This is a genomic window from Streptacidiphilus alkalitolerans (assembly GCF_042511045.1).
GTDB lineage: Bacteria > Actinomycetota > Actinomycetes > Streptomycetales > Streptomycetaceae > Streptacidiphilus > Streptacidiphilus alkalitolerans.
Genome location: NZ_JBHEZX010000004.1, coordinates 344,158 through 401,270, shown reverse-complemented (window position 1 = coordinate 401,270; position 57,113 = coordinate 344,158). Strand labels below are relative to the sequence as shown.

The 57,113-nt window shown below is 71.7% G+C and carries 48 protein-coding genes and 3 tRNA genes (2 of these 51 only partly in view); 9 read left to right on the top strand and 42 right to left on the bottom strand.

The annotated features are described in order from the left end of the window. The 6 genes from ACEZDG_RS11250 to ACEZDG_RS11225 form a co-directional block, all read right to left on the bottom strand. A protein-coding gene (locus tag ACEZDG_RS11250; protein WP_380506375.1) for a ComEC/Rec2 family competence protein crosses the window boundary here: on the bottom strand, positions 1 to 441 show its 5' end (the start). Its footprint begins 2,019 nt before the window's first position; only the first 441 of its 2,460 coding nucleotides appear in the window; the start codon lies at positions 439 to 441; the stop codon falls past the left edge of the window. 128 nt (positions 442 to 569) lie between these two features. After that, positions 570 to 1,382 carry a ComEA family DNA-binding protein gene (locus ACEZDG_RS11245; RefSeq protein ID WP_380506372.1) on the bottom strand — a complete coding sequence of 271 codons (813 nt, stop codon included), beginning with the start codon at positions 1,380 to 1,382 and terminating at the stop codon, positions 570 to 572. Positions 1,383 to 1,721: 339 nt separating this feature from the next. Further along, entirely contained in the window at positions 1,722 to 2,561 is an 840-nt protein-coding gene (locus tag ACEZDG_RS11240; protein WP_380506369.1) for a DegV family protein, read from the bottom strand. A 90-nt stretch (positions 2,562 to 2,651) separates the two neighbouring features. Beyond that, the gene (locus ACEZDG_RS11235) at positions 2,652 to 3,227 is read right to left on the bottom strand and encodes a hypothetical protein (RefSeq protein ID WP_380506366.1); all 576 of its coding nucleotides are present in this window, start codon (positions 3,225 to 3,227) and stop codon (positions 2,652 to 2,654) included. A 148-nt stretch (positions 3,228 to 3,375) separates the two neighbouring features. Beyond that, positions 3,376 to 6,267: a leucine--tRNA ligase gene (gene leuS / locus ACEZDG_RS11230; RefSeq protein WP_380506363.1), complete on the bottom strand. Its 2,892-nt coding sequence runs from the start codon at positions 6,265 to 6,267 to the stop codon at positions 3,376 to 3,378. 223 nt (positions 6,268 to 6,490) lie between these two features. Beyond that, positions 6,491 to 8,605 carry a S53 family peptidase gene (locus ACEZDG_RS11225; protein WP_380506360.1) on the bottom strand — a complete coding sequence of 705 codons (2,115 nt, stop codon included), beginning with the start codon at positions 8,603 to 8,605 and terminating at the stop codon, positions 6,491 to 6,493. A 444-nt stretch (positions 8,606 to 9,049) separates the two neighbouring features. Between ACEZDG_RS11225 and ACEZDG_RS11220 the strand changes: the two genes are divergently transcribed. Together ACEZDG_RS11220 and ACEZDG_RS11215 are read left to right on the top strand one after the other, a co-directional pair. Continuing rightward, positions 9,050 to 10,330 carry a hypothetical protein gene (locus ACEZDG_RS11220; RefSeq protein ID WP_380506358.1) on the top strand — a complete coding sequence of 427 codons (1,281 nt, stop codon included), beginning with the start codon at positions 9,050 to 9,052 and terminating at the stop codon, positions 10,328 to 10,330. Further along, positions 10,327 to 11,844 (top strand): NADH-ubiquinone oxidoreductase-F iron-sulfur binding region domain-containing protein, encoded by a 1,518-nt coding sequence (locus tag ACEZDG_RS11215; protein WP_380506355.1) that lies wholly within the window; start codon positions 10,327 to 10,329, stop codon positions 11,842 to 11,844. Before ACEZDG_RS11220 ends, ACEZDG_RS11215 begins: the two co-directional genes overlap by 4 nt. Positions 11,845 to 11,894: 50 nt before the next feature. On the opposite strand, the gene ACEZDG_RS11210 is transcribed toward ACEZDG_RS11215, so the two are convergent. The 3 genes from ACEZDG_RS11210 to ACEZDG_RS11200 form a co-directional block, all read right to left on the bottom strand. Next, the gene (locus ACEZDG_RS11210) at positions 11,895 to 12,401 is read right to left on the bottom strand and encodes a hypothetical protein (protein ID WP_380506352.1); all 507 of its coding nucleotides are present in this window, start codon (positions 12,399 to 12,401) and stop codon (positions 11,895 to 11,897) included. A 100-nt stretch (positions 12,402 to 12,501) separates the two neighbouring features. Beyond that, positions 12,502 to 12,574, bottom strand: a tRNA-Ala gene (locus ACEZDG_RS11205). Positions 12,575 to 12,714: 140 nt separating this feature from the next. After that, on the bottom strand, positions 12,715 to 14,223 hold the full coding sequence (locus tag ACEZDG_RS11200; protein WP_380506349.1) for an MFS transporter: 1,509 nt from the start codon (positions 14,221 to 14,223) through the stop codon (positions 12,715 to 12,717). Positions 14,224 to 14,324: 101 nt separating this feature from the next. Here ACEZDG_RS11200 and ACEZDG_RS11195 point away from each other — a divergent pair, with 101 nt between their 5' ends. Further along, positions 14,325 to 15,245, top strand: a complete 921-nt coding sequence (locus tag ACEZDG_RS11195) for a helix-turn-helix transcriptional regulator (protein WP_380506347.1) — start codon at positions 14,325 to 14,327, stop codon at positions 15,243 to 15,245. On the opposite strand, the gene ACEZDG_RS11190 is transcribed toward ACEZDG_RS11195, so the two are convergent. From ACEZDG_RS11190 to ACEZDG_RS11150, 9 genes are all read right to left on the bottom strand, one after another. Then, positions 15,235 to 15,597 carry a UBP-type zinc finger domain-containing protein gene (locus ACEZDG_RS11190; protein ID WP_380506344.1) on the bottom strand — a complete coding sequence of 121 codons (363 nt, stop codon included), beginning with the start codon at positions 15,595 to 15,597 and terminating at the stop codon, positions 15,235 to 15,237. The two genes, ACEZDG_RS11195 and ACEZDG_RS11190, sit on opposite strands and share 11 nt — an antisense overlap. A 63-nt stretch (positions 15,598 to 15,660) precedes the next feature. Further along, a tRNA-Ala gene (locus ACEZDG_RS11185) sits at positions 15,661 to 15,733 on the bottom strand. A 41-nt stretch (positions 15,734 to 15,774) separates the two neighbouring features. Then, positions 15,775 to 15,847: transfer RNA gene (locus tag ACEZDG_RS11180), tRNA-Ala, on the bottom strand. 97 nt (positions 15,848 to 15,944) lie between these two features. Further along, complete coding sequence (locus ACEZDG_RS11175; protein WP_380506930.1) at positions 15,945 to 16,592, bottom strand: histidine phosphatase family protein; 648 nt, start codon at positions 16,590 to 16,592, stop codon at positions 15,945 to 15,947. Beyond that, positions 16,589 to 17,059, bottom strand: coding sequence for a ribosome silencing factor (gene rsfS, locus ACEZDG_RS11170; protein WP_380506342.1), 471 nt, complete (start codon positions 17,057 to 17,059; stop codon positions 16,589 to 16,591). The genes ACEZDG_RS11175 and rsfS overlap by 4 nt, the downstream gene beginning before the upstream one ends. Before the next feature lie 88 nt (positions 17,060 to 17,147). Continuing rightward, entirely contained in the window at positions 17,148 to 18,824 is a 1,677-nt protein-coding gene (locus tag ACEZDG_RS11165; RefSeq protein ID WP_380506340.1) for a LytR C-terminal domain-containing protein, read from the bottom strand. Next, entirely contained in the window at positions 18,821 to 19,447 is a 627-nt protein-coding gene (nadD, locus tag ACEZDG_RS11160) for a nicotinate-nucleotide adenylyltransferase (protein WP_380506338.1), read from the bottom strand. The genes ACEZDG_RS11165 and nadD overlap by 4 nt, the downstream gene beginning before the upstream one ends. Positions 19,448 to 19,523: 76 nt before the next feature. After that, complete coding sequence (locus tag ACEZDG_RS11155) at positions 19,524 to 19,676, bottom strand: hypothetical protein (protein ID WP_380506335.1); 153 nt, start codon at positions 19,674 to 19,676, stop codon at positions 19,524 to 19,526. 129 nt (positions 19,677 to 19,805) lie between these two features. Then, complete coding sequence (locus ACEZDG_RS11150) at positions 19,806 to 19,949, bottom strand: hypothetical protein (protein ID WP_380506333.1); 144 nt, start codon at positions 19,947 to 19,949, stop codon at positions 19,806 to 19,808. A gap of 225 nt (positions 19,950 to 20,174) precedes the next feature. On the opposite strand from ACEZDG_RS11150, the gene ACEZDG_RS11145 reads away from it, so the two are divergent. Next, positions 20,175 to 21,257 (top strand): M48 family metallopeptidase, encoded by a 1,083-nt coding sequence (locus ACEZDG_RS11145; protein ID WP_380506330.1) that lies wholly within the window; start codon positions 20,175 to 20,177, stop codon positions 21,255 to 21,257. Positions 21,258 to 21,321: 64 nt separating this feature from the next. Here the strand turns inward: ACEZDG_RS11145 and ACEZDG_RS11140 are convergent, their stop codons facing one another. The 11 genes from ACEZDG_RS11140 to ACEZDG_RS11090 all read right to left on the bottom strand — a co-directional run bounded on the left by ACEZDG_RS11140 (position 21,322) and on the right by ACEZDG_RS11090 (position 34,914). After that, on the bottom strand, positions 21,322 to 22,653 hold the full coding sequence (locus ACEZDG_RS11140) for an SCO2583 family membrane protein (protein WP_380506327.1): 1,332 nt from the start codon (positions 22,651 to 22,653) through the stop codon (positions 21,322 to 21,324). 139 nt (positions 22,654 to 22,792) lie between these two features. Next, positions 22,793 to 23,224, bottom strand: a complete 432-nt coding sequence (locus ACEZDG_RS11135; protein ID WP_380506324.1) for an SCO2583/SCO2584 N-terminal domain-containing protein — start codon at positions 23,222 to 23,224, stop codon at positions 22,793 to 22,795. Between the two features lie 157 nt (positions 23,225 to 23,381). After that, entirely contained in the window at positions 23,382 to 24,713 is a 1,332-nt protein-coding gene (locus ACEZDG_RS11130; protein WP_380506321.1) for a glutamate-5-semialdehyde dehydrogenase, read from the bottom strand. Positions 24,714 to 24,754: 41 nt separating this feature from the next. After that, positions 24,755 to 25,258 (bottom strand): hypothetical protein, encoded by a 504-nt coding sequence (locus tag ACEZDG_RS11125; protein ID WP_380506318.1) that lies wholly within the window; start codon positions 25,256 to 25,258, stop codon positions 24,755 to 24,757. Positions 25,259 to 25,392: 134 nt separating this feature from the next. Then, positions 25,393 to 26,511, bottom strand: a complete 1,119-nt coding sequence (proB, locus tag ACEZDG_RS11120; protein WP_380506927.1) for a glutamate 5-kinase — start codon at positions 26,509 to 26,511, stop codon at positions 25,393 to 25,395. Between the two features lie 105 nt (positions 26,512 to 26,616). Continuing rightward, on the bottom strand, positions 26,617 to 27,621 hold the full coding sequence (locus ACEZDG_RS11115; RefSeq protein WP_380506315.1) for an adenosine deaminase: 1,005 nt from the start codon (positions 27,619 to 27,621) through the stop codon (positions 26,617 to 26,619). Positions 27,622 to 27,624: 3 nt separating this feature from the next. Next, complete coding sequence (obgE, locus tag ACEZDG_RS11110) at positions 27,625 to 29,124, bottom strand: GTPase ObgE (RefSeq protein WP_380506312.1); 1,500 nt, start codon at positions 29,122 to 29,124, stop codon at positions 27,625 to 27,627. Positions 29,125 to 29,226: 102 nt separating this feature from the next. Continuing rightward, entirely contained in the window at positions 29,227 to 29,481 is a 255-nt protein-coding gene (rpmA, locus tag ACEZDG_RS11105; RefSeq protein ID WP_380506309.1) for a 50S ribosomal protein L27, read from the bottom strand. Positions 29,482 to 29,493: 12 nt separating this feature from the next. Beyond that, complete coding sequence (gene rplU / locus ACEZDG_RS11100; protein WP_380506924.1) at positions 29,494 to 29,808, bottom strand: 50S ribosomal protein L21; 315 nt, start codon at positions 29,806 to 29,808, stop codon at positions 29,494 to 29,496. Positions 29,809 to 30,108: 300 nt separating this feature from the next. Then, positions 30,109 to 33,837 carry an Rne/Rng family ribonuclease gene (locus tag ACEZDG_RS11095; protein WP_380506306.1) on the bottom strand — a complete coding sequence of 1,243 codons (3,729 nt, stop codon included), beginning with the start codon at positions 33,835 to 33,837 and terminating at the stop codon, positions 30,109 to 30,111. A 282-nt stretch (positions 33,838 to 34,119) separates the two neighbouring features. Further along, positions 34,120 to 34,914 (bottom strand): TIGR03936 family radical SAM-associated protein, encoded by a 795-nt coding sequence (locus ACEZDG_RS11090; protein ID WP_380506303.1) that lies wholly within the window; start codon positions 34,912 to 34,914, stop codon positions 34,120 to 34,122. A gap of 135 nt (positions 34,915 to 35,049) precedes the next feature. Between ACEZDG_RS11090 and ACEZDG_RS11085 the strand changes: the two genes are divergently transcribed. Next, positions 35,050 to 35,415, top strand: a complete 366-nt coding sequence (locus ACEZDG_RS11085; protein ID WP_380506300.1) for a VOC family protein — start codon at positions 35,050 to 35,052, stop codon at positions 35,413 to 35,415. Positions 35,416 to 35,529: 114 nt separating this feature from the next. Next, the gene (locus ACEZDG_RS11080; protein WP_380506297.1) at positions 35,530 to 37,056 is read left to right on the top strand and encodes a recombinase family protein; all 1,527 of its coding nucleotides are present in this window, start codon (positions 35,530 to 35,532) and stop codon (positions 37,054 to 37,056) included. Here the strand turns inward: ACEZDG_RS11080 and ACEZDG_RS11075 are convergent. Then, positions 37,049 to 38,989 (bottom strand): TIGR03960 family B12-binding radical SAM protein, encoded by a 1,941-nt coding sequence (locus ACEZDG_RS11075; RefSeq protein WP_380506294.1) that lies wholly within the window; start codon positions 38,987 to 38,989, stop codon positions 37,049 to 37,051. The genes ACEZDG_RS11080 and ACEZDG_RS11075 overlap by 8 nt on opposite strands. Positions 38,990 to 39,027: 38 nt before the next feature. Continuing rightward, the gene (locus tag ACEZDG_RS11070; protein WP_380506290.1) at positions 39,028 to 39,744 is read right to left on the bottom strand and encodes an AfsR/SARP family transcriptional regulator; all 717 of its coding nucleotides are present in this window, start codon (positions 39,742 to 39,744) and stop codon (positions 39,028 to 39,030) included. 190 nt (positions 39,745 to 39,934) lie between these two features. Here ACEZDG_RS11070 and ACEZDG_RS11065 point away from each other — a divergent pair, with 190 nt between their 5' ends. Further along, positions 39,935 to 41,509, top strand: coding sequence for a S53 family peptidase (locus ACEZDG_RS11065; protein WP_380506287.1), 1,575 nt, complete (start codon positions 39,935 to 39,937; stop codon positions 41,507 to 41,509). A gap of 54 nt (positions 41,510 to 41,563) precedes the next feature. Here ACEZDG_RS11065 and rodA read toward each other — a convergent pair whose 3' ends face one another. From rodA to ACEZDG_RS11020, 9 genes are all read right to left on the bottom strand, one after another. Continuing rightward, positions 41,564 to 42,775, bottom strand: coding sequence for a rod shape-determining protein RodA (gene rodA, locus ACEZDG_RS11060; RefSeq protein ID WP_380506285.1), 1,212 nt, complete (start codon positions 42,773 to 42,775; stop codon positions 41,564 to 41,566). Further along, complete coding sequence (mrdA, locus tag ACEZDG_RS11055) at positions 42,772 to 44,973, bottom strand: penicillin-binding protein 2 (protein ID WP_380506282.1); 2,202 nt, start codon at positions 44,971 to 44,973, stop codon at positions 42,772 to 42,774. The genes rodA and mrdA overlap by 4 nt, the downstream gene beginning before the upstream one ends. 21 nt (positions 44,974 to 44,994) lie before the next feature. Further along, positions 44,995 to 45,681: a rod shape-determining protein MreD gene (mreD, locus tag ACEZDG_RS11050; protein ID WP_380506279.1), complete on the bottom strand. Its 687-nt coding sequence runs from the start codon at positions 45,679 to 45,681 to the stop codon at positions 44,995 to 44,997. A gap of 1 nt (position 45,682) precedes the next feature. Continuing rightward, positions 45,683 to 46,636 (bottom strand): rod shape-determining protein MreC, encoded by a 954-nt coding sequence (gene mreC, locus ACEZDG_RS11045; RefSeq protein WP_380506276.1) that lies wholly within the window; start codon positions 46,634 to 46,636, stop codon positions 45,683 to 45,685. Between the two features lie 37 nt (positions 46,637 to 46,673). Next, positions 46,674 to 47,699: a rod shape-determining protein gene (locus tag ACEZDG_RS11040; RefSeq protein WP_380506921.1), complete on the bottom strand. Its 1,026-nt coding sequence runs from the start codon at positions 47,697 to 47,699 to the stop codon at positions 46,674 to 46,676. A 276-nt stretch (positions 47,700 to 47,975) separates the two neighbouring features. Continuing rightward, on the bottom strand, positions 47,976 to 48,386 hold the full coding sequence (gene ndk / locus ACEZDG_RS11035) for a nucleoside-diphosphate kinase (protein WP_380506273.1): 411 nt from the start codon (positions 48,384 to 48,386) through the stop codon (positions 47,976 to 47,978). A 114-nt stretch (positions 48,387 to 48,500) separates the two neighbouring features. Then, the gene (locus ACEZDG_RS11030) at positions 48,501 to 48,848 is read right to left on the bottom strand and encodes a DUF4233 domain-containing protein (RefSeq protein WP_380506270.1); all 348 of its coding nucleotides are present in this window, start codon (positions 48,846 to 48,848) and stop codon (positions 48,501 to 48,503) included. 33 nt (positions 48,849 to 48,881) lie between these two features. Next, a complete protein-coding gene (gene folC, locus ACEZDG_RS11025) occupies positions 48,882 to 50,261 on the bottom strand; it encodes a bifunctional tetrahydrofolate synthase/dihydrofolate synthase (protein ID WP_380506267.1) in 1,380 nt (459 codons plus the stop codon). A 155-nt stretch (positions 50,262 to 50,416) separates the two neighbouring features. Next, the gene (locus ACEZDG_RS11020) at positions 50,417 to 53,062 is read right to left on the bottom strand and encodes a valine--tRNA ligase (protein ID WP_380506264.1); all 2,646 of its coding nucleotides are present in this window, start codon (positions 53,060 to 53,062) and stop codon (positions 50,417 to 50,419) included. An 84-nt stretch (positions 53,063 to 53,146) separates the two neighbouring features. On the opposite strand from ACEZDG_RS11020, the gene ACEZDG_RS11015 reads away from it, so the two are divergent. Together ACEZDG_RS11015 and ACEZDG_RS11010 are read left to right on the top strand one after the other, a co-directional pair. Then, a complete protein-coding gene (locus ACEZDG_RS11015) occupies positions 53,147 to 53,932 on the top strand; it encodes a peptidylprolyl isomerase (protein ID WP_380506260.1) in 786 nt (261 codons plus the stop codon). A 142-nt stretch (positions 53,933 to 54,074) separates the two neighbouring features. Further along, on the top strand, positions 54,075 to 54,992 hold the full coding sequence (locus ACEZDG_RS11010; RefSeq protein WP_380506257.1) for a hypothetical protein: 918 nt from the start codon (positions 54,075 to 54,077) through the stop codon (positions 54,990 to 54,992). A gap of 68 nt (positions 54,993 to 55,060) precedes the next feature. Here ACEZDG_RS11010 and clpX read toward each other — a convergent pair whose 3' ends face one another. Continuing rightward, the gene (clpX, locus tag ACEZDG_RS11005) at positions 55,061 to 56,350 is read right to left on the bottom strand and encodes an ATP-dependent Clp protease ATP-binding subunit ClpX (protein ID WP_380506254.1); all 1,290 of its coding nucleotides are present in this window, start codon (positions 56,348 to 56,350) and stop codon (positions 55,061 to 55,063) included. A 307-nt stretch (positions 56,351 to 56,657) separates the two neighbouring features. Continuing rightward, positions 56,658 to 57,113 carry the 3' portion of an ATP-dependent Clp protease proteolytic subunit gene (locus tag ACEZDG_RS11000; RefSeq protein ID WP_380506251.1) on the bottom strand. The gene runs 207 nt beyond the window's last position, so only the last 456 of its 663 coding nucleotides appear in the window; the start codon falls outside the window, past its right edge; its stop codon occupies positions 56,658 to 56,660.

The window sequence follows — 57,113 nt, the reverse complement described above, 5'->3', positions numbered from 1 at the left end:
GGTAGCGCCGACCCGGTCGACAACGGCCTGGAGGACGACATACGGAGCCACCCCCGCGTGGCCCTGCCGCGGGTCCTTGGTGATGGTCAGATCGACGGTCACGGTGGCCTGACGGCGCGCCAGTTCGGGCAGCGGGCCTCGGTGCAGATCGGCGGTGGCCAGGGTGGTGGCGACGGCCGCCGCACCGGCGCTGAGCAGCAGCCCGGCCAGCGAACGTCCGGTCAGCGGACGGCGGAGCGGGCGGAAGGGGCGGAAGGAGGGGCGGGAGCGGAAGGGTCGGACGGGGTGGCGGGAAGGACGGGCACGGGTTGACAGGCGCATCAGGAGCAGGGCAGTGGCCGCGGCGAGCAGCGCGGCCAGCCGTACCCATGGCACGCCGGCGGGACCGACGCCGAGGACGGCGGCGGCGGTGGCCCACACGGTGAGGGCGGGCCCGACCAACCGCAGGTCCTGCGGCGGTGGCTCAGGTGCGTGCCGTCCAGGTGCGTGCCGTCCAGGTGTGCGCGGCTCCGGTGTGTGTGGTGCGGTGGGTGGCGGACGGCGGGTCGTCATGGCTGCGCCTCCTCTCGTCAGGGTCGGAGCAGGGCGCGGAGGTCCTTGAGGCGGCGCTCGCCGAATCCGCTGATCTGCCGGAGGTCGTCGACCGAGCGGAAGCCGCCGTGCTGGTCGCGGTACTGGATGATGCGCTGCACCAGGACGGGTCCCAGCCCGGGCAGTGCGTCGAGTTGGTCGGCGGTCGCGGTGTTGAGGCTCAGCGGGCTGCCCGGCGCTGCGGGCACACCTGGCACACCAGGCACGCCAGGGGCACCGGGCCCGCCGGGAGCCGCTGCCGCCGTCCCGCCGACGATGATCTCCTCGCCGTCGTTGACGATTCTGGCCAGGTTCAGATTCGTCAGGTCGGTGCCGGCCAGCGCGCCACCGGCGGCGCGCAGGGCGTCCTGAACCCGCGCGCCGGGGCGCAGCGTACGGACGCCCGGACGGCGGACCCGGCCGGCGACGTCCACGATCACCCCGCCGGTAGCCCCCGCGGCACCCGCGGCTTTCGGCGCTGTCCCGGTTCCGCCCACGGTCGGCTCCGGTGACACCACGGACGCCGCCGTGGCCCCCGCCGTCGCCGTCCCGGCAGTCTCGGCGACCGGGACGGCGACGGGTTCCGGACGGCCCACCCAGAAGTGCTGCACCCCGTAGCCGAGGGCGAGGACCAGCAGGACGCAGAGGCCGACCACCGCCCGCCGGTCCAGGTCCAGCCGCTCCTGCACGGCGAGCGGGAGCAGCGAACGGACCCGCGCGGAGGCCGAAGGCAGCGCCGGGAGCGGGGGCAGGAGCGGGGGCGGGAGGTCCTCCGGCTCCTCCTCCAGGGCACCCGCGGCGACGGGATCCACCCCCGGCGGAGGGTGCGCAGACGGCGGAGGACATGGCGACGGCGACGGCGACGGCAAAGGTGAAGGCGAAGGTGAAGGCGAAGGCGAAGGCGAAGGTGAAGGCGACGGGGCCGTGCGCACCCGTCGTGGCGCGGCCTCGTCGCGGCGGCCGGGACCGAACAGCGTGTCCATCCGCTGCCGGACCAGGTCGTCCATGGAATCCCGGTGCGAGCCGGGCAGCACGGTTCTCATGCCGCCGACGCTAGTCCCGCGAAACACCTGCCCAGCACGGCTACTGACGCCCTGTGGACAACTCGGGGGGTGTGCACAACTCGCTCACCCGCAAGGGTGAGAATCGGCTCAGCGCGGTGACACCACGACCGCCAGCAGCCCCGGGCCGACATGGGCGCCGATCACCGCGCCCACCTCCCCCACATACAGTTCCCGCAGCCCGGGAACCCGCTCCCGCAGCCGCTCCGCGAGGGTCAACGCGCCTGCCTCCGCCGCCAGGTGATGCACCGCCAGATCCACCTCGGCCGTTCCGGCCTGGGCGATGGCGATCTCCTCCAGCCTGGCGATGGCCCGGCTCGACGTCCGTACCTTCTCCAGCGGCTGGATCCGGCCGTCGGCCAGGTGCAGCAGGGGCTTCACCGCCAGCGCGGAGCCGAGCAGCGCCCGGGCCGCGCCGATGCGCCCGCCCCGCCGCAGGTACTCCAGGGTGTCGACGTAGAAGAACCCGGTGGTGGCCGCGGCCCGCTTCTCCGCGGCGGCGGCGACCTCGTCCAGGCTGCCGCCCGTCTGGGCGACCTCGGCCGCTGTCAGCACCGGGTAGCCCAGGGCCATGGCGACCATCCTGGTGTCCACCACCCGGACCGGCACCGGTGCGTCCTCGGCGGCGAGCAGCGCGGCCTCGTACGTCCCCGAGAGCTCGGCCGAGAGGTGCAGCGAGACGATCCCGGTGGCGCCCCGCTCGGCCGCGGCGCGGTAGGCGGCGGCGAACGCCTCGGGGCTGGGCCGGGAGGTGGTGACGTGGACCTTGCGCTGCAGCGCCGCCGCGACGTCGCCCGGTGTGACCGCGACGCCCTCCTCCAGGTCCTCGTCGCCCATCACCACGCTCAGTGGCACCACGTCCACCCCATGACGGGTGACCGCCTCGTCGGAGAGATAGGCGGTGGAATCGGTGACGAGCGCGACGGGCATGTCCCGGAGATTACCTGTCCGCGGGGGTGAGGGACAGGGGGACAAACCCCAGGTGACGCCACGGACAACAGAAGCCGACGGCGGAGCCCGTCAGGGCTTGCGCAGCGGATCGGCCTCGACGGCGGCCGGCGCCCAGTGGCGCAGCGCACCCGCCTCCGCCTCGCACTCCTCGCCCAGCCGGGCCAGGTCGTCGTCGGTGAAGCGGTGCTGCCGGTCCTGCGCGGCCCAGCGCAGCGAGGAGGCCAGGTGGACGATCCGCTCGCCGCGCTCCTTGGCGTGGGTGAAGCGGGACTCCACCCTGGACGTGTCCGGTTCCCGTTCCAGCAGCCGCAGTTCGGCGTCGAGCTCGACGGCGTGCGAGTCGAGCCGGGCGAGCAGGCCGAGCGCCTCGACCAGTTGCGGATCCCTCGGCGCGCCGGCCTCCAGCACCCGCCGGGAGGCGGCGAGCGCCCCGCGCACCTCGCTGCGCAGCGCGGCGACCCGTCCGTGCACGCCGCCCCTGGTGAGCGAGCGGGCCTTGATGCCGACGTCCTCCACCGCGCGCTTGGCCTGCGGCGCGGCGCGGCCGATGGCGCGCTTGGTCTTCACCACGACCAGCGCGGTGACGGCCGCGATGCTCCCGAAGAACAGCACCAGGATTCCCAGAACGATGGCCAGCGTCTCCACGCGGTGCTCCTCTCACTGCTCAGCAAGCAGAACGGCCGTACTGCTGTTCCACGGTAGCGCCATGGAACAGCGGTACGGCCGCCGCGAGCGGTATTCCCCGAGAGATCAGGGACACTTCAGGGCCGCCCTGATCCTCGCGTCGCCAGCCTCACACCACGATGTTGACCAGCTTCGGCGCCCTGACGATCACCTTGCGCACCTCGGCCCCGGCGATCGCCGCCACCACCGCGGGGTCGCCCAGCGCCAGCGCCTCCAGCTCCGCGTCGGCGATGGCCGGCGGGACCTCCAGCCGGGCCTTGACCTTGCCCTTGACCTGGACCACGCAGGTCACGGTGTCGTCGACCAGGTAGGCCGGGTCGGCCTCCGGCAGGGTCTCGTGCACCAGCGAGGTCGGGTGGCCCAGCCGGTGCCACAGCTCCTCGGCGATGTGCGGGGCCAGCGGGGCGACCAGCAGGACCGCCTGCTCGGCCACGACCCGCGGCGTGGAACCCCGCTTGACCAGGAAGTTGTTCAGCTCGGTGGCCTTGGCCACGGCGGTGTTGAACTTCAGCCCGGCCAGGTCGCCGCGGATGCCGTCGATGGCCTTGTTCAGCGCCCGCAGGGTGGCCTCGTCCGGCTCCTCCTCGGTGACCACCAGGGCACCGGTCTCCTCGTCCACGACGGTGCGCCACAGCCGCTGCAGGAAGCGGAAGGAGCCGACCACGGCGCGGGTGTCCCAGGGGCGGGAGACGTCCAGCGGGCCCATCGCCATCTCGTACAGGCGCAGGGTGTCCACGCTGTAGGCGTTCGTGACCTCCTCGGGGGCGACCACGTTCTTCAGCGACTTGCCGATCTTGCCGATCTCCCGGCTGACCGGCCCGCCCTCGAAGTACCAGACGCCGTCCCGCTCCTCGACCTCGGCCGCGGGGACCGGGAAGCCGCGGGAGTCGCGGAACACCTCGCCCTGGATCATGCCCTGGTTGAACAGCTTGTGGAACGGCTCCTTGGAGCTGACGTGGCCCAGGTCGAACAGCACCTTGTGCCAGAACCGCGAGTACAGCAGGTGCAGCACCGCGTGCTCGGCGCCGCCGACGTACAGGTCGGCGCCGCCGGCCGGCTTCACGGCGGTCGGGCCCATCCAGTAGGACTCGTTGACCGGGTCGACGACCTGCGCGCTGTTGTCGGGGTCGACGTAGCGCAGCTCGTACCAGCAGGAGCCGGCCCAGTTGGGCATGGTGTTGGTCTCGCGCCGGTAGCTCCTGACGCCCCGCCCGTCGCCCAGGTCCAGCTCGACGCCGACCCAGTCCTCGTTCCGGGACAGCGGGGTCTCCGGCGAGGTGTCGGCGTCGTCCGGGTCGAAGGTGCGCGGCGAGTAGTCGTCGATCTCGGGCAGCTCGACCGGCAGCATCGACTCGGGCAGCGGGTGCGCCACGCCGTCCTCGTCGTAGACGATCGGGAAGGGCTCGCCCCAGTAGCGCTGACGGCTGAACAGCCAGTCGCGCAGCTTGAAGTTGACCGTGCCCTCGCCGATGCCCCGCCCGGCCAGCCAGTCGGTGATGGCCTTCTTGGCGTCCACGACGCCCAGGCCGTCCAGCGAGATCTCGGCGTTGGCGGAGTTCACGATCGCCGCGTCGTAGGAGACGAAGGCGTCGTCCCAGGTGGACGCGTCGGTGCCGCGGTCGTCGCCGGGCTGGACCACGCAGCGGATCGGCAGCCGGAAGGCGCGGGCGAAGGCGAAGTCGCGGACGTCGTGGGCCGGGACGGCCATGATCGCGCCGGTGCCGTAGCCCATCAGCACGTAGTCGGCGATGAACACCGGCACCTGCTCGCCGCTGACCGGGTTGGTCGCGTACGCGCCGGTGAAGACGCCGGTCTTGGCCTTGGCGTCGGCCTGCCGCTCGACGTCGGACTTGCTCGCGGCCAGCTTGCGGTAGGCGGCGACGGCCTCGGCGGGGGTGGCGTGGCCGCCGGTCCACTCCTCCGGCAGTCCGGCCGAGGACCCCGAGGGCCAGGCGTCCGGGACGACGGTGTCGACCAGCGCGTGCTCGGGCGCCAGCACCATGTAGGTGGCGCCGAACAGGGTGTCGGGGCGGGTGGTGAAGACGGTGATCGCCTCGCCGGGGTGGCCGGGCAGCGCGAAGTCGACCTTGGCACCCTCGCTGCGGCCGATCCAGTTGCGCTGCTGCAGCTTGATCGCGTCCGGCCAGTCCAGCAGGTCCAGGTCCTCGATCAGCCGGTCGCCGTAGGCGGTGATCCGCATCATCCACTGGCGCAGGTTGGACTTGAACACCGGGAAGTTGCCGCGCTCGGAGCGGCCCTCCGCGGTGACCTCCTCGTTGGCCAGCACGGTGCCCAGCCCGGGACACCAGTTGACCGGGGCCATCTTGATGTAGGCCAGCCGGTAGTCGCTCAGCACCTCGCCGCGCTCGGCCGGGCTCAGCTCGGCCCAGGGGCGGCCGTCCGGGGTGGCCTGCTCACCGCGCTCGAACCGGGCCACCAGCTCGCTGATCGGACGCGCCGCGCCGTTCGTACCGGCCTCGGGGTCGTACCAGGAGTTGAAGATCTGCAGGAAGATCCACTGGGTCCACTTGTAGTACGTGGGGTCGATCGTGGCGATGGAGCGCCGCGAGTCGTGGCCCAGGCCCAGGTGGCGCAGCTGCTTGCGGTACATGGCCATCGCGGCCTCGGTGGACTCCCGGGGATGCGTCCCGGTCGCCACCGCGTGCTGCTCGGCGGGCAGGCCGAAAGCGTCGAAGCCCATGGTGTGCAGCACATTGTGGCCGGTCATCCGCAGGTGGCGGGCGTAGACGTCGGTGGCGATGAAGCCCAGCGGGTGGCCGACGTGCAGGCCGTTCCCGGAGGGGTACGGAAACATGTCCATGATGAACGCATGCGGACGCGAGGCCAGGTCGGACCCGGCGTCGGCCAGGGTGCCGACCGGGTTGGGGGCGTCGAAGACCCGCTCACGCTCCCAGTGGTCCTGCCAAGCGCTCTCGATCCTCGCAGCCAGCGCGGGGGTGTAGCGGTACGCCTCGGGCGCCTCGGGTGTGGTCTCGCTCATCGTCCTCAGACTCCATCAGGGGTTGCTCGCTGCCGACTGCTTGGTCCGGGGGGTGCCGGAAAACAGAAAGACCCCTCACATGAGGGGTCGCCACGCTGACTCCGACTGGAAGTCGGCTCGTGTCAGCGCGGCCGGCCAAGAAGCAGGCGCACGGATCGCATGGGCACAGGGTACCGCAGCGCCCGGACCGTACGCCTGCCACTTCCTCCCTACCGCTGCCCGGTTACGGCGTGCGCGGGGTGCTGAGGCCCTTCGGGCCCTTGGGACCCTTGGCGGCCGGGCCCTCGGCCGGCTTCGGGACGGGCGGGTAGGAGGCCAGGTAGCCGGCCGCGGGCGAGCCCACACCGGTCACGTTGTCGTAGCCCTTGAGCGCCTGCAGCGAGGAGTCGTGCCCCATGGTCCGCAGCGTGGTGTTCAGGCCGTTGGCGGCGTTGACGCCGTTGCGGAAGTCGGTGCGGACCATGGCGAGCGTGGTCGAGGCGCCCAGCGGGGTGTCGGTGACGTCGTGGAAGGCCGCGGTGCCGTAGCGCTGGTACAGCGCCGGGTTGGCGAAGCCCAGCGGGGCGCCGCCCTGGGCCTGCTGGGCCAGCGCCTGGATCGCCGAGAACACCGGGGTGGCCAGCGAGGTCCCGCCGATCCGGTACTCGCCGTAGTGGACGCTGTTGTCCAGCCAGGTCTGGGTCTGGCCGACCAGGAAGCCGGTGCCGGGGTCGGCCACGGCCGCGACGTCCGGGGTCACCCGGTTCCGGCCGCCGTTGGCGCCGGACAGCTGGCTGGGCACCACCTTCAGCTGGTAGTCGGGCTCGGGCACCCGCGCGCTGGTGCCGCCGCCCGCGCCGCTGGAGAAGGTGCCGGGCAGCCTGCCCCAGGACTTGCCGTCCCTGGACAGCGGGGAGGTGTCGGTGCCCCAGCCGGTCTCGAAGCGGTAGTCGCCGTTCCTGTCGGTGGCCAGCGAGGTGCCGCCGACCGCCGTCACCCAGGGCAGCGAGGCCGGCATCGGGGCCTGCTTGCCCGCGCCGTCCGCGGCGGCGAAGTCGCCGTCGTCGCCGGTGGCCACGTAGAAGCCGATGCCCTCGACCGCGCCGCGCTGGAAGATGTCGTCGTAGACCGGGTCGGCGGCCGGGTCGCTGCCGGTCTGCTCGGCCTCGCCCCAGGAGTTGCTGACGATGTCCGCCAGCCGGCCGTCCACGATCCGGCCCAGCGCGTCGGTGAAGGCGTCGTCGCCGCAGTCGGACGCGGCGGAGTAGAGGATGTTCGCGTCCGGGGCGACGCCGTGCACCGCCTCCACGTCCAGGGTCTGCTCGCCGTACCAGCCGGAGGCGCCGCAGCCGTCCGGGGTGGTGTCCGGGTTGTAGTCGTAGGTGTGGCTCCAGTCGGCCGGGCCGACCCGGATCAGCTGGCCCGGACGGTACGGCTGTTCGTGGTGCGCAGCCGAGTAGGCGGCGGTGTCGTCGCCCAGGGTCGGCGAGTCGTAGGCGTCGACCACCGCGACGGTCACCCCGGCGCCGGTCGGCCCGTTGGCCGGGACCCCGTAGGCGCGGCGCAGCTGGGCGCCGGTGTAGCCGGCCAGCGCGTAGGGCTGCACCTGCCCGTACGCCTTGGGGGTGCCGGTGGCCGGGGTGGACCCGAAGGTGCTGGAGAAGGGACCGGAGACGGCCAGCGCGGCGCCGGGCGGCGGCAGCAGGTCGCGGCGGCCCGTGCCGCCGGTCCGGGGGGCGTCGTCGCGGACGCTGCTCGGCCGCATCAGGTGCGGGGAGCTGTCCAGGCCGGTCACCGAGAGCACGTCCGCCGCGACCGAGGCCGGGACGGTGGCCGGGACGGCCGGGGCGCGGTAGGTGCGGCCGTCCTTGCGGTAGGAGTGCAGCGGGGTGCCGAACGCCCTGCGGACGGCCGTGGCGTCGCCCCGCACGGTGAGGAAGTGCGGGGTGGTGGCGACGACCTCGAACCCGGCCGAGCCGAGCCAGCTGCGGACGGTCGCGGTCTGGGCGGCGGTGGTGCCGAACCGGGACTTCACCTGAGCGGCCGTCAGGTAGTGCCCGTGCGAGGCCGATCGCGGATCGGAGACCGCCGTCGCCAGCGCCGCCAGCCCGGCCCGGTCCCGGCCCGCCAGATAGACACGCACCGTCACCGGGACGGAGGCCGCGACCTCGCCGCGGTCGGCGGTGGGCGCCGCCCAGGCCGGCTGGGTGCCGGGGAGCACCACCCGGGCGGGCTGTGTCTGCGCTCCGGCAGGACTGCCCGCGACCAGGCCGCCGAGCAGCAGCGGGGCCGCCAGCAGGGCGGCCGTACCAGCCCTGGGGCCGAAACGGGGCGTGGGACGGGGTCTGCTGGAACGCATGGGATACCTCTCCTCAAGGGGGCGCACTTGTGTGAAGAATGCGCAGCGCAGAGCGTGAGGCGAAGGTCGAGTGCCGCCGATCGACGGATCATCAGCTGAATATTCATCAGTTCGGGTCCAATAGCGGACGACGTTGTCTAAGAGGGCCCGGCCATTGGTGGCTGGATGAAGGAGCGGGTCGAGGGCCGAGTCTGGGCGGGGCGGAGGAGGGAGCCATGGCGGAGCCCTGGCGACCGACGACAACCCGGCCAGGCGACGGCCATCGGCACGCGACGCCAGCCACCAATGGCCGGGCCCTCTAAGTCGTTCGGGTGCGCGAACCGTAAGTCATGTCGCTCATCTCCGTACGGGGTTTCCACGGACCTGGTGGACGGCCCCCGTTGTCCCGCTAGCATCACGGCCACATCACGATTCGGGGGACGCAGGACGAGTCGGAGGCTGACGATGACCGCCCGTACCAGGCACATCCGGCGCACCACGCGCACCGCACGACCGCGCTCCCTGTCCTTCCCACTGTTCCTGATCATGGTCTGCGCCGCCGTGACCATCGGGACCACCGCGATCCGGGCGCTCGGCGGGGGCCCGGACGCCCCCGGCATGAGCGGGGCGGTGGCCGGGACCGCCGGGCGGTTCATGGCCTTCCTCGACTACTTCGCCGGGGTCTTCACCCTGCTCTCGCTCACCGCCGCGGTGGTCTGCGGGCTCGCCGCCACCGACCGGCTGGTGCTGAGCGCCCGTCACCGGGTCGCCATGCAGTCGGTGCACCGGGCCACCTCGGTGGCCGCGCTGGGCTTCCTGGCCACCCACATCGCGGTGAAGGTCGCCGAGCAGGACGCGACACCGCTGGTCGCGCTGCTGCCCTTCGGCGGCGGGGCGACCTTCGCGGTCGGCCTCGGCACCCTGGCCGCCGACCTGCTGGTGCTGACCGCCGCCACCGGCGCGGTCCGCGGCCGGTTCGCCGGCAGCCGCCGCCCGTGGCTGTGGCGGGTCCTGCACAGCGGGGCCTACGCCTGCTGGCCGATCGCGCTGGCCCACGGCCTGACGGCGGGTCGGGCCGCGGCGGTGTGGGTGCTCTGGAGCTACGGGCTGTGCGCGGCGGCGGTCGGACTGGCCCTGCTGGTCCGACTGCTCGGCGCGGCCGGCCGCGGCTCCGCCCGGCGGCGCACCGTCCGCACCCTGCGGGCGTACCGGCCGCGGACGCCCAAGGGGGCGGCCGAGGAGCCGCTGTCGCTGGCCACCCACGGGCAGCACTCGGTCTACGCGGAGCCGGCGGAGCCCGTGCAGGTCCAGGCGCCCGCACCGGCGCCGGTCCCCGACTACGGGCCCGTTCCTGACTACGTGCCCGACTACGCCCAGCACGCCGCGTACCCCTACCAGCCGCAGTACGCCGAAGCGGCCTACGGCTCCTACGGCTACCCGGCGCCCTCGCCCTGGGCCGGCGACGGCCAGGCCCGGCCGCACCCGACGCTGACCGAGACCCCGCCGCACGGCTTCTCCGTCCCCGGCAACCTGTTCGGCACCCCCTACGCCCCGGCCCCGGCGCCCGCCTACGCGCCGGACTGGCTGGAGGACAGCGGCAGCTGGACCGCCTGGAGCGCCCTCACCTGGGACACTCCGCCGCAGGGCGTCCCGGTCTTCCCCGAGGGCGGTCCGATCGGCAGCGTGTATGTCAACCCCGGTGTCCAGTACCAGGGTTCGGCCCATGAGCACGGCGGCGGCTGGTGAGCGCCCCGGACGTGCTGCGGCTGGGCCCGGCCCGGCTCACGGCCGGCCTGGACCAGTACGCCCGGCTCGACCTGCCCCGCCACCGCACCGCGCACGGCCCGCTTCCCCGCTTCGGCCGCGGCGCGCTGCTCGACCTGGTGGAACGGCTGGACCTGCGCGGACGCGGCGGAGCCGGCTTCCCCTTCGCCCGCAAGGCCCGCGCCGCGCTGGCCACCGGCGAGCGCACCCGGCAGCCGCTGGTGGTGGTCGTCAACGCCACCGAGGGCGAACCGGCCAGCGCCAAGGACCGGATGCTGCTCACCCGCGCCCCGCACCTGATCCTGGACGGCGCCTGCCTCGCCGCGGAGGCCTTCGGCGCGGAGGAGATCGTGATCGGGGTGGCCGCCGGGGGCCCGGGCGAGACCTCGATCCCCCGGGCCATCGCCGAACGGGAGCGCGAGCAGAACGGCTCGGCCTACCGGCTCCCCTGCCCCACCAGGGCCGTGTGCCTGCCCGAGCGCTTTGTCTCGGGCGAGTCCGGCGCGCTGATTCGCGGCATCTCCGGGCTGCCCGCGGTCCCGCCGGCCCGCCGGGCCCGGGCCACCGACGGCGGGCCGGCGGGGGTGCGCGGCCGTCCCACGCTGCTCTCCAACGCCGAGACCTACGCCCAACTCGCCGTGGCCGCACGGCTGGGACCGGACGCCTACGCCGTGGTCGGCACCCCGGCCGAACCCGGCACGCTGCTGCTCACGCTCACCCGTCCCGGGCTGCCCCCGCTGGTGGTGGAGGTCCCGGCGGGCGCGCCGCTGGGCCAGGTGCTGGACGCCTGCGGCATCGCGCCCGGGCAGGGGCTGCTGGTCGGCGGCTACCACGGCGCCTGGCTCCGGCCCCAGGACGCCGCGCACGCCCCGGTCTCCCGGGCCGGGCTCGCGGCGGTCGGCGGCACGCTCGGCGCCGGGGCGGTGGCCTCGCTGCCCGCCGACACCTGCCCGCTCGGGGAGGTGGCCCGGATCACCGCCTGGCTGGCCGCCGAGTCCGCCGGACAGTGCGGACCCTGTCGGCTCGGCCTGCCCGACACCGCCGACGCGCTGGCCCAGCTCGCCACCGCCGGCGGCGGCCCCTCCGCCCTGGACCAGGCCCGCCGCACGATCACCGCCGTCCGCGGCAGGGGCGCCTGCGCCCACCCGGACGGCACGGCCCGCTTCGTGCTCTCCGCACTGGAGGTCTTCGCCGAGGACCTCGCCGTCCACGAGTCGGGACGCGGCTGCGGGCGTCCGGTCCGCGGCGTGCTGCCGCTGCCGGGGGACGCTGCCTCGGCGCTGCCGGCCGCGGCGGAACGGGAGCCGACGCTGGAGGTGGACTGGACCCGCTGCGACGGCCACGGCCTCTGCGCGGCCCTGGCCCCCGAGCTGATCACCCTCGGCCCGCACGGCTACCCCGTGCTGGGCACCACCCCGATCGCCCCCTGGCTCACCCACCGCGCCCGCCGCGCCGTCAGCCAGTGCCCGGCCCTCGCCCTCCGCCTGCGCCCCTGACCCCGCCGGGGGCGACGTCCGCCCCCACGGGGGCGCAGCGTTGCGCGCCGCTATTTCGCGGACTGCAGCACGTCCAGGCGGTCGGCGAGGCTGTTGAGTTCGGTCATGCCCTCGCCTATCGAGTGGACCCCGATCGCCACGGCGTTCGCGTCTCCCCGTTCCGCGCCCGCCGAGCAGCTGAGGGCCCCGCGCCGGGCGTCCTGGAGCGCGAGCACCCAATGGGCCTGGGCAGGGGCGTCGGGTATCGGCGGCTCGGCCTGCCCTGCGGCGGCCGCGGTGGTGATGCTGTCGCAGTCGTCCGACACCTCGGCGGTCCTGGTGACTCCGTTGAGGCTTTCCATCGCCTTGTACAGATCCACCAGGTGCTGCCCCGCGGGCCCGTCGGTCCAGGCAGTGACGCGGGCGTTGACGGCGCTGAGCTGCGCGGGGCTGAGCGAGGGGGTGCTGATCGGGACGGGCTTGCTGCGGTCGGTGTGAGAGGACCCGTAGGCGACGACACCCGCCACCAGGGCTGCCGCGAGGGAGATGAGGGCCAACTGGGCCCGTGAAGCGCGCATCGGAGAATCTTCGCATGCGGAAGAATCGGTTCCGCAATGGCCCCGGAAAGCAGAAGATCCCGCCCGGTCGCTGGGACCGGACGGGATGCTCACTGCTCTGTGGAGCTACGGGGAATTGAACCCCGGACCTCTTGCATGCCATGCAAGCGCTCTACCAACTGAGCTACAGCCCCATGTGTCGTGCCGCGCTGCGGTTCCCCGTGGCGACATGCCCCACTCTACACGTCCCGGGACCCCGCCCACCAATCACTTGACGGCCCTCCCGCCCGCGCCGCCGCGCAGGTGGGAGGGCAGGTGGGAGGGCCGGTCGGGGCTACGCCCCGGCCGCCGCCAGGCGGCGGGTGCGGGCGGCGAGCAGGGCGGCGCAGAGCAGCGCCGCCAGCGTGCCGAGGGTGGTGATGAACAGGGCGTGGCCGGAGTCCCGGGACGGGGCGGGATAGCTGACCTCGCCGAGGAACAGGGTGCCGAGGGTGGCGACGCCGAGGACCGTGCCGAGCTGGATCATCGTGATCACCACCCCGCTGGCGTCCGAGGCGTCGGACGGGGCGACCCGGGCCAGCGCCCGGCCCATCAGCGGGCCGTAGGCGCAGCCGCCGATCAGGCCGATCGGCAGCATCAGCGCCTCGACCCCGAAGCCCACCCCGCTGCCGTTCCTGAGCAGCAGGCCGAGGCCGAGGTAGCCGACGCCGCAGAGCGCCAGCGCCACCGCGGGCAGCGGTACGTGCAGCCGCCGGGGCAGCCGCTGCCAGTACATCCCGGAGATCCCGAAGCCCACCGACAGCGGCAGGAAGACCAGTCCGGCGCGCAGCGGGGTCAGCCCCAGGCCCGCCTGCACGTGCATCGCCATGGCGAACATGAAGCCGCTGACGGTGGCCATGGTCAGGAAGATCGCTCCGCCGGCCGTCAGCAGGCCGGGGGCGCGCAGCACCCGGGCATGGATCAGCGGGCTGCCGCCGCGGGCCGCGATCCGCTGCTCCACCAGCCCGAACAGGGCGAACAGCAGCGCGCTGGCGCCGAGCATCAGCCAGCCCCAGAGCGGCCAGTGCTCCTCGTGCCCCATCACCAGCGGCACCACCAGCAGGCCCAGCGCCCCGGCCAGCACCACCAGGCCGAGCAGGTCCAGGCTGCGCCCGCGGTTGCCGGGCAGCACCGGGAGCAGCTTGCGCCCGGCCAGCAGCAGCACGATGCCGATCGGCACGTTCACCAGGAAGGCCGGGCGCCAGCCCGAGCCGAACAGGTCGGCGCCGACCAGCACCCCGCCCAGCACCTGGCCGACCACCCCGGCCCCGGCCAGCACCGCGGTGTACGCGCCGAGGGCGCGCAGCCGGGCCGCGCCGGTGAAGGTCCGCTGGATCAGGCTCATCACCTGCGGCACCATCAGCGCCGCGCCCACGCCCTGCAGCACCCGGAAGCCGATCAGCGCCCCCGCGGTCGGGGCGAGCCCGCAGGCGAGCGAGGCCAGGGTGAAGCCGGCCACGCCGAGTTGGAACACCCGGCTGAAGCCGTGCCGTTCGCCGAGCCTGGCTCCGGTGATCAGCAGCACCGCGTAGGCGATGGTGTAGCCGGCGATGATCAGCTGCAGCGCGGAGCCCGAGGTGTGCAGATCGGTTCTGATCACCGGGGCGGCGACATTGACGATGAAGACGTCCAGCACGGCCATGAACTGGCCGGTGAGGATCAGTCCGAGCAGCAGCCCGGGACGGGCCGTCCCCGCGATGGGCACAGCCGCGCCGGACGGCGGTGCCGCACCGCGGCTGCTGGAGTGAACTGCCGTGTCAGCGGTGGGAGTCGGGGCAGGACGGGTGAGCTCGGTATCGGCCATGCCACTATCGTGGTGCCGTGCTGGTACAGGTAGTTAGAGCCTGCTGATACTGGTACTGACACTACCTGTCAGCCGCTCGGGATCTGCGGCACCATGGGTCCATGAGCCTGACCGACGCCGCATCGAAGACTCCCCGGTCGACCTCGGCCGCGCCGCGGCGGACCGAGCTCGCCGCGTTCCTCAAGGCCCGCCGGGCCAGGGTCACCCCGGAGGACGTCGGCATGCCGCCCGGGCTCCGCCGCCGCACGCCGGGCCTGCGGCGGGAGGAGGTGGCGCAGCTGGCCGGGGTCGGGGTCACCTGGTACACCTGGCTGGAGCAGGGGCGGCCGATCAACGCCAGCGAGCAGGTCATCACCTCGATCGCGCGCACCCTCAAGCTGGGCGCCGTCGAGATGGCCCACCTCTTCCGGCTCGCCGGCCTGGAACCGCTCCAGCAGTCGGCCGACGACTGCCCGTTCGTCCCGGAGCTGCAGGGCGTCCTGGACGCGCTGTCCCCGCTGCCCACCGCCGTCAGCAACTCCCGCTACGACATCCTGCGCTGGAACTCCGCCTACGAGGCCCTGTTCCCCGGCCTGCTGCTGGGCCCGGGCCGGCGCAACAGCCTGTGGGCCACCGCCACCTTCCCGGAGTGCTGCAACGCCTTCGTCAACCGGGACCAGGAGCTGCCGCGCATGATCGCCGTGCTCAGGGCCGGCTACGGGCGGCATGTGGGCGAGCCGTACTGGGAGGACTTCATCCGCGACCTGCTGGCGGCGAGCCCCGATTTCGCCCGGCTCTGGGCGCAGCAGGACGTGGCGGCGTTCTCGATCCGGCAGAAGGTGTTCCGGCACGCGGCGGTGGGCGAGATGCGGCTGTCGGCGGCCAACTTCGGCGTCACCGGGGTGCCCGAGGCCCGGATGGTGGTCTACACGCCGATGGACGAGGAGAGCCGTGAGCGGATCGCGTGGCTGATGGCCAACCCCGGGCTGCCGGTGGTCGACCACGTCCATCCGCCCACGGCCGGTACTGGGCTCAGCCGTTGAGGTGCTCGGTCCAATCGGCCGGGACCCGGCCGGAGGGGCCGGGGGTGGGCTGCTCGACCGGATGGTGCTGCGGTCCTGCCAGGGCCGGGCCGCCCTCGTAGAACTGCTTCTCCGGGTAGCTCCAGAACCACTCCTCGCCCGGTTCGAAGCTACGGATCACCGGGTGTCCTTCATGTCCGGCATGGGCACTGGCGTGCTGCGAGGGCGAGCTGTCGCAGCAGCCGATGTGCCCGCACTGGGCGCAGCGGCGGAGGTGGAACCACCAGCCGCCGGAACTCTCGCACTCGACGCAGCCGGTGCCCGAGGGCGGCACCGAGGGGTTGATCGGGTCGACGGTCGCAGAATCGTCCATCTCTCCAACGTAGACGAAAAACCCGCCCGATCACTGGGATCGGGCGGGTTTCCCACCGACTTGTGGAGCTACGGGGAATTGAACCCCGGACCTCTTGCATGCCATGCAAGCGCTCTACCAACTGAGCTACAGCCCCGCACGTGCCTGTCCGATTGTCTTGTCCTGCGTTGTCCTGCGTGGAGCTACGGGGAATTGAACCCCGGACCTCTTGCATGCCATGCAAGCGCTCTACCAACTGAGCTACAGCCCCGCTGTCCGGCACCGAATTCCTAGGGTGCGAACGAGGAAGACTTTAGCGGCAGGGGGGCCGAACTGCGAAATCCGGCCCCTTCACCCCACCTGTCGGCTCAGGTGTCGTCCCCGATCACGGGCTCCGGAAGGGTCCCCGCGTTGTGTTCCAGCAGCCGCCAGCCGCGGGCGCCCTCGCCCAGGATCGACCAGCAGCAGTTGGAGAGGCCGCCCAGCGCCTCCCAGTGGTAGGAGTCGAGCCCCAGCATCCGGCCGATGGCCATCCTGATCGTCCCGCCGTGGCTGACCACGACCAGCGTCCCCCGGTCGGGGAGGTTCTTCACCGCGTCCAGGACCACCGGGACCGCCCGGTCGGCGACCTCGGTGCCGAGCTCGCCGCCGCCCCTGCGGACCGGTTCGCCGAGCTTCCAGGCGCGGTACTCCTCGGCGTACTGCTCCTGGATCTCCTGGTTGGTCAGGCCCTGCCAGGAGCCGGCGTAGGTCTCCCGCAGGCCCGCGTCATGGACCACCTCGATCCCGGTCACCGCGGCCAGCTCGGCGGCGGTGTCCGCGGCACGCTGCAGGTCGGACGCGACGACCGCGTCCGGGCTGAGCGCGGCGAGCAGCCGGGCCGCGCGGCGGGCCTGGGCGGTGCCGGTCTCCGTCAGCGGGATGTCCGTGCTGCCCTGGAAGCGGCCCTCCAGGTTCCAAGGGGTCTGCCCGTGCCGCCAGAAGACGACCCGCCGACCGCGTGAGCTCCCGTTCAGCGCAGGCTCCGATCAGCCTCGGCCTGCAGCACGGCCTCCACGTGGTCGAACTCGTTGGGCTCGCGGATGTACTCGTCCTCGCTGCTCCGGTTGCGGCTGGCCTTGGCGTCCTCGGGCAGGTCGATCTCCGGGCAGTCCTTCCAGAGCCGCTCCAGGCCGTAGTAGGAGCGCTCCTCGGAGTGCTGGACGTGCACCACGATGTCGAGGAAGTCGAGCAGGATCCAGCGGCCCTCGCGCTCGCCCTCGCGGCGCACCGGCTTGGCGTCGCACTGCTCCCGCAGTGCCTCCTCGATGCCGTCGGCGATGGCCTTGACCTGGCGGTCGTTGGGCGCGGAGGCCACCACGAAGGCGTCGGTGATCGCGAGCACGTCGCTGACGTCGAAGGCGATGATGTTGTGGGCCAGCTTGTCCGCCGCGGCCTGGGCGGCGGTGGTGACAAGTTCTACGGCGCGGTCTGTCGCGGTCACAGGATGCTCTCGGTTGGGGGACACAGGTACCCTCCAGGATCTCATGGACCGCGGACAACCCGCTCCGGCGTTGTTACGGAAGCGGGAATCAGCCCTTGAAGTCCTTCCCGAGCACCACCATGACGTCGACCGACTGGTCCGTGGTGACCTTCCTCACTGCCGAGGCCGGCAGCCCCAGGTCCTGGGCCACCTGCTTGGCGTCGGCCGCGCGGGCGTCGTCGGTGTAGGCGACGGTGCTGACCGCCTGGGTCGAGGAGGCCTTGGCGGTGCCGGGGACCAGGGTGAACCCGCCGTTGACCACGTCCGCGGCGGCCAGGTTGGCGCCGTTGCTGCTGCCGGTGGCGTCCTTGACCGCGACCCTGGCCACCGTGGCGGTGTCGCCGCTGTCGCTGACCTGGCCCCCGAGCAGCCGCTTGACCAGGTCGCCGGCGCCCGGGCCGAGCGTGCCGTCGCCCTTCACCGCGAGGGTGTCGGTGCTGTACTTCCCGGCCTTGGCGTCCTTGGAGAGGGCCGCCAGCAGCGCGCCCAGCGTGCTGTCCGGCAGCGAGGGGTCGGGCACCGCTCCCATCTGGGTGATGTCGCTCGCGGCCGTGGAGGGGTCCTGCGGCATGGCCGTGACCAGGGCCTGCAGCACCTGTCCGAAGCGGGACAGCTGGGCGCTCGGGCTCTCGCCCTTGGCCTGGTAGGTGGCGTAGGCGATGACGGCGTCCCCGTGCAGGGCCGCCCGTCCCGGCTTGACCAGGGCCTTGCCGGAGACGGTGATGGTGGTGTTGGCGTCCAGGGTGAGCCCGTCCGGCGCGACGGCGTCCACCAGCTTCTGCAGGAACGGGGTGTAGAGGCCCCAGGTCGCGGTGATGTCGGCGCCGAGCAGGGTGTTCAGGCCCTCCCGGGTGGCGGCGTTGCCCTGGGCGTCCGCGGAGCCCGGGGAGCCGGAGGTGGCGCCCAGCGGCACCGGGGCGCCGCCGCCCTCGGTCGGCACCCCGAGGGCGCCGGGGACCAGCACGGTGGCGCCGGTGCCCGAGCCCGGGTTGGAGACCAGCAGGGCGGTGTAGATGTTCTTGTTCAGGTCGTGCAGGTGCACCGCGACCACGGTCCGCTTGGTCGACGCGGCGACGGCGCCCTTCGAGGAAGCGAAGAGGCTGCCCTTCGCCCACAGGTAGCCGGCCGTGCCGCCGGCGATCAGCACCAGCGCCACCAGCCCGGCCAGGAACCGGTTGCGCAGCCGCTTGCGGCGCTCGTCGCGGCGCTCGCCCCGGGTCTCGCTGAACTTCATCCAGTCGATGACGTCGGCGGACTCCTCGGCGTCGTCGACGAAGGTGAACTGCTCGGTGCCGTAACCGGGCTGGCCCGGGCCCGGCGCGGCGGCGGGCGCGGCCTCCGGCGCGGGGGCCTGCGCCGGGACCCGGAGGACGGGCTCGGGGGCGGGCGGGGCCGCGTACACGGGGGGAGCCTGCTGCTCCGGTATCGGGTAGTAGTACTGCGCCGGGTCCTGGTAGGGCTGCTGCCCGTACTGCGGCTCCTGGTACGGCTCCTGGTACGGCTGCTGCTGCGGGTACTCGTAGCCGGGCTCGGCGTAGTACTGCTGCTGCTGCGGTGGCTGCGGCTGCTGCAGCGGCCGGCCGTAGTCGTCGTAGCCGTACGGGGCCTGCTGCTGGTAGCCGTACTGCTGCGGCACCTCGCCGTAGGGGGCGGCGGGCGGCAGCGGGCGGCCCCACTCGTCGTACTCCTGCTGCTGCGGCTGCCTGCCGTCCGCGGTCCCGGTCACACCGCCCCCTGGTCCAGGTAGAGCCGTCGCTTGTCGATGTAGCGCACCACGCCGTCCGGCACCAGGTACCAGACCGGCTCGCCCCGGGCGACGCGGAGCCGGCAGTCGGTGGAGGAGATCGCCAGCGCCGGCACCTCGACCAGCGAGACGCCGCCGACCGGCAGGCCCGGGTCCGTCAGCGTATGCCCCGGACGAGTGACCCCGATGAAGTGTGCGAGTTCGAACAGCTGCTCCGCGTGCCGCCAGGAGAAGATCTGCTCGAGGGCGTCGGCGCCGGTGATGAAGAAGAGGTCCGCGTCCGCGTGCTCGGCGCGGAGGTCCCGCAGGGTGTCGGTGGTGTACGTCGGGCCCTTGCGGTCGACGTCGATGCGGCTCACCGAGAACTGCGGGTTGGAGGCGGTGGCCAGAACCGTCATCAGATAGCGGTCCTCGGCCGGGGAGACCGGCCGGCCGCCCTTCTGCCAGGGCTCACCGGTGGGAACGAAGATCACCTCGTCCAGCTGGAACTGGCTCGCGACCTCGCTGGCCGCGACCAGGTGGCCGTGGTGCACCGGGTCGAAGGTGCCGCCCATGACTCCGAGGCGCTTCTTGACCGGTCCGTCACCGGGCTGACGCTGCTCCATGGGCGATTACCCTACGTGATTCGGCGACGGGCCTCCGGCCCGGCCGCCGGGGGGCCGGGCCGGGACGCCGGAGTTGCTAGCGGTCCTTGTTGAAGCGCGTGGTCAGGAACAGCAGGATCAGCAGGATCAGCAGCGCGCCACCACCCGTGATGATCGGGTTGAGGCTGTGGTGGTCGCTGTCGCCCTCGGCGAGCAGGGCGAGAGCGGGTGCGGCGGCGTGGAGGCTCATCGGTGGCTGGACCTTCTGACTCGGAGGCGTACGGGGGCCTGCTTGACCGTGCTCATGGTACGGGCACCGCCGGTGCGTGGCAGCAGAGGCAACCGCTCGGCGTCCGCGCGCGTCTGACTGTCTGTGTGCCTATTGGCGGTAGCCGCGGAGCAGGACGACGGCGAGCAGGACGACGCCGACGATCGCGGCGATGACGATGATCCGCAGGAACATCCCCGGGCCGGCGCCGTTGGAGATGGCGGCGAGCTGCTGCAGGGCGGTGGTGGTGCGCATGGGGTGTGACTCCCTCGGGGGAACGGCCGGACAACCCAGGTTAGACCGGACGGTTCCGCGAATTGTCGGCGGGATCGCCGGTCAGTGTCGGAACCCGCGCGTAGTGTGTCGAGCAGAGCTTTTCGCTGTGGGGACGAGCGCGGCAGCAGGACAGGCAGACTGACAAAGGACGGCGGGGGCCCGGCGGCAGGCCGGGGTCCGCTGTCGACCGGGAGGACCGAACAGATGACCCAACCCAACGACGGCAATGTGCCGAGCCGCACCCGCAAGCGCTTCCCCGGCATCTCCACCCGCGCCTGGGAGCACCCCGCGGACCGCTCCGCGCTGGTCGCCCTGCGCAAGCTCAGCGGCTTCGACGACATCCTCAAGAAGCTCGGCGGCATGGTCTCCGAGCGCGCGGTCCGGCTGATGTTCCTGGCCTCCGCGGTGCGCACCTCGGAGCGTCAGTTCTCGCACCTGTTCGACATGGCGCGGGACGCCGCGTACACGCTGGACCTGGAGAAGGTCCCGGCGCTCTACGTCACCCAGGACCCGCTGCCCAACGCCATGTGCATCGGCATGGACACCCCGGTCATCGTGGTGACCACCGGTCTGGTCGACCTGCTGGACGAGGAGGAGATGCGCTCGGTCATCGGCCACGAGGTCGGCCACGCCATGTCCGGCCACGCGGTCTACCGGACCATGCTGCTGATCCTGACCAACCTGGCCACCAAGATCGCCTGGATCCCGCTGGGCAACATCGCCATCCTGGGCATCATCACCGCGCTCAAGGAGTGGTTCCGCAAGGCCGAGCTCTCCTGCGACCGGGCCGGGCTGCTGGTCGGCCAGGACCTGCAGGCGTCCATGCGCGCGCTGATGAAGCTGGCCGGCGGCCACCACCTGCACGAGATGAACACCGACGCCTTCCTGGAGCAGGCCGACGAGTACGAGCGGGCCGGCGACCTGCGGGACGGCGTGATAAAGCTGCTGCAGGTGCTGCCGCAGACCCACCCGTTCGTGGCGGTGCGGGTGCAGAAGCTGAAGAAGTGGGCCGAGAGCGACGAGTACAGCTCGATCCTGGCCGGCGCCTACCCGCGCCGGGAGCAGGACGGCGACACCTCCGTCAGCGAGGGCTTCAAGTCGGCGGCGGACTCCTACGCGCAGTCCTTCAAGGAGTCCAAGGACCCGCTGGTGGGCCTGATCCGCGATGTCGCGGGCGGCGCCGGCGACCTCGGCGGCAAGCTGCGGGACGTCTTCGCGGGCAACCGCGGCACCGGCTCGGCCGGTACCGGCGGCACCGCCGAGGAGCCCCCGCCCGCCCAGGCCTGACCGCACGGTCGTCCGCACCAGCACGACACCGGCCGACGTTCCCGACCCACCAGTGCCGTACGGGTCAGGGCGTCGGCCCCGTCATGTAGCCGCAGACCGCCCAGGCCGGACGGTTCTGGTCGAAGGGGTCGGTGCCGACCGGGCCGCGGGTCCGGGTGGGGGTCGCGTCCGGTGTCGCCGACCCGGTCGCACCGGCGGTGGCGGCGGCCGAGGGCACGGCCGTGGCCGGGGCGAACGGCGAGGCGGTGCTCGGCTGCGGGAAGACCGGCTGCAGGAAGCGGCTCTGGTCCGCGTCGCAGGCGGTGGCGCCGACCTGGGTGACCGAGTCGGAGAGTTCCAGGTGGCCGTCGTCGATGTCGGCCGCGGTGACCCGGTAGGTGATCTCCCGGCGGACCGTGAACAGCACGGTGGGGTGCGGCGCGGCCAGTCCCCCGATCGTGGTCGGGACATCCGCGGCGGCTGCCGAGGCGGACGCGGAGGCGATCGCCCCCGGTGTCTGCGCCAGCGCGTAGATGAAGGTGTAGTCGCTGGTCAGCTCCAGGGTGTTGGAGCCCACCTCGGCGAAGCTCATGGTGCCCTGGGCCCGGATCTTCTGGTCCGGGGCCAGCTTCACCTGCTTCGGGTCGAAGCGCACCATCCAGCCGGTGGCCTCGTGCCTGCGGTCGTCGGTCGGCTTGGAGATGCTCTGGTCGAACTGCCCGTACTGGCCGGACGCCAGCAGGTTGCGCACCGCGTCGGTGTCACCGCCGGTCAGCACATTGGGGTCGAGCGAGGACACCTCCAGGTAGTGCTGGACCAGTTGGAGCGCCTGGAGCACCTGCGCCTGGCTGAAGTTGTCGGTGTGCCGGGGGCTGGGCAGGCCGAGGCCGGAGCTGCCGGAGGGGTAGTCCTCGGGCAGGATCTCCACCGGCCCCGAGGCCTGCGGCGACACCTGGGCCGACGGGGTCGACCGGGCCGACGAGGACCCGGCGGCAGCGGAGGAGGAAGCCGACGCGGAGGACGAGGCGCTCGGCGAGGCCGACTCCTCGGCCTCGGGCACCCCCGGCACCAGCGTGGGCACCCCGGCGGGCCCGGCCTGCAGCGGGAACAGCGAGATGCTGAGCTCGGCCGCGTTCCCGCGCACCGGCACATAGGGGTGCTTGGTCCCCAGGTAGACGGCGGCGGCGAAGGCCATCGAGACCAGCAGCATCAGCGCCAGGGCCTGCCGCGAGAGCCCGCTGCGCAGCCCGCGCCTGCGGACCGGACGGGTGCCCGAGGACATGCGTTCCTGCGCCGAGAGCTCCTGGATCCGGGCAGCTCTGACGAACGACTCGTCGAACACGACGGATCGGAACTCGTCCTCGCCCCCGGGACCGCCCTCGGGCGTGCCCTCCGGAGGCTCTGCCCGGCCACCCATGGCTCAAGGGTATGTCGCTCCAACGGGTGTGAAAGGTCCTCAGGGGTCAACTTCTGGATCCGGGTTGACCGACGACCATAGCACTACGACAAAAGGGGCATAAGCACCCAGCGGGTGGTGTCACTGAGAGCAAGTTCACTTAGCGCGGAACCCCGACCGCCGCACTGCCGGTCGAACTGCTGCCCGTGCCGCTGCTGGACCCCGGGACCGGCTGGCCGTTCAGGCCCGTCCCCCGGTACACCGCCGCCGCCGCGACCAGCACCGCGAGCAGGCCGATCACCACCAGCATCACCCGGGCGACGACCCGCTGCCAGCGCCCGGGCGCGGCCTGGTACCGGCCGCGCCGGCTGATGATGCCGACCGGGCGCACCGCGCCGCCCTGGTCCAGCCGCTTGGGGCCGGTCACCGCGCGCCCGCGCCGCTTGGCGTCCGCGCGCATCGACCGCAGCCGTTCCTCGGCCGAGGGCTCGTGGATCAGCGCGGCCAGGACGAAGGCCTCGTCGAGGACGAGTCCGGCGAAGATGTCGGGCGCTCCGGTCTCGGGCGTGTTCGTCTCCGGATCACCCGGCACCGCGTCACTCGCACCTGTGTCAAAGCCATCGGGATTCACGGCACCCCCCGGTATCAGCAGACCACAGCCTGTTCGCACCACTGCGATCAGCGTAGCGCCGGTACCTCCGCTTGTCTGTGGCTTCGCCAGGGCCGCGCCCCGGCGCACCACCCGCGGGTCAGCCGCGCACGTGCCCGTCGCCGGTGACGATGTACTTGGTGGAGGTGAGCTCGGGCAGCCCCATCGGGCCCCGGGCGTGCAGCTTCTGGGTGCTGATCCCGATCTCCGCGCCGAAGCCGAACTGCCCTCCGTCGGTGAACCGGGTGGAGGCGTTGACGGCGACCGTGGTGGCGTCCACCAACTGGGTGAAGCGGCGGGCGGCGGCCTGCGAGGTGGTCACGATGGCCTCGGTGTGGCCGGTGGACCAGAGCCGGATGTGGTCCACCGCGGCGTCCAGCGAGGGCACCACCCGGGCCGCGATGTCGTAGGAGAGGTACTCGGTCTCCCAGTCCTCCACGGTCGCCGGGACCACGGTGGCCTTGGAGTTCTCCCCGTGGGCCAGCACCTCCTCGTCGCCGTGGACGGTCACCCCGGCCTCGGCCAGCGCGTCCAGGGCCAGCGGCAGGAAGGCGTCGGCCACGTCCCGGTGCACCAGCAGCGTCTCGGCGGCGTTGCAGACGCTGGGACGGGAGGCCTTGGAGTTCACCAGGATCTCCACCGCCATGGCCAGGTCGGTGTCGGCGTCGACATAGACGTGGCAGTTGCCGGTACCGGTCTCGATCACCGGGACGGTGGAGTTCTCCACCACGTTGCGGATCAGCGAGGCTCCGCCGCGCGGGATCAGCACGTCCACCATGCCGCGGGCCCGCATCAGCTCGGTCACCGAGTCGCGGGACTCCCCCGGCACCAGCTGGACGCAGTCGGGCGGCAGCCCGGCCCCGCCGACGGCGTCGCGCAGCACCTCCACCAGCTTCCGGTTGGAGGAGTAGGCCGAGGAGGAGCCGCGCAGCAGCACCGCGTTGCCGGACTTCAGGCAGAGCGCGGCGGCGTCCACGGTGACATTGGGCCGGGCCTCGTAGATGATCCCGACCACGCCGAGCGGCACCCGGACCTGGCGCAGGTCGAGGCCGTTCGGCAGGGTGGAGCCGCGGACCACCTCGCCCACCGGGTCGGGCAGTCCGGCGACATGGCGCACATCGGCGGCGATGGCGGCGACCCGCTCCCGGGTCAGCGTCAGCCGGTCGACCACCGACTCCGAGGTCCCCGCCTCGCGCGCCCTGGCCACGTCCTCGGCGTTGGCCTCCAGGATCTCCCGGGTGCGCACCACCAGGGCGTCGGCGATGGCGAGCAGCGCGTCGTCCTTGGGGGTGCGCGGCAGCGGCGCCAGGTCCGTCGCGGCGGCCTTGGCCCGGTACGCCGCCTGCAGCACCGGGGACTGCGGCAGCGGGGACGGGAGGTCGGGGGAGGGGAAGGCCGTCAGTTCGAAGTCGCCGTCAGGGCTGCTGCTCATGCGGGCAAGAATAACCGCCGCGGGCGCGGCCCCGGCAACGGTCAGTACGGGTGCACGCCGCCGAGGAAGACCCGGGACTCCCCGTACCCCTCCGCGATCCGCTTGTGGTAGGTCGCCCGGTCCACCACCTCCAGGCCGACGATCTCCCAGGGCGGCAGCCGCGCGCTGGCCTTGTGCTCGCCCCAGAGCCGCAGCGCCATCGCCGCCGCGTCCTGGAGGTCCTCGGCCTGCTCCCAGTACCGGATCTCGCCGTGGTCGGTGGCGTAGCGGGCGGTCAGGAAGGGGGTGTGGTCATGGGCCAGCTGTTCGAGTCCGCGCTTGAGCTCGGTCAGCGGGGTCGCCCGGCCGGCGACGCTGAGCACCACGTGCCAGAGCCGGGACCGGCCGCCGTCCTCGTCCGCGGACGTGCTGGGCGGTATCGCGGCCGTGGGGGCGTTCTGGGTCGTACGGGCAGCGCGCACCGAGTGCGATGCGCCCCCTTCGATGCTGGTGAGCACCGTGTCCGCCGCTCCTGCGGATCCCGACCCCTGGCGTCTGCGTGCCACCGGCGGCCTCCTGTCGGTGTCAGTCGGTCATGGCCCGGCCGGCCTCTTGAGCCCGCCGCACCCGTGCACCCCCGTGCCACCCTCCTAGTTGACGCGGGAAGGTCCGCCCCAGTTCCGCCCCGTTCCGCCGACCCTCAGCCCCGCCCCAGTGGTGTGGGAAGGACTACCAGGTCATCGCGGTGCACCACCTCGCGTTCGTACGCAGGGCCGAGCTCCCGAGCCAGCTCCGGCGTCGAGCGTCCGAGCAGTCGGGGAAGCTCCCTCACATCAAAGTTGACCAGCCCCCGGGCGACGATGTTGCCGTTTTCGTCAAGAAGGTCCACCGGATCGCCTGCGGCGAACTCACCCTCAACTCCGGTCACACCGGCGGCCAGCAGCGAGGTACGGCGTTCCACCACGGCCCGGACCGCGCCCGGGTCGAGCCGGACCGCGCCGCGCGGGGCGCTGGCGTGCTCCAGCCAGAGCAGCCGGTCGGCGGAGCGCCGGCCGGTGCGGTGGAACAGGGTGCCGGTGTCCCGTCCGGCCAGGGCGTCGGCGGCATACCTGGCGGCGGTGAGCACCACCGGGATGCCCGCGCCGGTGGCGATCCTGGCCGCCTCCACCTTGGTCACCATGCCGCCGGTGCCGACCCCCGCCTTGCCGGCGCTGCCGATCTCCACCCCGGCCAGGTCCTCGGGACCGCGCACCTCGGCGATCCGGCTGCTGCCCGGCCTGCTGGGGTCGCCGTCGTAGAGGCCGTCCACGTCGGAGAGCAGCACCAGCAGGTCGGCCCGGACCAGATGGGCCACGATCGCGGCCAGCCGGTCGTTGTCGCCGAACTTGATCTCGGCGGTGGCCACCGTGTCGTTCTCGTTGACCACCGGCACCGCGCCCATCACCAGCAGCTGCTCCAGGGTGCGGAAGGCATTGCGGTAGTGCGCCCGGCGGCTGGCGTCCTCGGCGGTGAGCAGCACCTGGCCGACCCGCAGCCCGTAGCGGGAGAAGGAGGCGGTGTAACGGGCCATCAGCAGGCCCTGGCCGACGCTGGCGGCGGCCTGCTGCCGGGCCAGGTCCCGCGGGCGCCGGTCGAGCCCCAGCGGCGCGAGCCCGGCCGCGATGGCGCCGGAGGAGACCAGCAGGATCTGGGTCTGCCCGCCGTGGTGCTTCGCCAGCACGTCGACCAGGGCGTCCACCCGGTCGGCGTCCAGGCCGCCGGCCGCGGTGGTCAGCGAGGAGGACCCCACCTTCACGACGATCCGCCGCGCGTCCCGCACGTCGTCCCGCAGGGTGCCTGTCACGCCGTCGCTCCCGAACTCGAGTGGTGGCCGGTCCGCCGGATCGCAATCTACGCGAACCGGAGGACCGGCCTCACCTGGATATCAGCCGCTGGACGGGTGCGCGTCCAACTCGGCCAGCAGTTCGGCCCTGCGGGCCTCGTCGACGAAGGACGCCAGGAAGGAGTTGCGCGCCAGCAGCCGGAGTTGACCGTCCGTCAGCCCCAGCGCCCGGCGCAGCCCCTGGTAGTTGTCCTCCACGTAGCCGCCGAAGTAGGACGGGTCGTCCGAGTTGACCGTGACCAGCAGGCCCGCCGCCAGCATGGCCGGCAGCGGGTGGTCCTCCAGCCGGTCCACGCAGCGCAGCCGGACGTTGGAGAAGGGGCAGACGGTGAGCGGGATCCGCTCCGCCACCAGCCGGGCCACCAGCGCCTCGTCCTCCAGGCAGCGGATGCCGTGGTCGATCCGCTCCGCGCCGAGCAGGTCCAGCGCCTCGCTGATGTAGGCGGGCGGGCCCTCCTCGCCGGCGTGGGCGACCAGCCGCAGGCCGAGCCGCTTGGCCTCGGCGTAGACCTCGGTGAACTTGGCCGGCGGGTGGCCGACCTCGGCCGAGTCCAGGCCGACGGCCGAGATCCGGTCCAGGTACGGCGCCGCGTCGGCCAGGGTCCGCAGCGCGTCCTCGGCCGGGAGGTCGCGCAGGAAGCTGAGGATCAGCCCGGTGGAGATGCCGTGCCGCTCCTCGCTGCGGTCCAGCGCCCGCGCCAGGCCCCGGACCACGGTGCCGAGCTCCACCCCGCGGGCGGTGTGCGCCTGCGGGTCGAAGAAGACCTCGGCGTGCCGCACCCCCTGCGCCGCCGCCCGGACCAGGTACGCCTCGGCCAGGTCGGTGAAGTCCTGCTCGGTGAGCAGCACCGCGGTCAGCCGGTAGTACAGGTCGAGGAAGGACTGCAGGTCGCTGAAGGCGTACGCGCTGCGCAGCTCCTCCGGCGTGGCGTACGGCAGGTCGATGCCGTTGCGCTCGGCCAGGAGGAAGGCCAGCTCGGGTTCGAGCGTGCCCTCGATGTGCAGGTGCAGTTCCGCCTTGGGCAGCGGAGCCAGGGGGGTGGGCATGGCTCAGATGTCCTCGTCGTCCTCGATGTCGTACTCCTCCGGGGCCGGCTCGACCTCGCGCCGGGGCAGCGGGTCGAAGCGGGCGAACTCGGAGGCGGCGTCGTCGCGGATGGCCTCGCGCTCGCGCTTGCGGGTGACCGCGTCGCGCGGCGACTCAAGACGGTGGTCCTCGCCGCGGCGGCCGAGCATCTCCGCGCCGGCGGCCATGCTGGGCTCCCAGTCGAACACCACCGCGTTGTCGGACTCGCCGATGACCACGGTGTCGCCCTCCTTGGCGCCGGCCTTGGCGAGCGCGACCTCCGCGCCCAGCCGGGCCAGCCGGTCGGCGAGGTAGCCGACGGCCTCGTCGTTGGAGAAGTCGGTCTGCTTGATCCAGCGCTCCGGCTTGCTGCCGACGATGCGGTAGAGGTTCTCGGCGGCGTCGTAGCTGACGGTGAAGCCGGCGTCGTCCACCGCGGTCGGGCGCAGCACCACCCGGGTGGCCTCCTCAACCGGGCGGGCGGCCCGGGCCTCGGCGACGATCCGGGCCAGCGCGAAGCTGAGCTCGCGCAGGCCCTTGCGGGACACCGCGGAGACCTCGTACACCTCGTAGCCGCGCTCCTCCAGCGAGGCGCGGGTGATGTCGGCCAGGTCCTGCCCGTCCGGCACGTCGATCTTGTTGAGGGCGACCAGCCGCGGCCGGTCCTCCAGACCGCCGTACTGGGCCAGTTCGGCCTCGATCATGTCCAGGTCGGCCAGCGGGTCCCGCTCGGTCTCCAGGGTGGCGCAGTCCAGCACGTGCACCAGCACCTCGCAGCGCTCGACGTGGCGCAGGAACTCCAGGCCGAGGCCCTTGCCCTGGCTGGCGCCGGGGATCAGCCCGGGCACGTCGGCGATGGTGTAGACGTGGTCGCCCGCGGTGACCACACCGAGGTTGGGGACCAGGGTGGTGAAGGGGTAGTCCGCGATCTTCGGCTTGGCCGCCGAGAGCACCGAGATCAGCGAGGACTTGCCGGCGCTGGGGTAGCCCACCAGCGCGACGTCGGCCACGGACTTGAGCTCCAGCACGATGTCCATGCTGTCGCCGGGCTCGCCGAGCAGCGCGAAGCCGGGGGCCTTGCGGCGCGAGGACGCCAGCGCGGCGTTGCCGAGGCCGCCGCGGCCGCCGGCCGCGACCACGAAGCTGGTGCCGTTGCCGACCAGGTCGGCCAGCACCTTGCCCTGCTTGTCCATCACCACGGTGCCGTCCGGCACCGGCAGCACCAGGTCGTTGCCGTCGCCGCCGGTACGGTTGTCGCCCGCGCCCGGCTTGCCGTTGGTGGCACTGCGGTGCGGCGAGTGGTGGTAGTCGATCAGGGTGGTGACCTGCGGGTCCACCACCAGGGTGACATCGCCGCCACGGCCGCCGGACCCGCCGTCCGGACCGCCCAGCGGCTTGAACTTCTCCCGGTGCACGGAGGCGCAGCCATGGCCTCCGTTACCCGCGCTGACGTGCAGCTCGACGCGGTCCACGAAGGTGGTCATGGTGACAGGGCCTCTCGATAAGCAATGGGGAGTAAGTCAATGAAACGCCGAGGGTGGACCGGAATGTTCCGATCCACCCTCAAGCGTTGCGGTTTGCCCGGATCAGGCAACCGGCACGATGTTCACGACGCGGCGGCCGCGGAACGTGCCGAACTCGACCGCGCCGGCGTTCAGCGCGAACAGGGTGTCGTCGCCACCGCGGCCCACGCCGGAGCCCGGGTGGAAGTGGGTGCCACGCTGGCGGACCAGGATCTCGCCGGCGTTGACCTTCTGGCCGCCGAAGCGCTTCACGCCGAGGCGCTGCGCGTTCGAGTCACGACCGTTACGGGTAGAGCTTGCGCCCTTCTTGTGTGCCATCTCCCGAGCCCCTTACTTCGCCGAGTCGATGCTGGTCACACGGAGCGCGGTGTGGCGCTGACGGTGGCCCATGCGCTTGCGGTAACCGGTCTTGTTCTTGTACTTCATGATGTTGATCTTCTCGCCCTTGTGGTGGTCGACCACCTCGGCGCGCACCTTCACACCGGCCAGGACCCAGGGGTCGCTGGTGACGGCCTCGCCGTCGACGATGAGGATCGTCGAAAGCTCCACGGTCTCGCCGACCTTGGCGTCCACCTTGTCGGACTCGAAAACATCGCCGACAGCAACCTTGTGCTGCCGACCGCCGCTACGCACGATCGCGTACACCGCGAACCCACTCTCCACTCGGACGGAACTCCTGACGCCAGCCTTCCCGCAGCGAAACGGCGAGGGGCCTCCCCCGGTGAGGTGAGGCTGACGCCTCGAACCGGGAGGGTGTGTGCTCAGGAGTGGGGGCAAACCTACGGATCTGTAAATTTGCACCGAGGGTCAAGGCTACGGAACCACGGCCTGCGGGTCAAACCAGCCCAGGTGGGACGGGGTGAACAGGCCGAACGACCGCAGAACCCGCGGCAGCCCGCCCCGCTGAGCGGGACGGGCTGCCGACCGGGTGACGGCTGCTGACTGCTATTCGGCGGCGGGAGCCGCCTTCTTGGCAGCGCGCTTGGTGGCGGTCTTCTTGGCCGCCGCCTTCTTGGTCGCGGTCTTCTTCGCCGCGGCCTTCTTGGCCGGAGCCGGGGCCGCGGCCTCGGCGGGGGCCTCGGCCGGGGCGTCCGCCCCGGCCTGCTCGGCCTGGGCCTTGTCGGCCGGGGCCTTCTTGGCCGCCGCCTTGCGCGGGGCCCGCTTGCGGGGCGCGGGCGCCTCGGCGGCGGGCTCCTCGGCCACGGGGGCCTCGGCAGCGGGCGTCTCGGCCTCAGGGGCCTCGGCCACCGGCACGGCCTCGGCCACCGGCTCCGGGGCGGTCTCGATGACCACCGGGGCCGGGACGACCACCACGGCCGCCTCCTGCGCGGCGGGCAGGCCCGCCGGCGAGGTGGCCTTGCGGACCGCGCGGCGGCGGGTGCGGGCCGGACGGGCCGAGGACTCGATCATGGCCTCGGCCAGCTCCTCGGCCTCGGCCTGCACCGCGGCGTCCAGCGGGGCCGGAGCGGCCGGTTCGACCTGCTCGACGACGACCTCGACCACCGGAGCCACCGGCTCGGCCGCTGCCTCGGTGTCCGCGTCGGGGCCGACGATCTCCAGGTCCTCGACCTCCTCGGCGGTCAGGCCGTGGGTGACGACCTGCTGCGCCAGCTCGTCCAGGGTCTCCTCGTGGTCGTGCTCGTGGCCCTGGCCGTGGGCGTCGGACTGGCTGTCCCCGCCGCGACCGCGACCGCGACGGCGCCTGCCGCCACCGCTGCCGCCCTCGGCGGACTCGCCGTCCTGGTGGCCGAAGGACTCCTCGCCCATCGGACCGGAGAAGCCCTTGGGCACCGGCGGAGCCTGCTCCATGTGCACGATGACGCCGCGCCCGTTGCAGTGCACGCAGGTCTCGGAGAAGGACTCGAGCAGGCCCTGGCCGACCCGCTTGCGGGTCATCTGCACCAGGCCCAGCGAGGTGACCTCGGCCACCTGGTGCTTGGTCCGGTCCCGGCCCAGGCACTCCAGCAGCCGGCGCAGCACCAGGTCCCGGTTGGACTCCAGCACCATGTCGATGAAGTCGATCACGATGATGCCGCCGAGGTCGCGCAGCCGCAGCTGGCGCACGATCTCCTCGGCCGCCTCGATGTTGTTCCGGGTGACCGTCTCCTCCAGGTTGCCGCCCTGGCCGGTGAACTTCCCGGTGTTGACGTCGACCACGATCATGGCCTCGGTCTTGTCGATCACCAGCGAACCGCCGCTGGGCAGCCAGACCTTGCGGTCCAGCGCCTTCATCAGCTGCTCGTCGATCCGGTAGGTCGCGAAGACGTCCACCTCGGAGGTCCACCGGGTGAGCCGCGGCACCAGGTCGGGGGCGACCCCGTCCACGTACTCGCGGATGGTCTCCCAGGCGGTGTCGCCGGAGACGATGACCTTGGTGAAGTCCTCGTTGAAGATGTCGCGGACCACCCGGACGGTCATGTCCGGCTCGCCGTAGAGCAGGGTCGGCGCGTTGCCGGTGCTGACCTTCTTCTGGATGTCCTCCCACTGCTGCTGCAGCCGCTGGACGTCACGGGTCAGCTCATCCTCGGAGGCGCCCTCGGCGGCGGTGCGCACGATCACGCCGGCGTCGTCCGGGACGATCTTCTTCAGGATGTTCTTCAGCCGGGCCCGCTCGGTGTCCGGCAGCTTACGGCTGATCCCGGTCATCGAGCCCTCGGGCACGTACACCAGGTAGCGGCCAGGCAGCGAGATCTGGCTGGTCAGCCGGGCGCCCTTGTGGCCGATCGGGTCCTTGGAGACCTGGACCAGCACCGACTGGCCGGACTTCAGCACCGACTCGATCCGGCGCGCGCCGCCCTTGGAGCCGAACGAGGCGAAGTTGACCTCGCCCGCGTAGAGCACCGCGTTGCGGCCCTTGCCGATGTCGATGAAGGCGGCCTCCATCGACGGCAGCACGTTCTGGACCTTGCCCAGGTAGACGTTGCCGACGTACGAGGTGGCCTGCTCCTTGTTGACGTAGTGCTCGACCAGCACATTGTCCTCGAGCACGCCGATCTGGGTGCGCTCGCCCTGCTGACGCACCACCATCACCCGCTCGACCGCCTCACGGCGGGCCAGGAACTCGGCCTCGGTGATGATCGGGACCCGGCGGCGGCCCTGCTCGCGACCCTCGCGGCGGCGCTGCTTCTTCGCCTCCAGACGGGTGGAGCCCTTGATGGACTGCACCTCGTCCGGGTCGAACGCCGCGGGCGCGGCGGTGTCGGAGGCGGAACCGCGGCGACGCGGCTCGCGGACCTTCACCACGGTGCGCTCGGGGTCGTCGGTCACGGCCGCGGACTCGACCTCGGAGGCGCCGTCCCCACTGCGACGGCGGCGACGGCGGCGGCGACGGCTGGACGCGGACAGGGCCTCGCCCAGGTCGTCGTCCTCGTCCTCGTCCTCGTCGGACTCCTGCTGCGACTGCGCCGGGGCGGCCTGCTGCTCACCGGCGGCCGGGGCGTCGAAGTCGTCGCCCTCGCCACGGCGGCGACGGCGTCCGCCACGACGGCGGCGGCGCGAGGGACGGCCCTCCTCGTCGCCGTAGGACTCCTGCGAGCCCTGGGCGTCCTGAGCCTCATCGGCCTCGGTGTCGTCCTCGGTGTCCTCGTCCAGCTCCTCGGGGACGACCGGGGCGGTGAAGGCGGGGGCCTGCGAGACCGCGCGGCGGCGGTTGCGGCGGCGGCCCGTGGGCGCGTCGTCCTCGTACCCGGCCTCCTCGGCCGGCCCGGCGGGCACCGGCTCGGGGGCGGGGGTGCGCACCGGCTCGGGGGCGCCGAGCGGCGCGCGGCCGGTGGAGAGCTGGAACACGGCCGGAGCGGTCGGCGCGGCGGGCGCGTTCGAACGGCTGCGGGTCCGGCGGGCCGGAGCGCTCGGCTCGGCCTCGGTCTCGACCGGGGCCGCCGGGGCGCTGTCGACCACCGGGGCCGCGACCGGCGCGGTCGCCCGGCGGCGGTTGCGGCGACGGCCGTCCTCGAGCTCGGCCTGCTCGGCGCTGCCGGAGTCGACCGCCGGAGCGGCGGGCTGGGTGAAGGAGGCGGCCGGGACGGCGGGGCGGGCCGCGACGACGATCTCGGCCGGCGCCTGGAACACCGGCGCCTGGAACACCGCGGTGGACGGGCGGACCGCGCGACGGCGCGAGCGGGTGGTCTCCACGACCGGGGCGGGCTCGGGCTGCGGGGCGGGCTCGGGGTCGGCCGGGGCCTCAGCCTCGGGCTCCTCCTCCAGCACCACCACGACGAGCGGCTCCTCGGCCACCGGCTCCTCGACGACCGGCTCCTCGGCCACCGCAGCGGGCTGCTGCGGCACCTCGATCTCGGTCTGCACCGGCTCGGCCTTCTTACGGGTCCGGCGTACGCGCTTCACCGGCTCGGCCGCGGGGGCCTCCTCGGCGGGCGCTGCCGTGACGGGGGCCTCGGCGGCCGGGGCCTCGGCGACGGGCGCCTCGGCGACGGGTTCGGCCTCGGCCTTCTTGCGGGTGCGGCGCACCCGCTTCACCGGCTCGGCAGCCGCTGCCTCCGGGGCTGCGGCCTCCAGGGCGGCTGCGGCACCCGAGGCGTCCGCCTCGGCCTGCGGCGGCCCTGCCGGGCGGCTGGCGGCGCGGCGGCGACGCGGGGCGGCCTTGGGGGCCGATCCCTCCGCGGCGGCGCCGTCGCCCTGCGGGTCGTTCTGTTCGTTCTGGTCATTGATATCGAGCATCCGGGCGGTTCTCCCGTTCATGCCCCCGGGCGCCACGCTTCTTGGGCGGGCGCCGCACAGGGGCTTGCGTGTGTCGATCGACGCTCCGCAGTGCGGTACGCCGAAAAGTCTTCTGGTCGAGCCAGTCTTCAGGTCTTGGCTGCGCAGGACCGTCCCCAGTGGCACAGGACGGTCGGGTTTGTCCGGGCCCCGGGTGGCTCCCAGAGGCCCTGAACGGGCGCCGACGACGAAGCCGCGATGCACCGTACGGTGCAGGGCGCGGGCCTGACCGGCCGCCGCCGCCTACACGGGCTGCGGCTCGGCCGCCTCGGATGGGAGGGCCGGTGCCGCGCCGCGGTCGGGCGCGAACGGGTCGGTCACCGCACCGGACTCCTCGTCTAGCGGCCCCTGCGCCAGCCTGGTCGCCCCAGCGGGGACCGGCAGCGCCAGGTCGGCCGTCACACGGAGACCGGACAGGACGTCATCGGGTCGGACGGCGGGTGTGGCGTGCCGAACAACCAGCCGCAGTATCGCACAAGCACGGCCTGCGGCGATATCGGTACTACTTTCAGGTAGGCCGTCCGCACCCGCGACGACCTGCGATTCGACCACTTCCAAGGACACCACGGCCCCGCGCGCGTCGAACGTGCGAATACCGTTCTTCATCGTCCGCTGGACCTCGACGGTCTCTGCGGCCAGGAAAGCCGCCACAGCGGCACCGGCTGCCCCGGGTGTCACCCCGTCGAGGCGCAGCTCCCACAGCGAGGCCTCCAGCCGGTCGGTGAAGTTGCTGCCGGTCGCCTCCACCGCGTCCACGATGTCGAGCCCGTTCGGCAGCGACTCGTCCAGCTGAGCCCGGAGCAGTTCCGGGTCGCGCCGGGCACTGAGCGCCAGCTCCACGTACTCGGCCTCGCTGGCGGAGCCGGTGGGGGCGGCGTTGGCGAAGCTGATCCTGGGGTGCGGCGAGAAGCCCGCCGAGTACGCCATCGGAACGGCCGAGCGGCGCAGGGCGCGCTCGAGGGCCCGCTGGAAGTCGCGGTGGCTGGTGAAGCGCAGACGGCCGCGCTTGGTGTAGCGCAGACGGATGCGCTGGACCACCGGGGCGGGAGGAGGACCGTCGGGCGTGCGGCGTGCCAGAGCGCTCAGTCCTTAGGGAGTAGGAGTGTGTAGCTGTACTCGGCCAAGGGTACGCGGAGCCGGTGGGCCCGCGACGCACCTGACGGAGGCACAAGCATGATCGGCACGCTGCAGACTTTCGCCCTGGACTGCCCCGACCCGACCGCACTGGCCGGCTTCTACGCCGAGTTGGTGGGCGGCAAGGTGGTGGACGAGGACGGGGACAACACCTGGGTCGAACTGCAGGGCGACTACGGCACCACGCTGTCGTTCCAGCGGATCGACAACTACCGCGCGCCCAGCTGGCCCGGCCAGGAGCAGCCCCAGCAGACCCACATCGACATCGCCGTGACCGACATCGCCGACTCCCAGCGCCAGGTACTGGCCCTCGGGGCCACTCTGCTGGAGGACTGGAACGGCACCAAGACCTGGCGCGTCTACGCCGACCCGGTCGGCCACCCGTTCTGCCTCTGCGGCACCTGATCTGCAACAGGGCCGCGCCCACGGATATTCCCGTCCGGGCGCGGCCCTCCCCGATCGGATGATCCACTGGCAAACAGGCGGCTCCGGCGACGGACCCAGATCTAGGGTCCCGGCATGGGACAGCACAGGGGGCGCGCAACCAAGCCCGACCACGACAATCCAGAAGGCTTGTGGACCCAGGCGGATCTGGCGCTGCTGGCAGAGCTGCGGGACGCGGAAGCGCTGCTCCCGGCGGACGCGCCGCGCGGCCTGTTGTCCGTCCGGCTGTCGGTCATGACGCATGACACCACGTCACCCGCCCGGCAGGAACTCGACCTCCGCGTCCTGGCCAGGGAGCGTGGGATCAGGGTCGTCGGCGTTGCCAGTGACCTCAATGTCTCCGCCACGAAGGTGCCACCCTGGAAACGCAAGCAATTGGGCGACTGGCTCCACAACCGGGCACCCGAGTTCGATGTGCTGCTGTTCTGGAAGCTCGACCGGTTCGTGCGTCGGCTCAGCGATCTGAGCACCATGATCGACTGGTGCTCCCGGTACGGGAAGAACCTCGCCTCCAAGCATGACCCCGTCGACCTGACCAGCGAGGCCGGGAAGATCCTGACCACGGTCATCGGCGGTGTCGCGCAGATCGAGGCCGCCAACACCAGTACCCGCGTCACGGGCCTCTGGGACTACACGAAGTCGCAGAGCGAATGGCTGGTCGGCAAGCCCACCTACGGGTACACCACTGCCCAGGACGAGCGCGGCAGGCCCGTGCTCGTCCACGACGAGGCGGCGGTCCGCGTTCTCCGTTGGTGCCGGGCCATGGCGCTGCGCGGTGTGTCCGCCAGACACATGGTCAAGGTCATCGACCGGACCGGGCTGTGCGGCCCTGGCCTGACCACGTCGACCCTGCTTCGCAGGCTCCGGAACCCCGGCCTCACGGGCTACCGGGTCCAGGAGGATCGGAACGGCGGAGTGCGCAGAGCCAGGCTGGTCCTCGGCCGGAACGGACAACCGACCCGCGTCGCCGATCCCATCTTCACCAGATCCGAGTTCGACGAACTGCAGGCAGCCCTCGACAAGCGCTCCAAGAACCAGCCCCTGCGGCAACCGGGCGGCGCGACCCGGTTCCTCGGCGTCCTCGTCTGCGCCGAATGCGGCACCACCTTGACCGCGCAAAGGACGAGTAACAAGGGCAGGGCGTACGAGTACCTGAGATGCCGCGGTTGTCCAGGCGGCGGCATGGGTGCGCCCGACCCCCAGGGGGTCTACAGCAGACTCGCCGAGGAGGTGCTGGCCGTCCTGGGTGATATCCCTGTGCGGATCAGGGTCTACGTATCGGGCCGGGAAGGGGAGGCTGCCGCGGACCGCTGGGAGAACGTCCTCGACGGCAGGAGTCTCCGGACGTACTGGCAATCGGCGGGCGCAGCGGTGATGGCCGCGGATCTGCTGCGAGCCGGGATTACCTGCAGGGTCACCCGGGTCAGGATCCCGAAGGTCCGCGCGCCCGGGGTCCGACTGCAGCTCGTCGTCCCCAAGGATGCGAGAGACCGACTCGTCATCAAACCGGACGCCTTCGGATCAGGCTCCGACGCCGGGCTTTCACAGGATCCGGTTGTGCCGTGTCCGAGCCGGTCGGACACGGCACAAGCGGCTACTTGACCACGGTCAAGGGCAGGAGCTTCTGGCCGGTGGGGCCGATCTGGATGTCGAGGTCGAGTTGCGGGCACACCCCGCAGTCGAAGCAGGGGGTCCAGCGGCAGTCGTCGACCTCGACCTCTTCCAGGGAGTCCTGCCAGTCCTCCCAGAGCCAGTCCTTGTCCAGGCCGGAGTCCAGGTGGTCCCAGGGCAGGACCTCCTCGTACTGGCGCTCGCGGGTGGTGTACCAGGCGAGGTCGACGCCGGTGCCGGCCAGGCCCTTCTCGACGGCGCGCATCCAGCGGTCGTAGGAGAAGTGCTCGCGCCAGCCGTCGAAGCGGCCGCCGTCCTCGTAGACCGCCCGGATGACCTTGCCGATCCGGCGGTCGCCGCGGGACAGCAGGCCCTCGACGATGCCGGGCTTGCCGTCGTGGTAGCGGTAGCCGATGTTGCGGCCGTACTTCTTGTCGTTGCGGAGCGCGTCGCGCAGCTTCAGCAGCCGGGCGTCGGTCTCCTCGACGCCGAGCTGCGGGGCCCACTGGAACGGGGTGTGCGGCTTGGGCACGAACCCGCCGATGGAGACGGTGCAGCGGATGTCGTTCTGGCCGGTGACCTCGCGGCCCTTCTGGATGACGTTCCTGGCCATCTCGGCGATCTGCAGCACGTCCTCGTCGGTCTCGGTGGGGAGGCCGACCATGAAGTACAGCTTCACCTGGCGCCAGCCGTTGCTGTAGGCGGCGGCGACGGTGCGGATGAGGTCCTCCTCGGACACCATCTTGTTGATCACCTTGCGGATCCGCTCGCTGCCGCCCTCGGGGGCGAAGGTCAGGCCGGAGCGGCGTCCGTTGCGGGTGAGCTCGTTCGCCAGGTCGATGTTGAAGGCGTCGACCCGGGTGGACGGGAGGGACAGGCCGACCTTGTCCTCCTCGTAGCGGTCGGCGAGTCCCTTGGCGATGTCCGCGATCTCGGTGTGGTCGGCCGAGGACAGCGAGAGCAGGCCGACCTCCTCGAAGCCGGTCGCCTTGAGCCCGCGTTCCACCATCTCGCCGATGCCGGTGATGCTTCGCTCCCGCACGGGGCGCGTGATCATGCCGGCCTGGCAGAAGCGGCAGCCGCGGGTGCAGCCGCGGAAGATCTCCACGGACATGCGCTCGTGCACCGTCTCAGCGAGCGGAACCAGTGGCTGCTTGGGGTAGGGCCACTCGTCCAAGTCCATCACAGTGTGCTTGGACACCCGCCACGGCACGCCGGAGATGGTCGGCACGACCCGGCCGATCCGGCCGTCCGGCAGGTACTCGACGTCGTAGAACTTGGGCACGTAGAAGCCGCCGGTCCGAGCCAGCCGGAACAGCAGCTCGTCGCGGGGGCTGCGGCCGTCCGCGCCGGGGCGGCCCTCGGCCTTCCAGGCGCGGATGATCTCGGTCATGTCGAGCACGGCCTGCTCGCCGTCGCCGACCACGGCCGCGTCCAGGAAGTCGGCGACCGGCTCCGGGTTGAACGCGGCGTGGCCGCCGGCCAGCACGATCGGGTCGTCGATGGTGCGGTCCCGGGCCAGCAGCGGGATCCCGGCCAGGTCGAGCGCGGTCAGCATGTTGGTGTACCCGAGCTCGGTGGAGAAGCTCAGCCCGAACACGTCGAAGGCCCTGACCGGGCGGTGCGCGTCCACGGTGAACTGCGGGACGCCGTGCTCCCGCATCAGCGCCTCCAGGTCCGGCCAGACGCTGTAGGTGCGCTCGGCGAGGACGCCCTCGCGCTCGTTCAGCACCTCGTACAGGATCATGACGCCCTGGTTGGGCAGCCCCACCTCGTAGGCGTCCGGGTACATCAGGGCCCAGCGGACGTCGCAGGCGTCCCAGTCCTTGACGGTGGAGTTGAGCTCCCCGCCGACGTACTGGATCGGCTTCTGGACGTGCGGGAGGAGGGCCTCCAGGCGCGGGAAGACCGACTCGACAGACATATGAGGAGGACTTTCAGTGTGGACGCAGGTCGGACCCCTCAGGATAACGCGGTCCGCGCCGCGCCCGGACCGGTCAGCAGGTCCGCCGGGGACGGCGGGACCAGGCAGCGCAGCAGCGGTGAGGGTTCCAGGCCGAGTTCGTCGTGCAGAAGCCGCCGGTAGGCCGCGTAGTGGCGCAGGGCTTCGGAGCGGTTGCCCTCGCTCAGGTGGATGCCGATGACGGCGCGGTGGGCGCTCTCCCGGAGCGGGTCGATCCTGACCGCGTCCAGGGCCGTCTGCAGCGCGGCGCCGTAGTCCCCCTCGTCGGCCAGGACCGCGGCCAGCCGCTCCAGCGCGTGCAGGCACTGCTGCCGCAGCCGCTCCTGCTCGACCAGCAGCCAGTCGTCGTACCAGTCGGGCAGGAGTTCGCCGTCCAGTTCCTCGGGCCCGGGGCGCGGCGGGTCGGGGACGCGGAGCAGGTCGGATCGCAGCCCGGCCAGGTCGAGCCGCACCCGGGGGTCCAGGCTGACCCATTCTCCGCGCGCCACCAGCAGGTCCTCCAGGCAGCGCCTGATCCGCCAGAGGGTGGACCGGAGGCAGGCCCCGGCCTGCGCCTCGGGGCTCTCCGGCCACAGCGCCCCGATCAGCTGCTGGCGGGTCGAGGGGCCGCGGACCGCCACATAGGCCACCACCTTGCGGGCGGCCTCGGGCAGCGCCGCGGGCCGGCCGTCGGCGGCCAGCCGCCAGCCTCCGAGCAGGGACAGTTCGATGACCACGATCCCGAGCCTCCTTCCCGGTACCGGCACTGTGCACTCTCGGCGCGCTCGGGTGCCGTGTCAACAGGGTTCGGAAACAGCGGGTGCGCGGCCGGTGACGCTCCGGTGACGCGCCCGGCCGTAGGCAGGAGGCCAACGGATTCGTCCCGCAGGACAGCAGGACAGCAGGAAAGCAGGACTGGAGGAGACCATGCCCGTCGTCAACGACCGCGTACCACTGGTCGGAAGTGAACGGCATATCCGCAAGGGCCAGACCCTGGTCGGGCCGGCCGACTCGCACGAGCGGCTCTCGGTGACCGTGCAGCTGCGCCGCCGTCCGGGCGGGCCGGAGCTGCCGGACCTGGAGACGATCGGCCGCGAGCGGCCGAGCCGCAGGCGGCAGGTGGACCGCGAGGCCCTGATGGCCGCGCTGGGCGCCGACCCGGGGGATCTGGAGAAGGTCAAGCAGTTCGCGCGGCACCACGAGCTGACGGTCGAGGAGACCTTCCCCGAGCGCCGCACGATCCGGCTCAGCGGCACCGTCGACCGGTTCAACAGGGCCTTCGGGGTGCAGCTCAAGCAGTACCGCGAGGGTGCCCACAACTACCGCTCCCGCCAGGGCAGCGTCTTCGTTCCCCGGCACCTGCAGGGCGTGGTGGAGCGGGTCTCCGGGCTGACGGACCGTCCGCTGGCAGCGCCGCACAACAAGGCCATGCCCAAGATCGCCCAGGGGGTCACCGCCCAGCAGGTGGCGCAGCTCTACGACTTCCCGCAGGGGGTCGACTGCAGCCGGCAGAACATCGCGGTGATCGAGCTCGGCGGCGGCTACGACCAGAACGACCTGGACACCTACTTCCACACGATGAACCTGCCCTCCCCGAACGTGGTGACGATCGGGGTGGACGGCGCCGGCAACAACTACGGCGACCCCAGCGGGGCCGACGCCGAGGTGGAGCTGGACATCGAGGTGGCCGCGACGGTCGCCCAGGGCGCGAACATCATCGTGTACTTCGCCCCGAACAGCGAGCAGGGCTTCATCGACGCGATCTACGCGGCGGTGTTCAGCTCCCAGTACCCGCCGACCGCCGTCTCCATCAGCTGGGGCGCCCCGGAGGCCGCCTGGACCCCGGCCGGCCTGGCCGGGATGGACTGGGCCTGCTTCCTGGCCGCGCTGTTCGGGATCACCGTGACCGCCGCCTCGGGCGACAACGGCAGCAACGACAACGTCTACGACGGGCTGGCGCACTGCGACTTCCCGGCCTCCGACCCGTATGTGCTGGCCTGCGGCGGAACCTCGCTCCAGCTGGACGGCAACGGCGCGCTGCAGAACGAGGTGTGCTGGAACAACGGCAACGGCTGGGCCACCGGCGGCGGTGTCAGCGACACCTTCCCGCTGCCCGGCTGGCAGCCCGAGGACGAGATCCCGCGCCAGGTCGACACCGGGCTGCAGGGCCGCGGGGTACCCGACCTGTCCGGCAACGCCGACGCGATGCAGAGCCCGTACGAGGTCGTGGTGGACGGGCAGTGGATGTCCGTGGGCGGCACCAGCGCGGTGTCCCCCCTGTACGCCGGGCTGATGGCGGTCATCGCCGCCAGCAGCGGCTACCGGCCGGGCTTCATCAGCCCGTTGCTGTACCAGCTGATGGCGCAGCCGAACCTGTTCTTCGACGTCGACAGCGGCAGCAACACCGTGCAGCCGGCCCCCGGCTACTCGGCGGTCAAGGGCTGGGACGCCTGCACCGGCATCGGCCGGGTCTACGGCAACCTGCTGCTCGCGCAGATCTGACCGCGCCGGCGGCCGGGGCCGCTGTCCGGGCCCCGGCCGCCGTTCCCGCGCTGCTCAGGCCGCTATGGTCCGCTGCATCTTCACGGACTGGAGCAGGCCGATGCCGATCCAGATGGCGAACATCGAGGAGCCGCCGTAGCTGACGAAGGGCAGCGGGATGCCGGCCACCGGCATGATGCCGAGGGTCATCCCGATGTTCTCGAACGCCTGGAAGCCGAACCAGGCGATCACCCCGGCCGCGACCACGGTGCTGTAGAGGTCGCTGGCCTGGCGGGCGATCCGGCAGGCGCGCCAGAGGATGATGCCCAGCAGCAGGATGATCAGGGCCGCGCCGAGGAAGCCCAGCTCCTCGCCGGCCACCGTGAAGACGAAGTCGGTCTGCTGCTCGGGGACGAACTGGCCGGTGGTCTGGGTGCCGTGGAACAGGCCCTTGCCCGTCAGCCCGCCGGAGCCGATGGCGATCCTGGCCTGGGCGGTGTTGTAGCCGACGCCGGAGGGGTCGAGCGCGGGGTCGGCGAAGGCCGCGAAGCGGGCGATCTGGTACTGCTTCAGCAGGTGCAGCTGGACCACCGCGAAGGCGCCCAGGGTGCCCACCGCGATCAGGCCGAACAGCCAGCGCTTGGGGGCGCCGGAGGCCAGCAGGATGCCCAGGATGATCACCACCATGACCATGGTGGAACCGAGGTCCGGCATCAGCAGGATGATCCCGATCGGCACCGCGGCCAGCCCCAGCGCCTGGGCGATCGAGCGCCCGTCCGGGAACGGCAGCTCCCCCGCGTCCACCCGGGCCGAGAGCAGGGTCGCCATGGCCAGGATGATCGCGATCTTGCAGAACTCGGAGGGCTGCACCGAGAAGCCGCCGCCGAGCACGATCCAGGAGTGCGCGCCGTTGACCGTGGAGCCCAGCGGGCTGAGCACGGCCAGCACCCCGAGGATGGCGAGGGCGTAGAGGAAGGGCGCGGCGGTGCGCAGCCGGTTGTGGCCGAACAGCACCACCGCGGTGCACAGGCCCGCGCCGATGGCCAGGTTCAGCAGGTGCCGGACCAGGAAGTACTGCGGGTCGCCGTGGTTGATCTCGCTGCGGCTCCGGGTCGCGGACCAGACCAGCAGCGAGCCCAGGCCGGACAGCGCCAGCGCGGCCAGCACCAGCAGCCAGTCCATCCGCCGCAGCGGCGAGTCGCGGGAGAGCAGCCGGCTCATGGCGCCGCGCGGCGGGGCGTAGCGGGGGGCGCGGTAGCCGGTGCCGGCTCCGGTGAAGCCGGTCATGCGAGCGGCCTCCGCTGCTCGGGGGCGAGGGCGTACGCGGTGAGCGGGCCTGCCGGGCTCTGCAGCGGGGTGGCCGGGGCGCTGAGCACAGGGCCGGTGTAGGCGGTCTGCTGGGCCACGCTGCCGTCGGAGTTGAAGGCAGGGAGGCTGGTCTGCGCGCGGGGCAGCAGCGCCTTCTTGGGGTCGATGGTGTTGTTGGCCTGGATCCCGTAGAGGGCGTTGTAGATGTTGCGGACGGCCGGTCCCGCGCCACCGGAGCCGGTGCCGCCCTGGGAGATCGTCATCACGATCGCGTAGTCCTTGGTGTACGTGTCGAACCAGGACGTGGTCTGCTTGCCGACGACCTCGGCGGTACCGGTCTTGGCGTGCAGCGCGATCTTGTCCTGCGGCCAGCCCTGGAACTTCCAGGCCGCGGTGCCCTGGGTGACCACGTTGGCGGTGGCCTGGTCGATGTACTGCAGGGTCTTCTTGCTGTCCGGGAGCTTGCCCTGGACCACCGGGGCCAGGTTCTTGACGACCTGTCCGCTCGGGGAGACCACCGCCTTGGCGACCTGCGGCTGGTAGAGCGTGCCGCCGTTGGCGAGGGCGGAGTAGATCCGGGCCATCTGGATCGGGGTGACCAGGGTGTCGCCCTGGCCGATGGCGTAGTTGACCTCGTCACCGGCGCGCAGGGTGGCGAAGTCGGCGCAGTCCTCGCGGGCGACCTCGGTGCCGTAGTCCTGCTTGCCGCTCTTCGCCTGCTTGCACCAGGTGTCCTTCATGGCGTCGTAGTACGCCTGGTGCCAGGCCCGGTCGGGGACCCGGCCGGCCACCTCGCTGGGCAGGTCGATCCCGGTCTTCTGGCCCAGGCCGAACTGGTGCGCGGCCTTGTAGAGCCAGTCGTTGGGCTTCTTGGGCTTGGTGCCGCCGTCCTTGAGCCACTGCGCGTAGGCCACGCTGTAGAACACGGTGTCGCAGGACACCTCCAGCGCCTTCGACAGGTTGATCATGCCGAAGTTCTCACCCTCGAAGTTCTTGAACTCCCGGCCGCCGATGGTCATCGACGAGGTGCAGGGGAAGGTGTCGCTGTAGGTGTAGCCCGCGTTGATCGCGCCCGAGGTGGTGACCACCTTGAAGGTCGAACCCGGCGCGCTCTGACCCTGTATGGCCCGGTTCAGCAGCGGGAAGTCGGAGGAGTTGCTGGTCAGCGCCTTGTAGTCCTTGCTGGAGATGCCGCCGGTCCAGATGTTGGGGTTGAAGGTGGGGGCGCTGGCCATGGCGACCACCCGGCCGGTGTGCACGTCCATCACCACCACGGCGCCGGAGTCGGCCTTGAAGTTCTCGTGGGTGACCGGGTCGTAGGTCTTCCGCAGGGTCACCAGCGCCTGCTGGAGCTGCTTCTCGGCGATGCCCTGGATCCGGGAGTCGATGCTGGTCACCACGTCGTCGCCGGGCACCGCCGGGCTGCCGCCGGCGGTGCCCATCACCCGGCCGAGGTTGTCCACCTCGAGGTCGGTGGTGCCGGGCTTGCCGCGCAGCGCGCTGTCGTACACCGACTCCAGACCGGAGCGGCCGATCTGGTCGGCCGGGGCGTAGGCGGACTTGCCGTTGGCGCCGGTGGCGGCGTCGATCTCGTCCTGGGTGACCGGGGAGAGGTAGCCGAGCACCTGGGCGGCGTTGGCGCCGTGCGGGGCCGGGTACTCGCGGACCGCGGTGGGGTCGGCGGTGACCCCGGGGAAGTCCTCGCTGCGCTCCATGATCTGCATGGCCTGCTGGGTGGTGGCCTTGTCGGTCACCGGGATCGGCTGGTAGGGCGAGCCGTTCCAGCAGGGCTGCGGGGTCTTCGCGTCGCACAGCCTGACCTTGTCGTGCACCTCCTGCGCGGGCAGGCCGAGCACCACGGCCAGCCGGTCCAGCACGGCCTTGCCGCCGTCCTTCTGCTGCAGCAGCGACGTGCGGCTGACCGAGACCACCAGCTTGGTCGCGTTGTCGGCCAGCGCGGTGCCGTTGGCGTCCAGGATCTCCCCGCGCACGGCCGGCACCAGCACCGTCCTGATGTGGTTGGACGAGGCCTGGTCGGTGTAGTGCTGGCCCTCGCGGATCTGCAGGTACCAGAGCCGGCCGCCGAGGGTGGCCAGCAGCGACAGCACGAGGACCTGGAGGATCAGCAGGCGTCCGGTGACCCGGCCGGTGCGGCCGGTCGGCGGGATGTTGGTCATGTGGAGGATTCGCTTCCCGGATCAGTTCTTGGCGCTGCTGCCGGCCTTGGTCCGGGGGCCGAAGCCGGGGACCGTGCCGAGTCCGGCCACTCCCCCGCTGCGGCTGCCGCCCTCGCCGAAGATCGAGCCCTTGCGGTTCAGCCCGGTGCGGGTGCGGGACGGCTTGCGCGCCGGGCCGCCGGCCCCGCCGCCGCTGCTGACCGGCTGCACCGACGAGCGTCTCGCCAGCGCCATCACCGCGGGCACCACGAAGGGCGCCAGCAGCATGTCGTAGATCACCGCGGTGACCAGCAGGCTGACGATGCCGACGTGGCGGGCCGCGGTGTCGCCGACCAGCGCGCCCACCCCGGCGTAGAGCAGGGTCGCGGTGAAGGCCGCGGCGCCGACCACCAGCAGCGGGGTCAGCACCGAGCGGATCTGGCCGTTCTCGGGGCGCAGCAGCCCCGCCGCGTAGCCGAGCACGCAGAGCACCAGCGCGTAGCGGCCGACCGCGTGGTCGGACGGCGGGGCCAGGTCGGCCAGCAGTCCGGCCGAGAAGCCGACCAGGCAGCCGCCGACCGGTCCGTACACCAGGGCCAGCCCTATCACCACGAGCAGCAGCAGGTCGGGGACGGCACCGGGCAGTCCGAGCCGGGCGAAGACGCTGACCTGGAGCACCAGGGCGACGACGACGAGGACGGCCGAGAGCAGGATGCGGTGCAGCCACATGTCACTGGCCCTTTCCGTGAGTCGGCGTGGGGACGGGCTTGGGTTTGCTGCCGGGCTTGGCCTTGGCGGCCGGTTTGGCGGTCGGCGCGGGCGTCGGCTTCGGCGGCAGCAGGGCGTACCTGGGGTCGGTCCTGGGCGGCTGGACCACCACGCCGACCAGGTCCAGCCGGGTGAAGTTGACGAAGGGTCGGACCAGTACGGTCCGGGTCAGCTGGCCGGGTGTGTCCTCGACCTTGGTGACGGTGCCCACCGGGACCCCGGGGACGAACGGGCGGTCGTTCTGCGAGCCGAAGGTGACCATCCGGTCCCCCGGCTTGACCTGGGACTGGCTGTTGAGCAGCTCCACCCGCATCGGCTCGGTGCCCTGCCCGGTGGCGAAGCCGATCTCGCCGTTGCCCTCCATCCGGGTCCCGACCGAGAAGCCGGGGTCGCTGGCGAGCAGCACGGTGGAGGTGCCGGGGCCGACCGTGGTGATCCGGCCGACCAGGCCGTCGCCGTTGATGACGGTCATGTCCCGGGTGATGCCGTCGTTGCTGCCGATGTCGATGGTGACGGTCCAGGAGAAGCCCTGGGCCGCGCCGATGGCGACCACCTGGGCGGCCTTGACGGTGTACTGGCCCGCACCGGCCGCGCCCAGCATCCGGTCCAGCTGCGTCTCCCGCCCGCGGGCCAGGTCGGAGCTGGACAACTGCTGCTTGAGCAGGGCGTTCTGCTGCTGCAGGGCGCGGATCCGGTCACCGCTGGTGCCGGACTCGCGCAGTGAGCGCATGGCGTCGGCGACCGGGTTGACCATGCCGGAGACGCCGCTCTCGACCGGCCCGAAGACCGAGGCGGCGACGTTCCTCGGCCCGTTCAGCGGGGAGGCGTCACCACCGCGGATGTCCACGGTAATCAGTGCGAAAGCGATCGCGACCAGCAGGACCAGCAGCAGCCGGCTCTCTCGTGTGTCCCTCACGGTCCTCGGCAGAGCCCTTCATATCCATGACGACGGGTCAGCGACGGGGTTGGGAGTCCAGGACCTGCTGCAGCGCCTCGAACTCCTCGACGCACTTGCCGGATCCCAGGGCGACCGAGTCGAGCGGGTTCTCCGCGATGTGGACCGGCATTCCGGTCTCACGGCGCAGCCGTTCGTCCAAGCCGCGCAGCAGTGCGCCGCCCCCGGTGAGAACGATGCCGCGGTCCATGATGTCACCGGCGAGTTCCGGCGGGCACTGGTCCAGGGTGGTCTTCACCGCGTCGATGATCTGGTTGACCGGCTCCTCGATGGCCTGGCGGACCTCGGCGGCGGAGATCACGATGGTCTTCGGCAGGCCGCTGACCAGGTCTCTTCCACGGAGCTCGCTGTGCTCCTCGTTGTCCCCGTCGACCGGGTAGGCGGAGCCGATGGTCATCTTGATGTTCTCGGCGCTGCGCTCGCCGAGCAGCAGCGAGTACTCCTTCTTGATGTGCTGGATGATCGCGTTGTCCAGCTCGTCCCCGGCGACCCGGATGGACTGGGCGGTGACGATGCCGCCGAGCGAGATCACGGCGACCTCGGTGGTGCCGCCGCCGATGTCCACCACCATGTTGCCGGTGGCCTCGTGCACCGGGAGGCCGGCCCCGATGGCGGCGGCCATCGGCTCCTCGATGATGTGCACCTGGCGCGCACCGGCCTGCCGGGACGCCTCGATGACGGCGCGTCGCTCGACCCCGGTGATGCCGCTGGGCACGCAGACCACGACCCGGGGGCGGGCCATGTAGCGGCGGCGGTGGATCTTCAGGATGAAGTAGCGGAGCATCCGCTCGGTGATCTCGAAGTCAGCGATGACGCCGTCCTTGAGCGGCCGGATGGCGACGATGTTGCCAGGCGTGCGCCCGATCATCTTCTTCGCCTCCGCGCCGACCGCCAGGATGCTGCCGGTGTTGGTGTTCACCGCGACGACCGACGGTTCGTTGAGGACGATCCCGCGACCCCTGACGTACACGAGCGTGTTGGCGGTGCCGAGGTCGACAGCCATGTCACGACCGATGAACGACATGTTGTTCGCCATGGGTATACGGGGCCTTCCCGAGGTCGAGGGTGGAGGCGGAGGCGGGACGGACACAGACCACCATGGTAGCCGCGCAAGCACTGAGGGTTACCGGAAGCGCTTGTACGGACCCTTGCCATTGTCATGGCAGACGATCACATTTCCCGCTATTGGGACGCCGGTGTCGGCGGTCCGGTTCCACGGAATCGTACGTTCCAGTAAACCGGCTACCCGTTCGACACAGGGTCCAACGGGCGAATATCTGCACACGTTCTTGACGTAATCTCAGCTTTTGGGAAAGAAGATCGCGATCTCGCGCTCCGCCGACTCCTCCGAGTCGGAGGCGTGGATCAGGTTCTCCCGGGTGATGGTGGCGAAGTCGCCGCGGATGGTGCCAGGACCGGCCTCCAGCGGGTTGGTCTTCCCGGCCAGCGCGCGGACGCCCTCGATCACGCTCTCGCCCTGGACGATCAGCGCCACCACCGGGCCCGAGGCCATGAACTCCATCAGCGGTTCGTAGAACGGCTTGCCCAGGTGTTCGCCGTAGTGCCGCTCCAGCGTCGCGGTGTCCAGGGTGCGCAGTTCCATCGCCGCCAGGGTCCAGCCGGCCTTGCGCTCGATCCGGCTGATGATCTCACCGATGAGGCCGCGGCGGGTGGCGTCGGGCTTCAGCAGGACAAGGGTGCGCTGGGGCATGGAACGGCTCCGGGGTGGTCGAACACTGCGGATGCTGGAACGCCGCGGGTACGGTCGCGGCAGCGTTGTCAAGGCTGGGCCTGAGCCTACCCGAGCGGGTGACTCATTCGAACGTCAGGCCGTCTGACTGGGTGTACCCAGGGCGCGGGCGGCCTTGATGGTGTCGATCTTGCGTCCGTAGTGCACCGAAGCCCACCACAGGGCGGCGAAGATGACGCCCAGTCCGTACATCATGCCGACCACCGCGCCCGAGGCGATCAGGGCGAGCTGGAGCACCCAGCCCACCGGGACCGCGCCCGGACGGGTGATCACACCGCAGAGCAGTACGCAGACCGCCATCGCGGCGCCGCACACCGTCCACAGCGTGGTCGAGGAGATGTCGGAGAGGTGCATCGCGACGAGGGCGGCGAAACCCACCACCATCGCCTCGGCGATCAGCGTGGACGAGCAGAGCGTACGCACGGTCAGGTGCCTTTCCGGGCCGGTCGGGAGGGGTCAGCGGGGGCTGAGCAGGATGCGGGCCTCGCCCACGGTGATGATGGAGCCGGTGATCAGCACGCCGGAGCCGCCGAGGTCGCCGACCTCCTCGGCCAGGGCGACGGCCGCGTCGATGGCGTCGTCCAGGCGCGGTTCGACCAGTACCCGGTCGGAGCCGAAGATCTCCACCGCGGCCTCGGCCAGCTTGTCGATGTCGGTGGCCCGCTGGGTGGAGTTCTTGGAGATCACGACCTCGGCCAGGACCGGCTCAAGCGCCTCCAGCAGACCGTAGGAGTCCTTGTCGCCGCTGGTGCCGATCACCCCGACCAGCCGGGTGAAGCCGAAGGACTCGCCGATGGCCTCGGCGGTGGCCCGGGCCCCGGCCGGGTTGTGGGCCGCGTCCAGGACGATGGTGGGGCTGCGCCGGATGACCTCCAGCCGGCCCGGCGAGCTGACGCCGGAGAAGGCGCCGCGGACCTTGCCGATGTCCAGCGGCTCCTCGCGCGCGGCGCCGACGCCGAAGAAGCCCTCGACCGCGGCCAGCGCGAGCGCCGCGTTCTGGGCCTGGTGGGCGCCGTGCAGCGGGATGAAGACGTCGGTGTACTCATGGCCGGAGATGCCGCGCAGGGTCAGCAGCTGGCCGCCGATCGCCATGTCGCGGTGCACCACGCCGAACTCCAGGCCCTCCCGGGCGACCGTGGCGTCCTGCTCCACCGCGCGGCGCAGGATCACCTCGGCGGCGTCCGCGGGCTGGTGCGCGACCACCGCGAGGCCGCCCTTCTTGATGATCCCGGACTTCTCGGTGGCGATCTTGCCGGTGGTGTCGCCGAGCTTGTCGACGTGGTCCAGCGCGATCGGGGCGATCACCGAGACCACCGCGTCGATGACATTGGTCGCGTCCCAGGTCCCGCCCATGCCGACCTCGACCACGGCGACGTCCACCGGGGCGTCGGCGAAGGCGGCGTAGGCCATCGCGGTGACGATCTCGAAGAAGGAGAGCGCGATCGGCTGGGAGGCGTCGGCCATCGCGATGTAGGGCTCGATGTCGCGGTAGGTCTCGACGAACAGCTCGGGACTGATCGGCTCGCCGTCCAGGCTGATCCGCTCGGTGACCGACTCCACGTGCGGGCTGGTGTAGCGGCCGGTGCGCAGCTCGAAGTGGCGCAGCAGCTGCTCGATCATCCGGGCGGTGCTGGTCTTGCCATTGGTTCCGGTGATGTGGATCGACGGATAGGACCGCTGGGGGTCGCCCAGGATGTCCATCAGCGCGGTGATCCGGTCCAGCGAGGGTTCCAGCTTGGTCTCCGGCCAGCGCGCGCCGAGCTCCACCTCCACAGCGCGGAGCTGCTCGACGGGAGAGAGGTCGGACTGCGGGGTGTCACCAGGAGTGTCGCTCACACCCCACAGTCTACGGACGCGCCCGACCCGGCACCGCCCCAGGGGCGCGGGCCCTCGCTGCACGCCCGACCCGGCAACACCCCAGGGGCGCGGGGAACTGCGCTGCCGACCACCCACCTGCCCCAGGTGTCGGCAGCACAGCCGCCCGCTCCTGCCTAACCCTCGGGCAGCGCAGCGATCTGCGCGGTGAGCCGGCTGATGTCCGCCTCGGCCTTGGCCCTGCGCCCGTGGATCTTCTCCACCGCCGCCGGGGCCGCCTTCGCCAGGAACGCCTCGTTGCCGAGCTTGGCCACGGCCTGCGTCAGCTCCTTCTCCGCCGCCGCCAGGTCCTTCGCCAGCCGCTTGCGCTCCGCCGCGACGTCGATCGTGCCGGACAGGTCCAGCGCCACCGTGGCGCCCGCGACCGCCAGCGTCGCCGTCGCCGTGAACTCCGCCCCGGCCGGCTGCTGCAGCTTGGCGATGGCGCGCAGCGCGTCCTCGTGCGCCGCCAGCCCGGTCCCGGCCAGGTCCAGCCGGGCCGGGACCTTCTGGCCCGGGTTGAGGCCCTGGTCCGCGCGGAACCGGCGGACCTCGGTGATCACCTGCTGCAGCTGGGCGATCTCGGCCTCGGCCGCGGCGTCGGCACGGCCCGCGTCCACGGTCGGCCAGTCGGCGACGACCACCGACTCACGGCCCGTCAGCGCCGTCCACAGGGCGTCGGTGACGAAGGGGATCACCGGGTGCAACAGCCGCAGGGTGACCTCCAGGACCTCGCCCAGGACCCGGCGGGACGCGTCCGCCTGCGGGCCGCCAGCCAGCAGCGTGGTCTTGGACAGCTCCAGGTACCAGTCGAAGACCTCGTCCCAGGCGAAGTGGTAGAGGCCGTCGCTGAGCTTGGCGAACTGGTAGTCGTCGTAGAGGGCGTCGGTCTCGGCGACGACCGCGTTGAGCCGCGACAGGATCCAGCGGTCGGCGGCGGTCAACTGCTCCGCCGCCGGGAGCGGCCCCTCCAGGGTCGCGCCGTTCATCAGCGCGAACCGGGTGGCGTTCCAGACCTTGTTGCAGAAGTTGCGGGAGGCCTTGACCCAGTCCTCGCCGATCGGCACGTCCGCGCCCGGGTTGGCGCCGCTGGCCAGGGTGAACCGGACCGCGTCCGCGCCGAAGGCGTCCATCCAGTCCAGCGGGTCCACCGCCGTGCCGGAGGACTTGGACATCTTCTTGCCGAACTGGTCCCGGACCAGGCCGGTCAGCGCGATGGTGTGGAACGGCGCCTGGCCGTCCATCGCGTAGAGGCCGAACATCATCATCCGGGCGACCCAGAAGAAGATGATGTCGTGGCCGGTCAGCAGCACGTCGGTCGGGTAGAACTTCTCCAGGTCCCGGGTCTGCTCGGGCCAGCCGAGGGTGGAGAACGGCCAGAGCGCGCTGGAGAACCAGGTGTCCAGGACGTCGGGGTCCTGGTGCCAGCCCTCGCCGGTGGGCGCCTCGTCGTCCGGGCCGACGCAGACGACCTCGCCGTCCGGGCCGTACCAGACCGGGATCCGGTGGCCCCACCACAGCTGGCGCGAGATGCACCAGTCGTGCATGTTGTCGACCCAGCTGAAATAGCGGCCCTCCAGCTCCTCCGGGTGGATCTTCACCCGGCCGTCCCTGACCGCGTCGCCGGCCAGCGCCGCCAGCGGGGCGACCCCGACCCACCACTGCAGCGACAGCCGCGGCTCGACCACGGTGTGGCAGCGCGAGCAGTGGCCGACCGCGTGCATGTACGGGCGCTTCTCGGCGACGATCCGCCCCTGCTCACGCAGGGTGCCGACGACCGCCGAGCGGGCCTCGAAGCGGTCCAGGCCGAGGAACGGGCCGTGCACGGTGATCACGCCGTGCTCGTCCATGACGGTGATGTTGGGCAGGTTGTGCCGCTGGCCGATGGCGAAGTCATTGGGGTCGTGGGCCGGGGTGACCTTGACCGCGCCGGTGCCGAACTCCGGGTCGACGTGCTCGTCGGCGACGATCGGGATCCGACGGTCCGTCAGCGGCAGCGCGACGGTGCGGCCGACCAGGTGGGCGTAGCGGGCGTCCTCCGGGTGGACCGCGATCGCGGTGTCGCCGAGCATGGTCTCCGCGCGGGTGGTGGCGACCACGATCGAGTCGTCGCCGTCGCCGTAGCGGATCGAGACCAGCTCGCCGGGCAGCTCCTCGTGGTTGACCTCGATGTCGGAGAGCGCGGTGAGGCAGCGCGGGCACCAGTTGATGATGCGCTCGGCGCGGTAGATCAGGCCGTCGTCGAAGAGCTTCTTGAAGATGGTCTGGACGGCCTGGGACAGGCCCTCGTCCATGGTGAAGCGCTCACGGGACCAGTCGACGCCGTCGCCGAGGCGGCGCATCTGGCCGAGGATCCGGCCGCCGTACTGCTCCTTCCACTCCCAGACCTTCTCGACGAAGGCCTCCCGGCCGATGTCGTGCCGGGACAGGCCCTGCTCGGCGAGCTGCTGCTCGACCTTGTTCTGGGTGGCGATGCCGGCGTGGTCCATGCCCGGCAGCCACAGCGCCTCGTAGCCCTGCATCCGCTTGCGGCGGGTCAGCGCGTCCATCAGCGTGTGCTGGAAGGCATGCCCCAGGTGCAGCGCACCGGTGACATTGGGCGGCGGGATGACGATGGTGTACGGCTGCTTCTCGCTTTTGGCGTCGGCCTCGAAGTAACCTCGCTCGACCCAGCGCTCGTACAGCGGACCCTCTACCTCCGCCGGGGAGTACTGGGTCGGCAAGGTGGTGTCGCGGGCGCTGTTGTCCCCGGTGTTCTCGGGGCGCTGGTTCGTGTCGGTCACGACACACAGTTTACGAGCCCGCGAGCATGGTCACGAACGGCTTTCCCTCCGGGTGGCCGCACGAACGGACGATGGAGGTTCCTGGTGAGCAGCGGCAGCCCCGGCAGCGGCGACGAGCAGAACACGGCCCGGCGGGCGCGGATCGAGGAGCTGCGGGCGGCGGAGAAGGCGAAGGCCAAGCGGCGGCGCACCGCGGTCATCGCCTCCGTGGCGGCCGCGGCCGTGGTGGCGGCGGGCCTGATCACCTGGGCGGTCACCGACTCCAGCGGCTCCAAGTCCAACTCCGCCGCAGGGTCCGGTTTCTGTGGCAACGTCAGCCCGGGCGACCCCAACGGCAAACAGTGGAAGACCGCGCCGGCCATGAGCATCGACACCGCGGCGGCCTACTCGGCCACGCTGAAGACCTCCTGCGGGGACATCGGCATCAAGCTGGACGCCAAGGCCGCGCCGACCACCGTCAACAGCTTCGTCTTCCTGGCCCAGCAGGAGTACTTCAACCACGTCAAGTGCCACCGGCTCACCACCAGCGGCATCTATGTGCTGCAGTGCGGCGACCCGACCGGGTCGGGCAGCGGCGGCCCCGGCTACAGCTTCGCCGACGAGAACCTCAAGGACCCGGCGATCCAGGGCGGCACCTACCCGGCCGGAACCGTGGCGATGGCGAACTCCGGCCCGAACACCAACGGTTCGCAGTTCTTCCTGGTCTACCAGGCCAGCCAGCTCTCGCCCGCCTACACGCCTTTCGGCACCATCACCTCGGGCATGGACATCCTGGCGCACATCGCCAAGGACGGAACCGGCACCGGCGGCGCCGACGGTGCGCCCAAGGACAGTGTGGTGATCAACAGCGTGCCGGTGACCAAGGGCTGACCGGCCGACGGCGACCGACCGGTCACGAACGGCTGGTCACGAACGGCTTTCCATCGGATACCCAAAGCCCATCGAAAGGGGCGGCTCAGCAGAACACGATGGACAGCCGTTCATCGTACTGGTCTGATATTCGACTATGTCGATGTACCCGCCGCCCCCTGAGAACACCTCCGGTGGAGCCGCTCCCTACGGACAACAGCCCGAGCCTCCGTACGGGCAGCAGCCGTACGGGCAGCAGCCCCAGTACGGCCAGCAACCGGAGTACGGGCAGCAGCCCCCGTACGGGCAGCCCGGGTACGGACAGCCCGCCGCGCCCGAGTACGGCCAGCAGCCGCAGTACCAGCAGCCGCCGCAGCCGGACTACGGGCAGCAGCCCCCGTACGGGGCCCCGCAGGTGCCGCCGCAGGCCGGGGGCCCGTACGGGGCCCCGGACAGCGCCTGGGCCGCCTACGGAATGGCGCCCCCGCCGCCGAAGAGCCGCAAGGGCCTGAAGATCGGCCTGAGCATCGGCGTGGTGGTGATCCTCGCGGTCGGCGGCACCGTCGCCTACGGGGTGATGAAGGCGACCAAGAACATGGGCACCTACAAGCTGGTCGCCCCCGCCACCTTCCAGGGCCTGACCAAGCAGGACGACAACTCGATCACCAAGGCGATGCAGGGGTCGAGCAGCAGCCTGCAGGACGCCGGGGCGACCCCGGTGGTCACCAGCTACGTCAGCTCGCCGACAGCCCCACTGCCGGACATCCTGGTGATCGGCGGCTACGGCAAGCTCCCGCTGGCCAGCCTGCAGCTGGACCAGTTCTGGAAGGGCATCACCGGTGCCGACTCCAGCAACAGCGTCACCCTCAAGACCAGCGAGGACGCCGGCCCGCTCGGCGGCTCGATGCAGTGCGCCCTGGTCAAGGAGGACGGCATCTACTTCCCGACCTGCGTCTGGGCCGACAACAGCACCTTCTCCGGGGTGATGGACACCGCGCACACCACCAGTGCCCACCCCGACCTGCCCGCCCTGGCCACCCGGGTACGGGCGCTGCGCACGGTGATGGAGATCAAGAAGTAACCGCCGACAAGACGGCGGGGCCCCGGTACCCACTGGTACCGGGGCCCCGCCGTCTGTCGCTCCGGCCGCTAGGCCGACTTCTCGCGGCGCTCGCGCTGGGTGCGCAGATCGCGCGGCACCAGCGTCGGGTTGACGTGTTCGAGGACGACGTCCTCGGTGACCACCACGCGGGCGACGTCCTTGCGCGAGGGCACCTCGTACATCACGGACATCAGCACCTCCTCCATGATGGCGCGCAGCCCGCGGGCCCCGGTGGTGCGCTTGATCGCCTGGTCGGCGATGGCGTCCAGCGCGGTGTCGGTGAACTCCAGCTCCACGCCGTCCAGCTCGAACAGCCGCCGGTACTGCTTGACCAGGGCGTTCTTGGGCTCGGTGAGGATCTGCAGCAGCGCGTCCCGGTCCAGGTTGTGCACACTGGTGATCACCGGGAGGCGGCCGATGAACTCCGGGATCATCCCGAACTTCACCAGGTCCTCCGGCATCACCGAGCGGAACTGGTCACTGGACTCGATCTCGTGCTTGGAGCGGATGGTCGCCCCGAAGCCGATGCCCTTCTTGCCGGCCCTGGCCTCGATGATCCGCTCCAGGCCGGAGAAGGCGCCGCCCACGATGAACAGCACGTTCGTCGTGTCGATCTGGATGAACTCCTGGTGCGGGTGCTTGCGGCCGCCCTGCGGCGGGACCGAGGCGGTGGTCCCCTCCAGGATCTTCAGCAGTGCCTGCTGCACGCCCTCGCCGGAGACATCGCGGGTGATCGACGGGTTCTCGCTCTTGCGGGCGACCTTGTCGATCTCGTCGATGTAGATGATCCCGGTCTCGGCCTTCTTGACGTCGTAGTCCGCCGCCTGGATCAGCTTCAGCAGGATGTTCTCGACGTCCTCGCCGACGTACCCGGCCTCGGTCAGCGCCGTGGCGTCCGCGATGGCGAACGGCACGTTCAGCATCCGGGCCAGGGTCTGCGCCAGCAGGGTCTTGCCGGAGCCGGTCGGGCCGAGCAGCAGGATGTTGGACTTCGCCAGCTCGATGCCCTCGTCGCGGCCGTGCTTGCTGCCGCCGCTCTCGCCCGCCTGGACCCGCTTGTAGTGGTTGTAGACGGCCACCGAGAGCGACTTCTTCGCCGCCTCCTGGCCCACCACGTACCCGTCCAGGAACTCGTAGATCTCCCGGGGCTTGGGCAGCTCCTCGAACCTCACCTCCGAGGTCTCCGCGAGCTCCTCTTCGATGATCTCGTTGCACAGGTCGATGCACTCGTCGCAGATGTACACGCCGGGCCCGGCAATGAGCTTCTTCACCTGCTTCTGGCTCTTTCCGCAGAACGAGCACTTGAGCAGGTCGCCACCGTCACCGATGCGTGCCACGAGGTGCTTCCCCTTCGCCAAAGGCCCCGTAGGGACAGGAGCCTGGTGCTTGGTTTCCGACGGTACTCCGTCATGACCCTCGATCCGCCGTGTTCGGCGGTCTTCCCTCTTCCGCCCTGGGCGAATTACGGCCGGAAGGCCGGAGAGAAGCTGTGTGTGACCGCACGGTACCGCAGCGCGTTCCGGGACAGGGAGTACGCGAAGGCGGTGCACGGGCAGTACTAACGATGGTGCCAGGCTGCGGCCCCCGCTCCAAGAGCGGGGGGCCGACCGCCTGCGTGGTGCTCGTCTCAGTCCCGGATTCCGGTCAGTCCGAGAGCGACGTCTTGCGGGTCGAGGTGATCTGGTCGATCAGCCCGTACTCCAGCGCCTCGGCCGCGGTGAGGATCTTGTCGCGCTCGATGTCCTCACTGACCTGCTGCGGGGTCTGGTTGGAGTGCTTGGACAGCATCTCCTCCAGCTGCTCCCGCATCCGCTGGATCTCGTTGGCCTGGATCTCCAGGTCCGACACCTGGCCGCGGCCGGTCTCGGTGTACGGCTGGTGGATCAGGATCCGGGCGTTCGGCAGCGCCAGCCGCTTGCCGGGGGCGCCGGCCGCGAGCAGCACGGCCGCGGCGGAGGCCGCCTGGCCCATGCAGACGGTGGCCACGTCGGGCTTCACGAACTGCATGGTGTCGTAGATGGCGGTCAGCGCCGTGAAGGAGCCGCCGGGCGAGTTGATGTACATGGAGATGTCCCGGTCCGGGTCCATCGACTCCAGGCA

Bases quoted from the DNA above. Each gene is read 5' to 3' on its own strand.
- ACEZDG_RS11240 (WP_380506369.1), bottom strand. From the start codon at position 2,561: ATGCCCGTCGCGCTCGTCACCGATTCCACCGCCTATCTCTCCGACGAG.
- leuS (WP_380506363.1), bottom strand. From the start codon at position 6,267: ATGAGCGAGACCACACCCGAGGCGCCCGAGGCGTACCGCTACACCCCC.
- ACEZDG_RS11225 (WP_380506360.1), bottom strand. From the start codon at position 8,605: ATGCGTTCCAGCAGACCCCGTCCCACGCCCCGTTTCGGCCCCAGGGCT.
- ACEZDG_RS11220 (WP_380506358.1), top strand. From the start codon at position 9,050: ATGACCGCCCGTACCAGGCACATCCGGCGCACCACGCGCACCGCACGA.
- ACEZDG_RS11210 (WP_380506352.1), bottom strand. From the start codon at position 12,401: ATGCGCGCTTCACGGGCCCAGTTGGCCCTCATCTCCCTCGCGGCAGCC.
- ACEZDG_RS11200 (WP_380506349.1), bottom strand. From the start codon at position 14,223: ATGGCCGATACCGAGCTCACCCGTCCTGCCCCGACTCCCACCGCTGAC.
- ACEZDG_RS11195 (WP_380506347.1), top strand. From the start codon at position 14,325: ATGAGCCTGACCGACGCCGCATCGAAGACTCCCCGGTCGACCTCGGCC.
- ACEZDG_RS11190 (WP_380506344.1), bottom strand. From the start codon at position 15,597: ATGGACGATTCTGCGACCGTCGACCCGATCAACCCCTCGGTGCCGCCC.
- nadD (WP_380506338.1), bottom strand. From the start codon at position 19,447: ATGGAGCAGCGTCAGCCCGGTGACGGACCGGTCAAGAAGCGCCTCGGA.
- ACEZDG_RS11155 (WP_380506335.1), bottom strand. From the start codon at position 19,676: ATGAGCCTCCACGCCGCCGCACCCGCTCTCGCCCTGCTCGCCGAGGGC.
- ACEZDG_RS11150 (WP_380506333.1), bottom strand. From the start codon at position 19,949: ATGCGCACCACCACCGCCCTGCAGCAGCTCGCCGCCATCTCCAACGGC.
- ACEZDG_RS11145 (WP_380506330.1), top strand. From the start codon at position 20,175: ATGACCCAACCCAACGACGGCAATGTGCCGAGCCGCACCCGCAAGCGC.
- ACEZDG_RS11140 (WP_380506327.1), bottom strand. From the start codon at position 22,653: ATGGGTGGCCGGGCAGAGCCTCCGGAGGGCACGCCCGAGGGCGGTCCC.
- ACEZDG_RS11130 (WP_380506321.1), bottom strand. From the start codon at position 24,713: ATGAGCAGCAGCCCTGACGGCGACTTCGAACTGACGGCCTTCCCCTCC.
- ACEZDG_RS11115 (WP_380506315.1), bottom strand. From the start codon at position 27,621: ATGCCCACCCCCCTGGCTCCGCTGCCCAAGGCGGAACTGCACCTGCAC.
- obgE (WP_380506312.1), bottom strand. From the start codon at position 29,124: ATGACCACCTTCGTGGACCGCGTCGAGCTGCACGTCAGCGCGGGTAAC.
- rpmA (WP_380506309.1), bottom strand. From the start codon at position 29,481: ATGGCACACAAGAAGGGCGCAAGCTCTACCCGTAACGGTCGTGACTCG.
- ACEZDG_RS11095 (WP_380506306.1), bottom strand. From the start codon at position 33,837: ATGCTCGATATCAATGACCAGAACGAACAGAACGACCCGCAGGGCGAC.
- ACEZDG_RS11085 (WP_380506300.1), top strand. From the start codon at position 35,050: ATGATCGGCACGCTGCAGACTTTCGCCCTGGACTGCCCCGACCCGACC.
- ACEZDG_RS11080 (WP_380506297.1), top strand. From the start codon at position 35,530: ATGGGACAGCACAGGGGGCGCGCAACCAAGCCCGACCACGACAATCCA.
- ACEZDG_RS11075 (WP_380506294.1), bottom strand. From the start codon at position 38,989: ATGTCTGTCGAGTCGGTCTTCCCGCGCCTGGAGGCCCTCCTCCCGCAC.
- ACEZDG_RS11065 (WP_380506287.1), top strand. From the start codon at position 39,935: ATGCCCGTCGTCAACGACCGCGTACCACTGGTCGGAAGTGAACGGCAT.
- rodA (WP_380506285.1), bottom strand. From the start codon at position 42,775: ATGACCGGCTTCACCGGAGCCGGCACCGGCTACCGCGCCCCCCGCTAC.
- mrdA (WP_380506282.1), bottom strand. From the start codon at position 44,973: ATGACCAACATCCCGCCGACCGGCCGCACCGGCCGGGTCACCGGACGC.
- mreD (WP_380506279.1), bottom strand. From the start codon at position 45,681: ATGTGGCTGCACCGCATCCTGCTCTCGGCCGTCCTCGTCGTCGTCGCC.
- ACEZDG_RS11040 (WP_380506921.1), bottom strand. From the start codon at position 47,699: ATGTCGTTCATCGGTCGTGACATGGCTGTCGACCTCGGCACCGCCAAC.
- ndk (WP_380506273.1), bottom strand. From the start codon at position 48,386: ATGCCCCAGCGCACCCTTGTCCTGCTGAAGCCCGACGCCACCCGCCGC.
- ACEZDG_RS11010 (WP_380506257.1), top strand. From the start codon at position 54,075: ATGTACCCGCCGCCCCCTGAGAACACCTCCGGTGGAGCCGCTCCCTAC.